This window comes from Endozoicomonas sp. SCSIO W0465 (genome assembly GCF_023716865.1).
Lineage (GTDB): Bacteria > Pseudomonadota > Gammaproteobacteria > Pseudomonadales > Endozoicomonadaceae > Endozoicomonas.
Genome location: NZ_CP092417.1, coordinates 6,028,231 through 6,085,901, shown reverse-complemented (window position 1 = coordinate 6,085,901; position 57,671 = coordinate 6,028,231). Strand labels below are relative to the sequence as shown.

54 protein-coding genes, 1 tRNA gene and 1 pseudogene are annotated in these 57,671 nt (G+C 48.5%); 18 read left to right on the top strand and 38 right to left on the bottom strand.

Going from position 1 to position 57,671, the window contains the following annotated elements:
* The first annotated feature begins 159 nt into the window (after positions 1-159).
* Both MJO57_RS27340 and MJO57_RS27335 read left to right on the top strand, forming a co-directional pair.
* Positions 160-402 (top strand): type II toxin-antitoxin system Phd/YefM family antitoxin, encoded by a 243-nt coding sequence (locus MJO57_RS27340; RefSeq protein ID WP_252020232.1) that lies wholly within the window; start codon positions 160-162, stop codon positions 400-402.
* Positions 399-662 carry a Txe/YoeB family addiction module toxin gene (locus MJO57_RS27335; protein ID WP_252020231.1) on the top strand — a complete coding sequence of 88 codons (264 nt, stop codon included), beginning with the start codon at positions 399-401 and terminating at the stop codon, positions 660-662. The genes MJO57_RS27340 and MJO57_RS27335 overlap by 4 nt, the downstream gene beginning before the upstream one ends.
* Before the next feature lie 83 nt (positions 663-745).
* On the opposite strand, the gene MJO57_RS27330 is transcribed toward MJO57_RS27335, so the two are convergent.
* Positions 746-1,594 (bottom strand): DUF368 domain-containing protein, encoded by an 849-nt coding sequence (locus MJO57_RS27330; protein WP_252020230.1) that lies wholly within the window; start codon positions 1,592-1,594, stop codon positions 746-748.
* A gap of 58 nt (positions 1,595-1,652) precedes the next feature.
* Positions 1,653-2,006: a hypothetical protein gene (locus tag MJO57_RS27325; protein ID WP_252020228.1), complete on the bottom strand. Its 354-nt coding sequence runs from the start codon at positions 2,004-2,006 to the stop codon at positions 1,653-1,655.
* 159 nt (positions 2,007-2,165) lie between these two features.
* Between MJO57_RS27325 and MJO57_RS27320 the strand changes: the two genes are divergently transcribed.
* The gene (locus MJO57_RS27320) at positions 2,166-2,408 is read left to right on the top strand and encodes a DUF6364 family protein (protein ID WP_252020226.1); all 243 of its coding nucleotides are present in this window, start codon (positions 2,166-2,168) and stop codon (positions 2,406-2,408) included.
* Positions 2,405-2,821: a PIN domain-containing protein gene (locus MJO57_RS27315; protein WP_252020224.1), complete on the top strand. Its 417-nt coding sequence runs from the start codon at positions 2,405-2,407 to the stop codon at positions 2,819-2,821. The genes MJO57_RS27320 and MJO57_RS27315 overlap by 4 nt, the downstream gene beginning before the upstream one ends.
* On the opposite strand, the gene MJO57_RS27310 is transcribed toward MJO57_RS27315, so the two are convergent.
* The 3 genes from MJO57_RS27310 to MJO57_RS27300 all read right to left on the bottom strand — a co-directional run bounded on the left by MJO57_RS27310 (position 2,818) and on the right by MJO57_RS27300 (position 6,065).
* The gene (locus MJO57_RS27310; protein WP_252020222.1) at positions 2,818-3,435 is read right to left on the bottom strand and encodes a Uma2 family endonuclease; all 618 of its coding nucleotides are present in this window, start codon (positions 3,433-3,435) and stop codon (positions 2,818-2,820) included. The two genes, MJO57_RS27315 and MJO57_RS27310, sit on opposite strands and share 4 nt — an antisense overlap.
* A 141-nt stretch (positions 3,436-3,576) precedes the next feature.
* Entirely contained in the window at positions 3,577-4,404 is an 828-nt protein-coding gene (gene galU, locus MJO57_RS27305; protein ID WP_252020220.1) for a UTP--glucose-1-phosphate uridylyltransferase GalU, read from the bottom strand.
* Positions 4,405-4,427: 23 nt separating this feature from the next.
* The gene (locus MJO57_RS27300) at positions 4,428-6,065 is read right to left on the bottom strand and encodes an IS1634 family transposase (RefSeq protein WP_252020218.1); all 1,638 of its coding nucleotides are present in this window, start codon (positions 6,063-6,065) and stop codon (positions 4,428-4,430) included.
* Positions 6,066-6,221: 156 nt separating this feature from the next.
* On the opposite strand from MJO57_RS27300, the gene MJO57_RS27295 reads away from it, so the two are divergent.
* From MJO57_RS27295 to MJO57_RS27285, 3 genes are all read left to right on the top strand, one after another.
* Positions 6,222-6,500, top strand: a complete 279-nt coding sequence (locus MJO57_RS27295; RefSeq protein ID WP_209278552.1) for a BrnT family toxin — start codon at positions 6,222-6,224, stop codon at positions 6,498-6,500.
* Positions 6,497-6,796 carry an antitoxin gene (locus MJO57_RS27290; protein WP_252020216.1) on the top strand — a complete coding sequence of 100 codons (300 nt, stop codon included), beginning with the start codon at positions 6,497-6,499 and terminating at the stop codon, positions 6,794-6,796. The genes MJO57_RS27295 and MJO57_RS27290 overlap by 4 nt, the downstream gene beginning before the upstream one ends.
* Before the next feature lie 107 nt (positions 6,797-6,903).
* The gene (locus MJO57_RS27285; protein WP_252017330.1) at positions 6,904-8,418 is read left to right on the top strand and encodes an IS66 family transposase; all 1,515 of its coding nucleotides are present in this window, start codon (positions 6,904-6,906) and stop codon (positions 8,416-8,418) included.
* 18 nt (positions 8,419-8,436) lie between these two features.
* Here the strand turns inward: MJO57_RS27285 and MJO57_RS27280 are convergent, their stop codons facing one another.
* From MJO57_RS27280 to MJO57_RS27250, 7 genes are all read right to left on the bottom strand, one after another.
* On the bottom strand, positions 8,437-9,243 hold the full coding sequence (locus MJO57_RS27280) for a transposase (protein ID WP_252020214.1): 807 nt from the start codon (positions 9,241-9,243) through the stop codon (positions 8,437-8,439).
* 502 nt (positions 9,244-9,745) lie between these two features.
* Positions 9,746-11,125: a phosphomannomutase CpsG gene (locus tag MJO57_RS27275; RefSeq protein WP_252020212.1), complete on the bottom strand. Its 1,380-nt coding sequence runs from the start codon at positions 11,123-11,125 to the stop codon at positions 9,746-9,748.
* A 59-nt stretch (positions 11,126-11,184) separates the two neighbouring features.
* Positions 11,185-12,612 carry a mannose-1-phosphate guanylyltransferase/mannose-6-phosphate isomerase gene (locus MJO57_RS27270; protein WP_252020210.1) on the bottom strand — a complete coding sequence of 476 codons (1,428 nt, stop codon included), beginning with the start codon at positions 12,610-12,612 and terminating at the stop codon, positions 11,185-11,187.
* A gap of 112 nt (positions 12,613-12,724) precedes the next feature.
* Positions 12,725-13,171, bottom strand: a complete 447-nt coding sequence (locus MJO57_RS27265) for a GDP-mannose mannosyl hydrolase (RefSeq protein WP_252020208.1) — start codon at positions 13,169-13,171, stop codon at positions 12,725-12,727.
* A 101-nt stretch (positions 13,172-13,272) separates the two neighbouring features.
* Entirely contained in the window at positions 13,273-14,235 is a 963-nt protein-coding gene (locus MJO57_RS27260) for a GDP-L-fucose synthase (protein WP_252020206.1), read from the bottom strand.
* A gap of 90 nt (positions 14,236-14,325) precedes the next feature.
* Positions 14,326-15,363: a YhcG family protein gene (locus tag MJO57_RS27255; RefSeq protein ID WP_252027130.1), complete on the bottom strand. Its 1,038-nt coding sequence runs from the start codon at positions 15,361-15,363 to the stop codon at positions 14,326-14,328.
* Between the two features lie 120 nt (positions 15,364-15,483).
* Positions 15,484-16,074, bottom strand: coding sequence for a GDP-mannose 4,6-dehydratase (locus tag MJO57_RS27250; RefSeq protein WP_371924697.1), 591 nt, complete (start codon positions 16,072-16,074; stop codon positions 15,484-15,486).
* Positions 16,075-16,233: 159 nt separating this feature from the next.
* Here MJO57_RS27250 and MJO57_RS27245 point away from each other — a divergent pair, with 159 nt between their 5' ends.
* Positions 16,234-16,746: a hypothetical protein gene (locus tag MJO57_RS27245; RefSeq protein WP_252020204.1), complete on the top strand. Its 513-nt coding sequence runs from the start codon at positions 16,234-16,236 to the stop codon at positions 16,744-16,746.
* Here MJO57_RS27245 and MJO57_RS27240 read toward each other — a convergent pair.
* On the bottom strand, positions 16,637-17,914 hold the full coding sequence (locus MJO57_RS27240; RefSeq protein ID WP_256491693.1) for an IS4 family transposase: 1,278 nt from the start codon (positions 17,912-17,914) through the stop codon (positions 16,637-16,639). The two genes, MJO57_RS27245 and MJO57_RS27240, sit on opposite strands and share 110 nt — an antisense overlap.
* Positions 17,915-18,041: 127 nt before the next feature.
* Here MJO57_RS27240 and MJO57_RS27235 point away from each other — a divergent pair, with 127 nt between their 5' ends.
* Entirely contained in the window at positions 18,042-18,998 is a 957-nt protein-coding gene (locus MJO57_RS27235) for a transposase (protein ID WP_252020202.1), read from the top strand.
* 3 nt (positions 18,999-19,001) lie between these two features.
* Here the strand turns inward: MJO57_RS27235 and MJO57_RS27230 are convergent, their stop codons facing one another.
* A complete protein-coding gene (locus MJO57_RS27230; RefSeq protein ID WP_252017330.1) occupies positions 19,002-20,516 on the bottom strand; it encodes an IS66 family transposase in 1,515 nt (504 codons plus the stop codon).
* Between MJO57_RS27230 and MJO57_RS27225 the strand changes: the two genes are divergently transcribed.
* Positions 20,515-20,862 carry a hypothetical protein gene (locus MJO57_RS27225; protein ID WP_252020200.1) on the top strand — a complete coding sequence of 116 codons (348 nt, stop codon included), beginning with the start codon at positions 20,515-20,517 and terminating at the stop codon, positions 20,860-20,862. The genes MJO57_RS27230 and MJO57_RS27225 overlap by 2 nt on opposite strands.
* Here MJO57_RS27225 and MJO57_RS27220 read toward each other — a convergent pair.
* The 4 genes and pseudogenes from MJO57_RS27220 to MJO57_RS27205 form a co-directional block, all read right to left on the bottom strand.
* Positions 20,858-21,370 (bottom strand): annotated as a pseudogene (locus tag MJO57_RS27220) (GDP-mannose 4,6-dehydratase); the annotation flags it as partial. The gene MJO57_RS27225 and the pseudogene MJO57_RS27220 sit on opposite strands and share 5 nt — an antisense overlap.
* 29 nt (positions 21,371-21,399) lie before the next feature.
* Complete coding sequence (locus MJO57_RS27215; RefSeq protein ID WP_252020199.1) at positions 21,400-21,636, bottom strand: hypothetical protein; 237 nt, start codon at positions 21,634-21,636, stop codon at positions 21,400-21,402.
* Positions 21,637-22,247: 611 nt separating this feature from the next.
* Entirely contained in the window at positions 22,248-23,609 is a 1,362-nt protein-coding gene (locus MJO57_RS27210) for an ISNCY family transposase (protein ID WP_252017318.1), read from the bottom strand.
* Positions 23,610-24,062: 453 nt separating this feature from the next.
* Positions 24,063-25,019 (bottom strand): IS1595 family transposase, encoded by a 957-nt coding sequence (locus tag MJO57_RS27205; protein ID WP_252017306.1) that lies wholly within the window; start codon positions 25,017-25,019, stop codon positions 24,063-24,065.
* A 193-nt stretch (positions 25,020-25,212) separates the two neighbouring features.
* Between MJO57_RS27205 and MJO57_RS27200 the strand changes: the two genes are divergently transcribed.
* Positions 25,213-25,368 (top strand): hypothetical protein, encoded by a 156-nt coding sequence (locus MJO57_RS27200; protein ID WP_252020197.1) that lies wholly within the window; start codon positions 25,213-25,215, stop codon positions 25,366-25,368.
* A gap of 58 nt (positions 25,369-25,426) precedes the next feature.
* Here the strand turns inward: MJO57_RS27200 and MJO57_RS27195 are convergent, their stop codons facing one another.
* The 12 genes from MJO57_RS27195 to MJO57_RS27140 form a co-directional block, all read right to left on the bottom strand.
* Positions 25,427-26,944, bottom strand: a complete 1,518-nt coding sequence (locus MJO57_RS27195) for an IS66 family transposase (RefSeq protein WP_252020195.1) — start codon at positions 26,942-26,944, stop codon at positions 25,427-25,429.
* A 221-nt stretch (positions 26,945-27,165) separates the two neighbouring features.
* The gene (locus MJO57_RS27190) at positions 27,166-27,975 is read right to left on the bottom strand and encodes a transporter substrate-binding domain-containing protein (RefSeq protein WP_252020193.1); all 810 of its coding nucleotides are present in this window, start codon (positions 27,973-27,975) and stop codon (positions 27,166-27,168) included.
* A gap of 327 nt (positions 27,976-28,302) precedes the next feature.
* Positions 28,303-29,892 carry a hypothetical protein gene (locus MJO57_RS27185; RefSeq protein WP_252020191.1) on the bottom strand — a complete coding sequence of 530 codons (1,590 nt, stop codon included), beginning with the start codon at positions 29,890-29,892 and terminating at the stop codon, positions 28,303-28,305.
* Positions 29,893-30,078: 186 nt separating this feature from the next.
* Positions 30,079-31,911, bottom strand: coding sequence for a V-type ATP synthase subunit A (locus tag MJO57_RS27180; protein ID WP_252020189.1), 1,833 nt, complete (start codon positions 31,909-31,911; stop codon positions 30,079-30,081).
* A 102-nt stretch (positions 31,912-32,013) separates the two neighbouring features.
* Positions 32,014-32,703: a hypothetical protein gene (locus tag MJO57_RS27175; RefSeq protein ID WP_252020188.1), complete on the bottom strand. Its 690-nt coding sequence runs from the start codon at positions 32,701-32,703 to the stop codon at positions 32,014-32,016.
* 242 nt (positions 32,704-32,945) lie between these two features.
* Positions 32,946-33,638 (bottom strand): hypothetical protein, encoded by a 693-nt coding sequence (locus MJO57_RS27170; protein ID WP_252020187.1) that lies wholly within the window; start codon positions 33,636-33,638, stop codon positions 32,946-32,948.
* Positions 33,639-33,829: 191 nt separating this feature from the next.
* Positions 33,830-34,279, bottom strand: a complete 450-nt coding sequence (locus tag MJO57_RS27165) for an ATP synthase subunit C (RefSeq protein WP_252020183.1) — start codon at positions 34,277-34,279, stop codon at positions 33,830-33,832.
* A 2-nt stretch (positions 34,280-34,281) separates the two neighbouring features.
* Positions 34,282-36,132, bottom strand: a complete 1,851-nt coding sequence (locus MJO57_RS27160; RefSeq protein WP_252020182.1) for a V-type ATP synthase subunit I — start codon at positions 36,130-36,132, stop codon at positions 34,282-34,284.
* 61 nt (positions 36,133-36,193) lie between these two features.
* A complete protein-coding gene (locus MJO57_RS27155) occupies positions 36,194-36,820 on the bottom strand; it encodes a V-type ATP synthase subunit D (RefSeq protein WP_252020180.1) in 627 nt (208 codons plus the stop codon).
* 5 nt (positions 36,821-36,825) lie between these two features.
* Positions 36,826-38,232 (bottom strand): V-type ATP synthase subunit B, encoded by a 1,407-nt coding sequence (locus MJO57_RS27150; protein WP_252020178.1) that lies wholly within the window; start codon positions 38,230-38,232, stop codon positions 36,826-36,828.
* A 506-nt stretch (positions 38,233-38,738) separates the two neighbouring features.
* A complete protein-coding gene (gene argF, locus MJO57_RS27145; protein WP_371924696.1) occupies positions 38,739-39,758 on the bottom strand; it encodes an ornithine carbamoyltransferase in 1,020 nt (339 codons plus the stop codon).
* Positions 39,759-39,797: 39 nt separating this feature from the next.
* A complete protein-coding gene (locus MJO57_RS27140; protein WP_252017330.1) occupies positions 39,798-41,312 on the bottom strand; it encodes an IS66 family transposase in 1,515 nt (504 codons plus the stop codon).
* On the opposite strand from MJO57_RS27140, the gene MJO57_RS27135 reads away from it, so the two are divergent.
* From MJO57_RS27135 to MJO57_RS27120, 4 genes are all read left to right on the top strand, one after another.
* On the top strand, positions 41,311-41,457 hold the full coding sequence (locus MJO57_RS27135) for a hypothetical protein (protein ID WP_252020176.1): 147 nt from the start codon (positions 41,311-41,313) through the stop codon (positions 41,455-41,457). The genes MJO57_RS27140 and MJO57_RS27135 overlap by 2 nt on opposite strands.
* Before the next feature lie 416 nt (positions 41,458-41,873).
* On the top strand, positions 41,874-44,177 hold the full coding sequence (locus MJO57_RS27130) for an Orn/Lys/Arg decarboxylase N-terminal domain-containing protein (RefSeq protein WP_252020174.1): 2,304 nt from the start codon (positions 41,874-41,876) through the stop codon (positions 44,175-44,177).
* A gap of 19 nt (positions 44,178-44,196) precedes the next feature.
* Complete coding sequence (locus MJO57_RS27125) at positions 44,197-45,702, top strand: APC family permease (RefSeq protein ID WP_371924695.1); 1,506 nt, start codon at positions 44,197-44,199, stop codon at positions 45,700-45,702.
* Complete coding sequence (locus tag MJO57_RS27120) at positions 45,683-47,059, top strand: amino acid permease (protein ID WP_252020171.1); 1,377 nt, start codon at positions 45,683-45,685, stop codon at positions 47,057-47,059. The genes MJO57_RS27125 and MJO57_RS27120 overlap by 20 nt, the downstream gene beginning before the upstream one ends.
* A 95-nt stretch (positions 47,060-47,154) precedes the next feature.
* Here MJO57_RS27120 and MJO57_RS27115 read toward each other — a convergent pair whose 3' ends face one another.
* The 5 genes from MJO57_RS27115 to MJO57_RS27095 form a co-directional block, all read right to left on the bottom strand.
* Entirely contained in the window at positions 47,155-47,925 is a 771-nt protein-coding gene (locus MJO57_RS27115) for a PepSY domain-containing protein (RefSeq protein ID WP_252020169.1), read from the bottom strand.
* Between the two features lie 269 nt (positions 47,926-48,194).
* Positions 48,195-49,106 carry a biotin-dependent carboxyltransferase family protein gene (locus MJO57_RS27110; protein ID WP_252020167.1) on the bottom strand — a complete coding sequence of 304 codons (912 nt, stop codon included), beginning with the start codon at positions 49,104-49,106 and terminating at the stop codon, positions 48,195-48,197.
* 8 nt (positions 49,107-49,114) lie between these two features.
* On the bottom strand, positions 49,115-49,831 hold the full coding sequence (gene pxpB, locus MJO57_RS27105) for a 5-oxoprolinase subunit PxpB (RefSeq protein ID WP_252020165.1): 717 nt from the start codon (positions 49,829-49,831) through the stop codon (positions 49,115-49,117).
* Entirely contained in the window at positions 49,828-50,571 is a 744-nt protein-coding gene (locus MJO57_RS27100; RefSeq protein ID WP_252020163.1) for a 5-oxoprolinase subunit PxpA, read from the bottom strand. Before MJO57_RS27100 ends, pxpB begins: the two co-directional genes overlap by 4 nt.
* Positions 50,572-50,575: 4 nt before the next feature.
* Positions 50,576-51,826 carry a valine--pyruvate transaminase gene (locus MJO57_RS27095; protein ID WP_252020161.1) on the bottom strand — a complete coding sequence of 417 codons (1,251 nt, stop codon included), beginning with the start codon at positions 51,824-51,826 and terminating at the stop codon, positions 50,576-50,578.
* Here MJO57_RS27095 and MJO57_RS27090 point away from each other — a divergent pair.
* Positions 51,795-52,313, top strand: coding sequence for a hypothetical protein (locus tag MJO57_RS27090; RefSeq protein WP_252020159.1), 519 nt, complete (start codon positions 51,795-51,797; stop codon positions 52,311-52,313). The two genes, MJO57_RS27095 and MJO57_RS27090, sit on opposite strands and share 32 nt — an antisense overlap.
* A 79-nt stretch (positions 52,314-52,392) precedes the next feature.
* Here MJO57_RS27090 and MJO57_RS27085 read toward each other — a convergent pair.
* The 3 genes from MJO57_RS27085 to msrB all read right to left on the bottom strand — a co-directional run bounded on the left by MJO57_RS27085 (position 52,393) and on the right by msrB (position 54,218).
* A tRNA-Glu gene (locus MJO57_RS27085) sits at positions 52,393-52,468 on the bottom strand.
* A gap of 189 nt (positions 52,469-52,657) precedes the next feature.
* Positions 52,658-53,716, bottom strand: coding sequence for a transposase (locus MJO57_RS27080; RefSeq protein WP_252017920.1), 1,059 nt, complete (start codon positions 53,714-53,716; stop codon positions 52,658-52,660).
* Positions 53,717-53,828: 112 nt separating this feature from the next.
* A complete protein-coding gene (gene msrB, locus MJO57_RS27075; RefSeq protein WP_252020158.1) occupies positions 53,829-54,218 on the bottom strand; it encodes a peptide-methionine (R)-S-oxide reductase MsrB in 390 nt (129 codons plus the stop codon).
* Positions 54,219-54,396: 178 nt separating this feature from the next.
* On the opposite strand from msrB, the gene MJO57_RS27070 reads away from it, so the two are divergent.
* Together MJO57_RS27070 and MJO57_RS27065 are read left to right on the top strand one after the other, a co-directional pair.
* Entirely contained in the window at positions 54,397-55,611 is a 1,215-nt protein-coding gene (locus MJO57_RS27070; protein WP_252020156.1) for a pyridoxal phosphate-dependent aminotransferase, read from the top strand.
* Between the two features lie 362 nt (positions 55,612-55,973).
* Complete coding sequence (locus MJO57_RS27065; RefSeq protein WP_252017502.1) at positions 55,974-57,491, top strand: IS1182 family transposase; 1,518 nt, start codon at positions 55,974-55,976, stop codon at positions 57,489-57,491.
* Positions 57,492-57,671 lie beyond the last annotated feature (180 nt).

Below are 57,671 nucleotides of genomic sequence, written 5' to 3'. Positions count from 1 at the left end.
CAGAAAAAGCAGAAAAAGAGAGTGGAAAATTGTCTAAAAAAGGGGGCGGATACCAGATAGTTGGTGCAGAAATGCTATTTCCGAAGCTTACTCACTGCAAGCCTCAATAAAACGTACTATATTACGTACGTAACCAATAAACCAAACAGGACTCCATCTATGAGCAGTTACAGTGCCAGTGAGGCTCGCGCCAACCTGTATCGTCTGATTGATGAAACCGCGAAAAACCACAAACCGGTGCTGATTACTGGTAAACGCAACAACGCCGTACTGGTATCCGAAGAGGATTGGAGCGCCATTCAGGAAACCCTGCATCTGCTCTCCGTGCCGGGCATGCGTAAATCCATTCAGGATGGTTTAGCCAGTGATCTTTCTGATTGCAGTGAGGAGCCGGGCTGGTGAGTTGGAAACTGGTATATACCCGGCAAGCCCAGAAAGATGCAAAAAAGATCGCTTCAGCAGGCCTGAAATCTAAAGTAGAAACCCTACTGGCCATTCTGACAGAAAACCCTTACCAAACACCGCCACCCTATGAAAAGCTGATTGGCGATCTGAGTGGCGCTTTGTCCAGAAGAATCAATATTCAGCATCGCCTCGTCTATCAGGTGCTAAAGGAAGACGAAGCCGTCAAAATCATCAGGATGTGGACGCACTACGAATAAGAAAGTGGGCAGTGCTCAGTAGGCAGTTTTCAGAAAAAGAAAAGCGGATCAGCCGTCTTTTTCTGCCCACTGAAAACTGATAACTACGAAGTCTTAGCAACCCGCTCAATCACCAACACCATCACCACCGCACAGAGCCCCATGGCCAGGGCGAGGGTTAACTGGGCACTCTGGCCGGTCAGGTGTTCATAGGTCTGTGGCAACACATTGAACAACTGGTCTGCCGTTGCCTGCTTCCAGGGCCAGAGCTTATTTACCGAGCCCAGCATCAGCCCGGTTAAAAAGGCCAGGGTAAAATGCCGGGCATAGGCCAGCAGCCAGCTCAGAAAGCGAGTAAACAACAGCAGCCCGATGACACAGCCCGAAGCCACGGTAACCAGCACAGGAATATCCAGGGTGGCCACGGCCGTTAACACCGGCTGGTACACCCCCAGCAACAACAGAAGAAAGGAGCCGGAAATTCCCGGCAAAATCATGGCACAAATGGCCACGGCACCACACATAAACAAAAACGGCAACTCCGGCTCAGCAGCACCAGAAGGCGTCATGCCCGAAATCCACCAGGCCAGCGCCGCCCCAACCATCAAAACCACAACGGTAGACGCCTTAACACCCTCCAGCTGGCGCAACATATGCCAGACAGAGACCAGAATCAGCCCGGAAAAAAACGACCATAGGGGAATCGGATGCGTCATCAGCAACCAGCTAATCACCCGGGCCAGGCTGAACAGACTCAGCAAAATCCCACTCCCCAGCGTCAGTAGAAACGCACCGTTGATGTGCTTCCAGCAGGCACCAATGCCATCCTGAGCCAGTACCTTCAACGCACCGGGGCCCAGCCGTTTGATGCTGTCCAGCAGCTCATCGTAAATGCCGGTAATAAACGCAATGGTACCGCCAGAAACACCGGGCACCACATCGGCAGCGCCCATGGCGACGCCTTTAAGAAACAGAAGAAAAGGAGCGTTCACAAAAAGCCTTAACGGGAAATCACGAGGTAAACACCAAGATACGCCAACACTCCCACACCATTGGCCACAATATCACACCCACACTAAAGCTGCGGTAACCGGTCAGCTTCTGGCAGACCTCAATCAACATCCCAAAGGCCAGCAGCCCCACCGGTTTCCACCAGGGCATACCCACCGTGGGCCAGGCCAGATCCAGCATGGCAAACAGCACCATAAAGGTAATGGCGTGTTTGACTTTGTCATTAACGGCGGCGGTCGGGTCGGCACCGTGGGGAATCACCGCCATAAACAGGGCAAAAGCCAGCGCCCCGATAAAAGCAAAGCGATACAGCGCAGGCGGGAACACCTGCAATCCAGCGAGAATTTTATCCATTGAACGGGCTTCAAGGTTATAAAAAAACGCTGGATTATGAAGGAACAGTATTTTTTAGTGCATCCGTAGATATTCAGCAAAAAAAAGCGTTATTCGGCTTTTGCCAACCACTGGCGTGTGACGTACACTGAATTAAAACAGTACGGCACGGGATCAGATATGCAAAAACTCACACTGAGAATGGAGCCTGAGCAGGTCCAAAAGGCAAAAGCTTATGCAGCGCATCACGGTAAGTCTTTATCACAACTGGTCGCAGACTACTTTGACTCATTAACCTCAGCAGAATCCGATAACGAAACGCTGCCACCGCTAACGCAAAAGCTGAAAGGAGCCCTGCGGTCGCCAGATACCACTGACGATGAAAATGCCTACAAAAAACACCTTGAGGATAAATACCTGTGAGTATTCTGGTGGATACCAATGTTATCCTGGATGTTCTTCTGGAGCGCGAACCTTTTGCCCAAAACTCATCCCGTATTATGGCGCTGGTTGAACGCAGAGCCTGCACCGGCTACCTGTGCGCTACCACCTTAACCACCATCCACTATCTGGCCTGCAAAACCATTGGTAAAGAAGCGGGGCAACAGGCCATTCAGACATTGCTGCAAATCTACCGGGTGGCCCCGGTTGACCATCAGGTTCTCCAGATGGCACTGAACACCGGCTTCAAAGACTACGAAGACAGCGTACTCTATGCTTCAGGAGTCAATGCAGGCACCGGAGCCATTATCACCCGCAACGTTAAAGATTTCTCAGCGTCAGAACTGCCGGTTTATACGCCAGAGGAGTACCTTATCAACAAGGTCAGCAGTTAAAGAACACCCACCACATCTTCATACAGCTCCCGAAGCGTGACAGAAAACCCGATGGAATGGAGCTGCAGAGTATCGCTCTCCTGCTTAAGGCGAATAACCTCCCAGCCATTGCCGGTATTCTGGTAGAGATCCACGGCAATCTTATCCTGATGGATCAATACATACTCCTTCAACCCCTTGATGGCGGTGTAGGCCGCCAGTTTTTCCATCCGGTCCCTCGCCTCGGTGGTGGGGGATAGCACCTCGGCAATCAAGGTTGGCTGATCTTCAACATAGGCGTTCTGGTCAGAACCGTTACAGGCCACCATCACATCCGGGTAATAAAAAACATCATTCCCTTTATGGCTGGCATTCACTTTCATATCACTGGCGTAAGCTCTGCAGGGGCTACCCCGCAGATGAGCACGCAGCAGGGAGGCAAACGCCAGGGTCAGCAGATCGTGCCTGCGGCTGGCACCGGCCATGGCGATGATCAGCCCGTTAACGCACTCATGCCGCTGCTCCGCCTGCTGTTCAAACGCCAGATAGGCTTCCGGCGTCATAAATTGTACCTGCTCGGCCTGAGCCATTCGCTTCTTCCCGTTCTGGTTATGATCCTTAAGAATAATACACATCGCGGGGTAGTTGGCAGTTCTCAGTTGCCAGTTTTCAGAAAAAAATGGACAGAAAAGGAGGCAGGGTGAATTTTCCACTGCCCGCCACCTGAAAAAGCCATGCTCTTATCTTTTTCGGGCAGCGGGAGACGGGCAGCGCTCTTAATGCGAATAAAGCGTGTCGTAACAATAGTTGGTGGCTTCAATAAACCCTTCAATACTGCCACAGTCAAAACGCTTGCCCTTGAACTTGTAGGCCATCACACAGCCTTTTTGCGCCTGGGCCATCAGGGCATCGGTAATCTGGATCTCACCGCCCTTGCCTGGCTCGGTATCGCGAATCAGGTCAAAGATATCCGGCGTGAGAATATAGCGGCCAATAATGGCGAGATTGCTTGGCGCGTCTTCCTTCGCCGGTTTCTCCACCATGTTTTCCACCCGGATCAGGTCATCGGAAATCGCCTGCCCGGCAATCACACCGTATTTATGCACCTCATCGTCCGGCACTTCCATCACCGCGATAATGGAACAGCGGAACTGCTTATACAGCTGCGCCATCTGCGCCAACACACCGGGGCCATCGGCATTAATGCAGAGATCGTCCGCCAGCACCACGCCAAAGGGCTGGTCGCCAATCAGCGGTTCGCCGGAAAGAATGGCATGGCCCAACCCTTTCATCTCCCGCTGGCGGGTATAAGAGAACGTGCAGTTATTGATCAGTTCGCGGATATTGGTCAGCAAGGATTCTTTATCCGTACCGGCAATCTGGTGCTCCAGCTCAAAATTAATATCAAAGTGATCTTCCAGGCTGCGCTTGCCGCGACCGGTCACCATGCAGATATCGGCCATGCCTGCCTGCAGGGCTTCTTCAACGCCGTATTCAATCAGCGGTTTGGAGACCACCGGCATCATCTCTTTGGGCATGCTTTTGGTGGCAGGGAGAAAGCGGGTGCCGTAACCGGCGGCGGGGAATAGGCATTTTTTGATCATATAACCGTCATTCAGCACCCGTATCAGGAATAAATTTCCTGATACGGTCGCCCAAGAATTGAAATAATAGTCAACTGCCTTTCTTGTAATCCAACCACATGCTTTTCATGTCCATCGACCAATAGCACGTTGATACCCTGAAAGCAGAAAAACACCCAACGCGCTGTCGGGTTTTGGCAGGGTTTCCGCTTCATGTCCGGGAAAAACCGACTCTGTCGTTTTAGCTCATGCCTAATTCGATGCTGAATCGCCGCATACACTAACAGACACAGCGTCATCACCATCAGCAAGGCTTCTATTCGTTCCGGTTTCTTTAAAAACAGCGAAGAAACCAGAAACTCCGGGCTCTTCAAAAACCGAAAGCCACGCTCTACTGACTGTTGTGATTTGTAAGTACTTAGCACTTCTGCTGTACTCAGCCGACTGTCGTCCAGATCATTCGTCGCCAGCACAAAGCAACCCAGAGAACACTCTGCATCTTTGCGACAGTCAACGGATACCCAAGGATATCCGCTCACATAATATTCAATACTGTCCGGTTTAGAGCCTTTCTCCGGACGACCTACCTTGGTATAGCAGGGTTTCTCAGTAATGACAGGTTCCGCCTGACAATAAATAGTTTTTGACTGCCATTCATCGAACGCACGCAATGCGTCGGTTTCACACTTGAAGGCTTTTTTGGCCAGTTTACTGGTCAGCGCTTCTGCTTCTTTCTCAGACTTCTTTAGCATTTTTTTCAGCAGTGTTTTTTGTTCGCTCTTTCGAGCCTGCTCGCTGCGGACCAGAATCCAGCGCTGGGAGACACCCGCATGATCTGACAGCATTTCATGACTCTCATAGCCCTCAGCACCCTCCACTGGTGTCATTTCACAAGAAGCGACACTGTCAATCAGTTCTCTGGCTTCTTTGATTTTTGACGGAACCCGGGTGATAAATTGCTGGCCCTGCTGATGAAGTATCTGTACGTTATCTGTTGTATAAAGTGCTGCATCACCAATCAGGTAGCGATTATTCAGGGCTTCCCGGTAGGATTTCAAATGGCTGCTGATGACTTTTTTAAAGTTTTTATTGTCGTTTACGTTGCCACTGGACGCTTTCATAAAAACGGGAATACCGGCCTGATTTTCCGTCATCATCAGCAGTATTGCCTGGTTGAGCTCGGGTCGATGATCCCTGCTGTATCCACGACAGAGTTTGATACAGTGCATATCTTCTTCGTCGACGTCAGATTCGCTGTTATAAACGCCGTCCACATGCAAGCTTGTTGAGTCAAGGTTCAGAGCCTTGCACGGCAGTTTTAAGACATTCACTGCCTTGACAGCCAGCGATAAATAGACCTCACTTACATCCAGTTCAAAAAGCTGATCCAGGGCTCTGCCGAGTACACTGTCGTTAATGTGTTCGGGTTTAATACCGGGCCTGATGAGTTTATCCAGCGGTTTATCAGCATGAAACTCCGGGAACATATGAAGCGTGCGGGCAGTGAACCCAAGGCCGTTAAGCAGCATTGATACTAAGGTTTCGCCAAAGGAAATATTCCGGTGTTCAGATTGGTTAGGAACCAGGGAATCCAGATGATTAGAGATACCGAGTTCTTTGCACATACCGGCAACCAAACCCATATGATCGATACGTTGAATGTGGAACTGATGAGGATGCATTGGACATGTTCATTCTGAGAATTTTTTACATTTTAGCCGGTGTAGGGAAATTCTCAGATTGAGTGCTGAATGACGGATATAAGCCCGATCGTATGATTATTGACAAAACGTGATCTATCAACCATTTTGTATGTACATAAGGCACACAATAATGATATGAAAGTATTTAACTGGAATTGTGAAAAAAACGCATGGCTCAAGGCCAACCGGGGCATATCATTTGAAGAAATCATTTTTCACATAGAAATGGGTGGAGAGCTGGCAATTACTCATCACCCGAATCAGGCGAAATACCCTGGCCAAAAGATATCGATTGTTCAGGTTGAAGACTATGTCTACCTGGTACCCTTTGTGGAATCAGAAAAAGAGATATTTCTCAAAACCATCATCCCCAGCCGTAAAGCAACAAAACAGTACCTGGGAGGCACCCCATGAAACCAAGTAAACACGAGTTACAAGAGGAACAGGAAATTCTGGATGCGTTTGAAGCGGGAGAACTCGAACCCGTTGATAATCCGGAAGTCATTCAACACACTCATCAACAGGCGGCAGCCAACACCTTTAAAAAAGATGCACGGTTGAATATACGCCTGAGCAGCCGCACACTGAGAGCACTGCAAAAAATGGCTCTGGAAGAAGGCATACCCTACCAGACCATGATTGCCAGTGTGCTCCATAAATACGCAGAAGGCAGACTTGTCCCCAGTGATAATATCTCAGGCAAACAGTAGAAAACGTCTTGTTCAGAAGTAACTGTTCAGCACCCCCACATAAATCTGGAATTTTCTGATTTTTATACCATCCTCTTAAGCACCATTTTTCCACAATATTCGCCAGCATGATTCCAGAACTACCCGCAACTATGTCGGCTGAGATTCTCTTGAAAGAGAATGCAGAGCTGCGGATGAGAGTTGCCTGTCTGGAAGAGCGATGTCGAGAATTGGAAGAAAAGGTTGGCAAGAACAGTCAAAACAGCAGCAAGCCGCCATCGTCTGATGGTTATCAAAAACCTTGTAAAAACAGTAATTCTCCAGATCATTCTGACGACCTTTCCGCAGATAAAGGTACCGATCCATCGGATGAAAAACCCAATCCTAAAAGTCTGAGACAGTCTTCTGGTAATAAAGCCGGTGGAAAGAAAGGGCATCAGGGCACTTGTCTTAAACAGGTCGATATCCCTGACTATATTGAGTACCTTCCGGTTAAAGAATGCAATAAATGTCAGGCGTCTCTTCTTGATAGTGAGCCGGTCAAATATATTGAACGACAGGTGTTTGAACCAGGGAGACCGGGTGAATTTGAAGTAACGGCCCATAGAGCTGAAGTAAAAATCTGCACTTGTGGTTGTCGGAATCAGGCTGAATTCCCGGAAGGTGTTACCGCTGCCGCACAATATGGCTCAGCCACACAGGCTATGGCCGTCTATCTTAACCAATACCATTTCCTGCCTTTTAAGCGCGTGTCAGAGTATTTTAATACTCTCTATAAAATGAGTGTAAGTGCAGGCACTGTCGCCAATTTTGTGGCCAGAACCTATGAAAATCTGGCTTCTACTGAAGAGGTTATTCGTGACGCCTTGCGGGAATCGTCTGTTGCCGGAGCCGATGAAACGGGTATGCGGGCCGAGGGCTCTTTGCACTGGCTACACGTTATGCGGGATGAACAATGGACGCTCTACTACTTGTCTGAAAAGCGAGGTCGTGAGGCCATGGACACGATGGGCATACTGCTAACATTTGCAGGCGTTCTGGTTCATGATCATTGGAAATCCTATTTTGCATATGCGGCAACTCACGTACTTTGCAATGCCCATCACCTGAGGGAGCTTTTGGGTGTTGTTGATAGGGACAGCAATCAACTGGCGTTGCGATTGATGAAGCTACTGAGGCTTTCCTGGCATTACTGCAAGGGCTTTAAGACCATAGGTATGCTACAGATGCCAAGTGTTGTCTGTGAACGAATCGAGAAGATTTATGACCGGTTGCTTCAGCGGGCTCTAATGAAAGAAGTCGTCTATATGGAGAAGCAACGAGAGGAGCTTAAGCGCAAGAAAGTCAAGAATACTAAAGCTTACAATCTCTTCAAACGACTCACTGAGTTCAAGGCTGAGACACTGCGCTTCATGTCAGATTTTACCATTCCCTTCGATAACAATGGCAGTGAGCGGGATGTTCGAATGGCCAAGTTAAAGCAGAAAATCTCAGGCTGCTTCAGGAGTGCAGACGGTGGTTCTATGTTTGCACGGATTCGCAGCTATTTGTCGTCTGCCAGAAAACAGGGAATGGACATATATCAATCACTTCATAGAGCTGTTCGGAATTACTGTAATATGCCTTTGCTCAGTGCTGAATAGTTACGTTCAGAAAACTGACTACTGATAACTGCCCACTTTCTTAACCATCTTACTCACCGTGGAATAGTGCAGCCCAAAAAAATCCGCGATGGCCTTCTGGGTATAACCACCGGAGGCATACGCAGCACAAACCGCCTCCGCTGGAGAATCAAAACTGGCACGATAAAACTCAAGGGGCTTTGCCGGTTTCCGTTTCTGCTTGTGTGGGACTTCAGAGAGAGCCTTACCCTTAACCGACTTTTCAATATACTGCTGCTGATCGGAAACAAAACGGTCATCCCCCAGATAGATCTGCTGCTTCAGGTGTAGCCAGATATTGATGCCAACACCCGCCAGCACAAACGCAACAAACCGTTCGCAGGCTCGTTCACGGTCATCAGAGAACAGACATAACATCGCATCCGTCGCCAACCAGTCTGGAGAATCCATTTCGCCGAGGGTATAACGGTAACTGCTCCACAGCCAGTCGGCGGGATGATCCACCATTTTGGCCCGAACCGGGTTCAACACCACGTAGCGGCTCAACTCCATAAGGTAAGCTGATTTATCCACCAGAATGGCCTTGTAGCGCCCCTGAAACAAATGCCCAACCCGCCCATAGCGGCGATTAAACCGAGTGGTATAAACACCATTAAGCTGTCGCATACCCGCCGAAAGATTACCGTCCGGCGTTTCCACCATCAGATGATAATGATTGGTCATCAAACACCAGGAATGAATCACCCAGTTAAAGCGGTCACAAACATCAGCCAACGTATCAAGAAACAGATTAAAATCGACCTCTTCCCGATAAATCGGCTTACGCTCATTACCCCGTGAAGTCACATGATACAACGCACCTGCGTACTCAATTCTCAGCGGCCTGCTCACTTCTTTTACCCCCAACCCATATCAAGGAGCTATAAAAGTAGAGCAGGATTAGGCAGTGTCAAGGATCAAGACCTGACCCCTGTTTTTCTTCCGACCCCTGTTTTTCTTCCCAATAAATCGGCTTACGTTCATTCCCCCGCGACGTCACATGGTACAGCGCACCCGCATACTCAATACGCAACGGCCTGCTCACTCTTATACCCCCAAGTCATAAACAAAGAGCTATAAAAGTAGAACAGGATTATGCAGCGTCAAGAATCAAGACCTGACCCCGGTTTCTAGAATCAAGACCTGACCCCGGTTTCTGACCCCGGTTTCTGACCCCGGTTTCTGACCCCGGTTTCTGACCCCGGTTTCTGACCCCGGTTTTCCTGACCCCGGTTTTCCGGTTTTCTCACGATGAGCATCAGGGTGCCACAAGATCACCTTACTCACCGTGAAAAACAAACCCTGGCAATTATTCCCGAATCAACCCCAGCAACTCAGCCGTCTTTGCTTCCATCAAAGCCACATCTCCCCTGCTCTCCACATTCAGACGTATCACCGGCTCAGTGTTTGACAATCGCAAATTAAACCGCCACTGCCCCATATCCAGAGAGATACCATCGGTATGATCAACCTCAACGGCATCTTTTTCATAAATCGCCAGAATACGATCAATGGCTTCCTGAGGATTTTCTAAGGTGCTGTTGATTTCACCAGAGGATGGGAACAATGCGATTCGTTCTGCAACCAGCTCAGAGAGCGACTTATTCTTGTGCGACATCAGCTCTGCTACCAGCAACCATGGAATCATTCCAGAATCACAGTAAGCAAAGTCACGGAAGTAATGGTGGGCACTCATTTCACCGCCATAGACCGCATCTTCTTCCCGCATTCGTTCTTTAATAAATGCATGACCCGTTTTGCAAAGTACGGGGACTCCACCCGCTGCTGTAATCTGATCAATGGTATTCCAGGTCAGGCGCGGATCATGAATAATCTTGGCACCGGGATAATGGGAAAGAAAAGCTTCACCTAGCAAACCAACGATATAGTAACCTTCAATAAATTGGCCTTTCTCGTCAAACAGGAAGCAGCGATCAAAATCACCGTCCCAGGCAATCCCCATATCAGCTTTATGCTCAAGCACTGCGTCTATGGTAGCCTGCCTGCAGTCATGCAACAGTGGATTAGGAATGCCGTGTGGAAAGTTACCGTCCGGTTCATGATGAATTTTCACAAACTTAACCGGTACCTTCATCGCCGCAAACCGCTCTTCAATGGCATCAATCACATGCCCGGCAGCACCGTTACCGGCATTAACCACCAATGTTAATGGTTTCAAATCTTCCGGTTTAATGTAGCCAAGAATATGCTCTACATAAGCATCCAGATTGCTGACTTTCTGGTAGGACGCCAATGTATTCTCTGGGCTGGTTTCAAAAGGCGTAACAAACACCTCTTCGGCTAGTCGCTGGATCTCACGAAGTCCGGTATCGCCGGAAATCGGTTTACTCTCCTCCCTCACCAGCTTCATGCCGTTATAGTCTTTGGGATTATGGCTAGCCGTCACCATAATGCCGCCATCGGCTTTCAGGTGAGAAGTAGCAAAATAGACCTCTTCGGTGCCACATAAACCAATATCGACCACCTCAGCACCGCCAGCTCGCAAGCCCTCGGTCAATGCGGTTTTCAGTTCTGGTGTAGAGAGGCGAATATCCCCCCCCACCACCATCATTTTGGGCTTCAGATACTCAGCCGTTGCCCGGCCAATTCGCCAGGCAATCGCTTCATTCAATTCATCGGGCATACGACCACGGATATCGTACGCCTTAAAACAAGTTAATTTGTTCATAATCTGCAAAAGAAATTTGTAGGAAAAGCAGGAATCAGGATGCTTTTTCTGAAAATTGACTACGCCCTGCCGTAAGTATCTTCAAACCGCACAATATCATCTTCACCCAGGTAGCCACCGCTCTGCACTTCGATCATTTCCAGATCAAATTTACCCGGATTTTCCAAACGGTGAACCGTACCAATAGGAATATAGGTAGACTGATTCTCAGTGAGTAAGATTTGCTGATCGCCATTAGTGACCAACGCAGTGCCTTTTACCACAATCCAGTGTTCAGCACGGTGATGGTGCATCTGCAGGGAAAGCTGAGCACCGGGTTTAACCGTAATACGCTTGACCTGGAAGCGATCGCCCATATCGATGGAATCATAAGCACCCCACGGACGGTAGACTTTGCGATGCAGTTTTACCTCTGGCCGGTTTTCTGTTTTTAAGCGTTCAACAATTTTTTTAACATCCTGAACCCGGCTTTTATGGGCAACCAGAATGGCATCATCACTTTCAGTAATGATCAGGTCATCAACACCCACTGTTGCGATCAGTTTCTTTTCGCTGCGCACATAGGTATTGCGAGTATCTTCCAGCAGCACATCGCCCAAACTGGAATTGCCCAAATCATCCTGTTCAGAAATATCTGCCAGAGACGTCCAGGAACCTACATCTGACCAACCGGCATCCAGGGGCACAACAACGGCATCTGACGTGTTTTCCATCACAGCATAGTCGATAGACTCATCAGGACAGGCTTCGAACGCCGCCACATCCAGCCTTACAAAGTCCAGATCGGCATCCTGTACTGTCATGGCTTTTTCACAAGCGTCCAGAATATCAGGCCGATACTGCTTCAGTTCTTCAAGATAACGGGAAGCCTTAAACAGGAACATCCCGGAATTCCAGTAATAGTCTCCGGAGGCCAGATAAGCTTTTGCCTTATCATGATCCGGCTTTTCTACAAACTGCTCTACTAAGGCAACCTGTTCACTATGACCTATTAACTCTTTACTGGCCTTGATATACCCATACCCTGTTTCCGGATGAGTGGGCACAATACCAAAGGTCACCAGCTTGCCATCACGGGCAGCCGGCAATGCGGCTTCAACCGCTTGGTGAAAGGCTTCAACATTCTGAATTGCATGATCCGCAGCCAACACCAACAGCAATGGTTCTTTTTCTGGTGAGGCAGACTGCGCCTTCAAAGCGGCCAACGCAACAGCAGGTGCCGTATTTCTGCCTACGGGTTCAAGAATAATGGCTAAGGCTTCACGGCCCATCTGACGAAACTGTTCTGCCACCAGAAAACGATGCTCTTCATTAGCAACCACAAGAGGCGCTGATACCCCTTCAATGCCATCCAATCGTGTGATGGTGTTTTGCAGCATGGTTTGTTCATTAACCAGTGGCAGAAACTGCTTTGGGTATAAAGAACGGGACTGAGGCCAGAGACGACTGCCAGAGCCACCAGACATAATTACGGGGATTAGGGTCATGGTTTTGAGGGAGTTGTAAATGGTTAATGGGTTGAAGTAGGGAAGAGTGAATAGTAAGGGTGGATAAGGGGGAGCCAGTAGCACTCCTGCCCGCCAACTATTCACTATTCACTCAAAGAAAATAATCTTTAGTGTGCTGATGGACCTGCTCAGAAGCTAATAATTCATCAACGGTAAACCAGCGGTAATTCTGATGTTGATCAGCTGGCAGGGTATCCAGATCAATATCCAGCGACAATTCATAACCCAGAACAACATAATGGGTACTGAAGTTTTCACCAGAAAAGTTATCTGAATAAAAGTGTTGATAAGGCCCTAAAAAAAGCGCCTTATCAAACTCAGCTTCAGTATCCAGTTCTACCTTAACCAAGCGTTGAAAAGCAGCTTCTAAACGCTCATCTTTCTGAATGCGTCCACCAGGCACAAACCAGTACCCCTTGGCCGGGCGATTATTCCTCAATCCCAGCAGCACCTGCTCCTGACTATTGCGAACAATCAGATCAATGGAAACAAGAGGGGTTGAGGCAATGATAGTTTTAAACGTTTCGGTGGGTAACATAGCAGTGGGTTGTTAGCTGGTTATGAGTGATGCGTTTTGAGGTATGAGGCATGAATAGCGTTAGTGAAGTCGAGCTTATACTCACGCCTCATAACCCCAACTTACAGAGAACGAAGTTCCACTGCATGCTCCAGGAACCAGCGGTAAGTCATCGCGAGACCATCCTGTAAAGACACTGAGGCCTTCCAACCCAGTCGCTCAAGGCGCGAGACATCCATCAGTTTACGCGGTGTACCGTCGGGTTTGGTGGTGTCAAAAACAATTTCACCTTCAAAGCCAACCACATGCTTCATGGTTTCTGCCAGTTCACGGATAGTGCAATCGATGCCGGTGCCCACATTAATATGGGACATCATTGGTTCCGTATGTTGACTGTAGGTGGTTTTATCGAGATTCATCACATGGATACTGGCAGCGGCCATATCATCCACATAAAGAAACTCACGCATAGGGGTTCCGGTTCCCCAGACCACCACTTCGTTATCACCCCGAAGCCTAGCCTCATGGAAGCGGCGCATCATAGCCGGAATCACATGACTGTTTTGCGGATGGAAGTTATCGTTTTCGCCGTACAGGTTGGTGGGCATAACTGAACGATAATCCACACCGTATTGGCGATTATAAGATTCACACAATTTGATGCCGGCAATCTTGGCAATGGCATAAGGCTCATTGGTTGATTCAAGATGGCCATTCAGCAATTCACTTTCCATTATTGGCTGTTGTGCCAGTTTTGGATAAATGCAGCTAGAGCCAAGGAACAGTAATTCTTTCACACCGGCAGCGTAAGCCTGATGAATAATATTGCACTCTATCATCAGGTTTTCATAAATAAACTCGGCTGGGTAGGTGTTGTTGGCATGAATACCGCCCACTTTGGCTGCCGCAAGATACACTTGATCAATTTTCTCGGATTGAAAAAAATCAGCAACCGCATTTTGATTGGTCAAATCCAGTTCATTGCGACTACGGGTAACCAATTCAATGCCCTGCTGACTCTGCAACTGCCGTACAATTGCAGACCCCACCATGCCCTGGTGTCCGGCAACAAACACTTTCTTCATAGAAACCTTAAATAAATAACTAATCTCTTTTTCGGCAGCTCGCCAACTCACGGGCTAAAGCTAAAACCTATTAAGAACATACTATTGTCATCACTCCCCGGGCAGGACTCCACGTTCATATGACCGTACTTCCTCCTCTAACCGTTCAATGCTGGGCAACTCACCTTCCAAGGCTTCAGGCAGGCTTTGAGATAGTTGATATTCAGCCACACCAATGGGTTTAGCATTATCACGGAGAGCGTATTCAACCACGATTTTGTTACGACTCTTGCAGAGCAAAAGGCCTATACTCGGGGCATCTTGATCAGACCTCAATTGGCTGTCTACCGCTGAGAGGTAAAAATTCAGCTGCCCCACATGCTCAGGTTTAAAATCTCCTGTTTTTAGCTCAACCACAATGTAACAACGCAGTTTGAGGTGGTAGAACAGCAAGTCCAGGTAGAAGTCATCACCGCCCACCTCAACATGAACCTGCTGGCCTACATAAGCAAAACCTGCACCCAGCTCCAACAGAAACTGGCTGATATGTCGGGTAAGTGCCTGCTCGATCTCTCGTTCTTTAGCGTCTTCCCGCAAAGTAAGGAAGTCAAAAAGGTATGGATCTTTCAAGGTTTGCTCAGCTAGTTCTGACTGAGGGTTGGGGAGTGAACAGGTAAAATTGCTAACGGCCTTTCCCTGTCGTTCCAACAAACGACTTTCGATCTGATGCGCTAATACATTACGGGACCAACCGTTTTCAATCGTCTTGGCAGCATACCCAAGGCGCTTTGACCGGTCTTTCAGTTTGCTTAACAACAGAAGGTTGTGCCCCCAGGGAATTTGTCCAACAGTCTGTTGGACATTTGCCTCCGTCATCAGATCAGGCCAGGATTCTGCAAACGCCCTCATATACATTAGGTTTGCGCGGGAGAACCCTTTCATATCAGGAAAAGTTGACTTCAAATCCTTTGCCAACTGACTCACAACCCCGGAACCCCAGCCCTGCTGCTCCTGCCGTTCAAGGATCTCCTGCCCAATATGCCAGTAAAGCTCCAACATTCCCTGATTGACGACAATAGCAGCCCGTTGCTGTGCGCTATAGATGCGGGATTTGATAGCTTGAAGCCACGGACGATAACCATCAGGCATTTGCTCAGGCACTGGGATTTCCTGTATTGTCAGTTGGCTCTATAAAACCCTGCTTATTGGTCGGAGGCAAGGCAGGAACCAGAGAAACAGATTAATATAATCGTCCTCAGGCAATAGTGTCTACTCCCTCGAAACCTTCACATCATAACCATGCTCTTTCAATAAGGCATGCTGCTTAGCCTGGGAGAGATCATACTGAACCATTTCAGTAACCATTTCTTCCAGCGTTGTGGTAGGAACCCAACCCAATTTATTTTTTGCGTTAGTTGGATCACCAAGAAGTGTCTCTACTTCAGCTGGACGGAAGTAACGTGGGTCAACCGCAACAATGCGCTGCCCTACGGTAAGCCCCGGTGCATTATCGCCGGCAATGGTTTCCACGTAACCGCATTCCTCAACACCAGAGCCTTCCCACTTAATAGTGAAGCCAATGGCTTTTGCTGTGAACTCTACGAATTGGCGTACAGAGTATTGAACACCGGTGGCAATGACAAAATCTTCAGGCTGTTCCTGCTGTAACATCAGCCACTGCATCTCCACATAATCACGGGCATGACCCCAGTCACGCAGGGCATCCATATTGCCAAGGAACAGGCAAGATTCAAGACCTTGAGCGATATTGGATAGACCACGGGTAATCTTACGGGTTACAAAGGTTTCGCCACGTCGAGGAGATTCGTGGTTAAACAGAATGCCGTTACAGGCATACATACCATAGGACTCGCGATAGTTAGTTCTCGTCCAAAAACACAACCAATTGAAAACTGTAGATTTTATCCTGAAAAATTAAGTGGAGCCCTACTGCTATCTGGCGACTAAACTTCCCAAGAGCAAGAAACATAAGGGATTGCCAAAAACAGAGGACTCCAAATGCGCAAAAAACGCAACCCGCAGTGTAGTATGGAACTCCATTACGTACCTCATGAAATCTGCTCCCAGCTTTCCGGTATCTCGCAATGGCTTGACGCCCATCCACAGTTCAATGACTGGATTTATGAGGACTTAAGTTCTGGTGATAAACAGAACACTGGGCGGAACGGACTATCAGCAGAATCCGTTCTTCGTGCGGCACTCCTGAAACAGTATTTGAATTGTGATTATGACTACTTGTCGTTTGTTTTGATGGACTCCATGCTCTTTCGAGACTTTTGTCGCCTCGAACCAAACCAGCGCCCCAGTCGCTCCAGTTTGCATGGGCTCATCAGCCTTCTTACTGCATCTACATGGGAACGGATTAATAACTGTCAGCTAATGACCGCTCTTAAGGTAGACATTAAGCCCCACCCACCGCACAAAGGCCTAATCTTGTACGCCCTGAACAACCATCCCGTGCAGGGTGTTCTCGTTTCGCATTATTTCCCCAGAAGTCCAGTAGCTTTTTAATGCATGAGACCAATGACTTTCCTGCATTCATCAACGATGAAATCACATTACCAAACAGGTGAGTCCCACTTTTCATCACCTTGTGCGTCGAGATTTCCTCAATGCTCCCACTTTCACAGAGGTTCGCCTGTGCAGCATGGGCAAGGTACCTTTTCAACGTCACAACCACAAAGGACATCAGAATCAGGCTAAACACCAGTGTCGCTGATTTGGTGTTAAAACGATGCCACCCTGAATAGGATTTGATCTCTTTGAAAATCAGCTCTATCTGCCACCGTAGACGATAGGCCTGGAGCACATCACTCAAGGTGAACTCCACCCGGTTCAGGTTGGTCACAACGAAAACCCACTTCTGTTTTTTGTCATTCCAGCGGACAACCAAGCGGAATGGCCAGGCTTTGAATCCCGGCCATTCTACATCCAGGTCGAGGCACTGGTCTTTGGGGAAGCCAGACAGTACATCCTTCAGTTTTTGTCCTTTGTAGCGATTGAGATTCTTGCCATCCTCCCGTACCGCGCTGAGTATCGTCGGGTTGATACTCTGAGGTGCCTTGCAGATAAAAGAACCCTCCCTGTCATCAATAGCGGCAAAGAGTTCCAGCTCAAAATAACCGGCATCCATTAGCATCAGGATATAGGCCATGGATGTTGGCAGTGGTGGCAGACAGTCTCTTTCTGAACGGGTATCTTCAGTCAGCTGCACCCGCACCAGGTTGTTGGTGAGAAGATCCATTGTCGTATGAAGCTCGACGGCAGCAGGACTGACCGTTGAGAACCTGCCGGGAAATGCTTCTTTCAGGGCATCATAGACAGCTTGTGACGAACCGTCCTGAATCAGAATGTGCTCAAACTCTGAAAATGGACTGTCTTCATCAAACGCCATGACTTTGCGGGAAAATATTTCCAGACACTGCACCCATAGCCACAGGATAAGAGTAGGCAGCGCGTCCTTTTTAGCTTGATTTGCCCAAGAACGATAAGAGACATTCAGCCCCGTCAACTCGTTAAATTTACGGTGTAGATCCGCCTGGGTATCGCAGTTTCCATCACCAGCGAGGGCATCGATCAGTGAGAGGATAAAATCCAAAGGACGGATATCTCGCTGTCGTATAGTAAAACCAAGCTGTTCCGCCATACTTAGGAGTTCTGACCGGTCGAAACAGGTCAACAGTTTTTTTCAACTAATCTACTATTTGCAGTACTCATCTTGTTCAGCCATTGATAATGGTTTCGAAGCTTTATTGTGGCTGTTCAAGGTGGGTTCTGCCGCCGGAAACGAACCTTTTTTGAGCTTAATGTCTACCCTAAGAATGACCGCTAAAGATCAGGGTATTGAAAAAGGGCGCACTGTGGCTATTGACAGCACAGTCACCGAATCGGATATCAAACCTCCTTGCGACAGTGATCTTTTAGCCAGTTCCGTTAAAGAAATTTGTCGGCTGCTGGAACGGGGACAAACACTGACAGCGACACCGCTTTATGAATATACCCATCACAACCGAGCCGTAAAAGATGCGGCCAGAAAATGCATCTACGCTGGCAAAGAAGAGCGGCATCAGCATTATAAAAAACTGCTGCAGTTGACCCGAAAATCCCGGAAGGTACTTATCGAAGCTACTGTCACGCTAGCAAACGCCCGTCAGCAGGGGCAGTGTCTCCTGGCTGATGATGCCGACAAGTGGCAGGCCGATGTGGATCACCTGTTACCCCTGGTGGATGCAATAGTCTCCCAGACAGAGCGCAGGGTCTTTAAGGGTGAAAAGGTGCCAGCCCAGGAAAAAGTGGTTAGCCTGTATGAACCCCATACGGATATCATCGTAAAAGACAGGCGGCAAGTACAGTATGGCCATAAACTGAACCTGGTTCAGGGAAAAAGTCGATTGATCCTGGACCTGGTTATTGAGGAAGGTAACCCAGCGGATTCGGACCAATTCATTCCGATGATGGAAAGACAAAAAGAAATTTATGGTCGTGTACCTCGCCAGACAAGCGGTGACGGCGGATACGCGTGTCGCGCTAATTTGGAAAAAGCCAAGGCCATGGGAATCAGCGATGTAGCTTTTAATAAGAAGCGCGGACTTGAAGTCGAAGAGATGACTAAAAGTCAGTATGTGTATAAAACGCTCTTTCGCTTCCGGGCAGGTATTGAAGCGGGAATTTCGTGGCTAAAGAGATGTTTTGGGCTATCACGTTGCCACTGCAAGGGTTCTGAGCGTTTTGATTCTCATTGCTGGTTATCGGTGGTCTGTTAGTAACTATTCAGCACTGAGCAAAGGCATATTACAGTAATTCCGAACAGCTCTATGAAGTGATTGATATATGTCCATTCCCTGTTTTCTGGCAGACGACAAATAGCTGCGAATCCGTGCAAACATAGAACCACCGTCTGCACTCCTGAAGCAGCCTGAGATTTTCTGCTTTAACTTGGCCATTCGAACATCCCGCTCACTGCCATTGTTATCGAAGGGAATGGTAAAATCTGACATGAAGCGCAGTGTCTCAGCCTTGAACTCAGTGAGTCGTTTGAAGAGATTGTAAGCTTTAGTATTCTTGACTTTCTTGCGCTTAAGCTCCTCTCGTTGCTTCTCCATATAGACGACTTCTTTCATTAGAGCCCGCTGAAGCAACCGGTCATAAATCTTCTCGATTCGTTCACAGACAACACTTGGCATCTGTAGCATACCTATGGTCTTAAAGCCCTTGCAGTAATGCCAGGAAAGCCTCAGTAGCTTCATCAATCGCAACGCCAGTTGATTGCTGTCCCTATCAACAACACCCAAAAGCTCCCTCAGGTGATGGGCATTGCAAAGTACGTGAGTTGCCGCATATGCAAAATAGGATTTCCAATGATCATGAACCAGAACGCCTGCAAATGTTAGCAGTATGCCCATCGTGTCCATGGCCTCACGACCTCGCTTTTCAGACAAGTAGTAGAGCGTCCATTGTTCATCCCGCATAACGTGTAGCCAGTGCAAAGAGCCCTCGGCCCGCATACCCGTTTCATCGGCTCCGGCAACAGACGATTCCCGCAAGGCGTCACGAATAACCTCTTCAGTAGAAGCCAGATTTTCATAGGTTCTGGCCACAAAATTGGCGACAGTGCCTGCACTTACACTCATTTTATAGAGAGTATTAAAATACTCTGACACGCGCTTAAAAGGCAGGAAATGGTATTGGTTAAGATAGACGGCCATAGCCTGTGTGGCTGAGCCATATTGTGCGGCAGCGGTAACACCTTCCGGGAATTCAGCCTGATTCCGACAACCACAAGTGCAGATTTTTACTTCAGCTCTATGGGCCGTTACTTCAAATTCACCCGGTCTCCCTGGTTCAAACACCTGTCGTTCAATATATTTGACCGGCTCACTATCAAGAAGAGACGCCTGACATTTATTGCATTCTTTAACCGGAAGGTACTCAATATAGTCAGGGATATCGACCTGTTTAAGACAAGTGCCCTGATGCCCTTTCTTTCCACCGGCTTTATTACCAGAAGACTGTCTCAGACTTTTAGGATTGGGTTTTTCATCCGATGGATCGGTACCTTTATCTGCGGAAAGGTCGTCAGAATGATCTGGAGAATTACTGTTTTTACAAGGTTTTTGATAACCATCAGACGATGGCGGCTTGCTGCTGTTTTGACTGTTCTTGCCAACCTTTTCTTCCAATTCTCGACATCGCTCTTCCAGACAGGCAACTCTCATCCGCAGCTCTGCATTCTCTTTCAAGAGAATCTCAGCCGACATAGTTGCGGGTAGTTCTGGAATCATGCTGGCGAATATTGTGGAAAAATGGTGCTTAAGAGGATGGTATAAAAATCAGAAAATTCCAGATTTATGTGGGGGTGCTGAACAGTTACGTCTGTTACAACCTGGTGATTCTGGCCAGACACCCGGCACCATCCTGATAGCCACCTCCACGCTACATGAAAGTACCTTTCCAGCATGGTGGGAGGATGTTTTCTGCCTGCTTTTCGCGTTTTTCTCCAATATCCGTCCCAGATTAGAGAAAAAAAGGGAAGAGTTTTTGCGGCTCTCTGGAATTTCAGGAAATATCAAAACGCACGTACAATCTAATTATGATTGCCTGATGCGTTTTTGGACGAGAACTAGTTAACCGTGATCCAGTACGCATACATCTTGGCTACAGCGTAAGGGGAACGAGGGTAGAAAGGTGTGGTTTCTTTTTGAGGAATCTCCTGTACCAAACCATACAGTTCAGAAGTAGATGCCTGATAGAAACGGGTTTTTTTCTCAAGACCTAAAAAGCGAATGGCTTCCAGCAGTCGCAACGTACCCAGTGCGTCCACATCAGCGGTGTATTCCGGCGCCTCAAAAGAGACCGCCACATGGGACTGTGCCGCTAGGTTATACACTTCATCCGGCTGCACTTCGCTGATAATACGGGTCAGGTTGGAGCTGTCGCTCAGATCGCCGTAGTGGAGTTTGAAGTGCTGGTTTTTAGTGTGGGGGTCTTCATAAATATGATCCACACGGTCAGTATTAAATAACGAAGCTCTACGTTTGATGCCATGGACTTCGTAGCCTTTCTTTAAAAGGAATTCGGCAAGGTAGGAACCATCCTGCCCAGTAATACCAGTTATTAAAGCAATTTTATTTGCCATATCTATGATCCAAAAGAAATTAAGAAACTTTAAAGGTCAGGGTAATATTTTTCAAAATTTATAGGTGAAAAATATTTACCATATAAATCTGACATCATTGAAACATTACTATCTGCATCAATGTATGCTTGCTTTGATTTATCATAAAGTTCTTTAGATGAGAATTGAAAGGAAAGAACACAAGAGTCTTTTTTAATATACTGTGTAAATGCAGGTATATCTCTAACTAGTTCTCGTCCAAAAACTCTGCAGCCTATGCGTGCCAAGGCTTAGAGGGAAAAAATCAAGTTTTGTTTTGACGCCTTTTTCAACCAGTTTTCGGGGGCTACAGCGGAGTTGATGTGATTTTCCTGTAAATTCAGAGCACGTCAAATCTCTGTAGGCTACGTGGCCCAAGGGCTATAGTTTTTGGATGGGAACTAACTAATACGGGCGTTGAAAAACTACTGCATTGCGCTAATACACCTGATTGCGTTGCAGACTGATGCAATACTAAAACACATAGACTATTAACTATTACATCTTCTATTTCTTGATCTGAAATGCTTTCTTTATTAATTATTATCAGATATTCTATCCAGTTAGAAGGAAGCTCATTTAAATAGCAAGAAATATCAGATGAAGTAATCAAGCACAACTTAGATTCGCCGGGTAGATTAAGATTATTTTTAGCTAGTTCTCGTCCAAAAACGCATCAGGCAATCATAATTAGATTGTACGTTCGTTTTGATATTTCCTGAAATTCCAGAGAGCCGCAAAAACTCTTCCCTTTTTTTCTCTAATCTGGGACGGATATTGGAGAAAAACGCGAAAAGCAGGCAGAAAACATCCTCCCACCATGCTGGAAAGGTACTTTCATGTAGCGTGGAGGTGGCTATCAGGATGGTGCCGGGTGTCTGGCCAGAATCACCAGGTTGTAACAGACCACCGATAACCAGCAATGAGAATCAAAACGCTCAGAACCCTTGCAGTGGCAACGTGATAGCCCAAAACATCTCTTTAGCCACGAAATTCCCGCTTCAATACCTGCCCGGAAGCGAAAGAGCGTTTTATACACATACTGACTTTTAGTCATCTCTTCGACTTCAAGTCCGCGCTTCTTATTAAAAGCTACATCGCTGATTCCCATGGCCTTGGCTTTTTCCAAATTAGCGCGACACGCGTATCCGCCGTCACCGCTTGTCTGGCGAGGTACACGACCATAAATTTCTTTTTGTCTTTCCATCATCGGAATGAATTGGTCCGAATCCGCTGGGTTACCTTCCTCAATAACCAGGTCCAGGATCAATCGACTTTTTCCCTGAACCAGGTTCAGTTTATGGCCATACTGTACTTGCCGCCTGTCTTTTACGATGATATCCGTATGGGGTTCATACAGGCTAACCACTTTTTCCTGGGCTGGCACCTTTTCACCCTTAAAGACCCTGCGCTCTGTCTGGGAGACTATTGCATCCACCAGGGGTAACAGGTGATCCACATCGGCCTGCCACTTGTCGGCATCATCAGCCAGGAGACACTGCCCCTGCTGACGGGCGTTTGCTAGCGTGACAGTAGCTTCGATAAGTACCTTCCGGGATTTTCGGGTCAACTGCAGCAGTTTTTTATAATGCTGATGCCGCTCTTCTTTGCCAGCGTAGATGCATTTTCTGGCCGCATCTTTTACGGCTCGGTTGTGATGGGTATATTCATAAAGCGGTGTCGCTGTCAGTGTTTGTCCCCGTTCCAGCAGCCGACAAATTTCTTTAACGGAACTGGCTAAAAGATCACTGTCGCAAGGAGGTTTGATATCCGATTCGGTGACTGTGCTGTCAATAGCCACAGTGCGCCCTTTTTCAATACCCTGATCTTTAGCGGTCATTAGCTGACAGTTATTAATCCGTTCCCATGTAGATGCAGTAAGAAGGCTGATGAGCCCATGCAAACTGGAGCGACTGGGGCGCTGGTTTGGTTCGAGGCGACAAAAGTCTCGAAAGAGCATGGAGTCCATCAAAACAAACGACAAGTAGTCATAATCACAATTCAAATACTGTTTCAGGAGTGCCGCACGAAGAACGGATTCTGCTGATAGTCCGTTCCGCCCAGTGTTCTGTTTATCACCAGAACTTAAGTCCTCATAAATCCAGTCATTGAACTGTGGATGGGCGTCAAGCCATTGCGAGATACCGGAAAGCTGGGAGCAGATTTCATGAGGTACGTAATGGAGTTCCATACTACACTGCGGGTTGCGTTTTTTGCGCATTTGGAGTCCTCTGTTTTTGGCAATCCCTTATGTTTCTTGCTCTTGGGAAGTTTAGTCGCCAGATAGCAGTAGGGCTCCACTTAATTTTTCAGGATAAAATCTACAGTTTTCAATTGGTTGTGTTTTTGGACGAGAACTAGCTAGAAAATTAACAAATCCGATAAAATCACTGATACCCTTACCTTTACCTGATTACCACTGATCGTACGTCATGACACAGGGAAAGATAATTTAAGAATATACGTGCAGCTTTTCATTCTTTATGTCTATAACCCGGTAAAGAAATAATAGAACCTCTCCAGTATTACCGGTGGAGCAGGCATCATGACGGCTTGTTCTCCAGATTATCAACTAAATTCGGTTTCATAACCGCTCCGAACAAGCAAAGACCCACATCATCATTCGAAATAATGATATTAATACGTCAACTGACTTTCAATTATCGGTTGATGGCTAACCCGGTTTCCACTGGACGTCTGGCAGTTTGAGAAGTCGATCCGGCATCGGTGCTGTATTGACTGCAGCCCGACCTAGCCTTGAGATCATTGAAGGCATATCAAAACGCCGGTTAAACCGATAGTTGAACTCTGATAGATAACGGCCCAGATGCTTGGGGTCGAGCTTATGGTAAGTACCGGTAATCGCTGTTTTCACGTTTCCCAGCATGGTATTTACCCAGGTGAACAACTCATTCTCCATGGATGCATGCCCACCACCGGTAATGATGGCTGTGTGCTGGCATCCGGCATCTTCAATACCCCGGAAACAGGACAAGCCATCGCTGACGGCCCGGACACCCTTTTTCAGGGCATGTTCTGCCCACTCCTGAATGGTTTTTCGCCGGAAGTTATCAACGGCATTGAACTTCATGTAGATAGGGTGGTTATCAGCATCTGTCTGAACTGCGGCCACGAAGGGGGCTTTGTTCTCTGAGCCTCTGCCCCGGCGGCCTCCGTGGCGCTCTCCGCCCCAATAGGCGTCATCAATCTGAACAAAACCACTCAACTGCCAGCTGTTATCTCTTTCCATCATGACCTGCATGAGTTTGTGTTTCATGCGCAATGCGGCATTGTAGGAAATGCCAAGTTGTCGATGAAGCGTCAGGCAAGAAATCCCCGCTTTATTCTGGGTGACGAGATAGATACCCAGAAACCAGGTAGCTAGAGGCAGCTTTGTTGAGTCAAAGATAGTGTTACTGGTAAGCGAGGTTTGGCAACGGCAGCAATTGCACTGGAATTCAGCTTTCCGGTGAAGCTTGCAGAAACTGCGGGAGCCACACTTCGGGCATTGGAAGCCATCTGGCCAGCGCCAAGAGGACAGCGCGTTCTCACACTGCTCTTCACTGCCGTAATTAGCCAGAAATTGCATAATGCCAAGGCCTTTTTGGAACTGAATGGTGTTTTTACACATCAGTTTTACCTCCAAAACACATGACTATCGACGTTTATTATAGCAGCTGGCTCACGACGTAGGGTCGGTGGTAATCAGGTACCTTTATTAACATGTCCAATATAAGATATATATTTGTACTTTTTATTAGGCTCTTTTCGTATTGCAGACTGCTGATTTCATAAATCAGGCTGGAATCCTCCTGTGGCAGGGCTTGGCAATATTTAGCCAGCAGTTTCCTGAAGGCATTGTATATCAAGGCCTTTGGCCAATTTTCATTGCAGAGCAGTCTGTAACCCGAAAAGAGCCTTTTATTATTGATACGGCCATTATTAACAAGCAAAAGATGGTTAACAGAACATTTCCTTGAAAAAAATGGGTACTTATTAACAACTACATTATAGGCATATTCTGAAAGAAGGATGTAACTATTCAGCACTGAGCAAAGGCATATTACAGTAATTCCGAACAGCTCTATGAAGTGATTGATATATGTCCATTCCCTGTTTTCTGGCAGACGACAAATAGCTGCGAATCCGTGCAAACATAGAACCACCGTCTGCACTCCTGAAGCAGCCTGAGATTTTCTGCTTTAACTTGGCCATTCGAACATCCCGCTCACTGCCATTGTTATCGAAGGGAATGGTAAAATCTGACATGAAGCGCAGTGTCTCAGCCTTGAACTCAGTGAGTCGTTTGAAGAGATTGTAAGCTTTAGTATTCTTGACTTTCTTGCGCTTAAGCTCCTCTCGTTGCTTCTCCATATAGACGACTTCTTTCATTAGAGCCCGCTGAAGCAACCGGTCATAAATCTTCTCGATTCGTTCACAGACAACACTTGGCATCTGTAGCATACCTATGGTCTTAAAGCCCTTGCAGTAATGCCAGGAAAGCCTCAGTAGCTTCATCAATCGCAACGCCAGTTGATTGCTGTCCCTATCAACAACACCCAAAAGCTCCCTCAGGTGATGGGCATTGCAAAGTACGTGAGTTGCCGCATATGCAAAATAGGATTTCCAATGATCATGAACCAGAACGCCGCCTGCAAATGTTAGCAGTATGCCCATCGTGTCCATGGCCTCACGACCTCGCTTTTCAGACAAGTAGTAGAGCGTCCATTGTTCATCCCGCATAACGTGTAGCCAGTGCAAAGAGCCCTCGGCCCGCATACCCGTTTCATCGGCTCCGGCAACAGACGATTCCCGCAAGGCGTCACGAATAACCTCTTCAGTAGAAGCCAGATTTTCATAGGTTCTGGCCACAAAATTGGCGACAGTGCCTGCACTTACACTCATTTTATAGAGAGTATTAAAATACTCTGACACGCGCTTAAAAGGCAGGAAATGGTATTGGTTAAGATAGACGGCCATAGCCTGTGTGGCTGAGCCATATTGTGCGGCAGCGGTAACACCTTCCGGGAATTCAGCCTGATTCCGACAACCACAAGTGCAGATTTTTACTTCAGCTCTATGGGCCGTTACTTCAAATTCACCCGGTCTCCCTGGTTCAAACACCTGTCGTTCAATATATTTGACCGGCTCACTATCAAGAAGAGACGCCTGACATTTATTGCATTCTTTAACCGGAAGGTACTCAATATAGTCAGGGATATCGACCTGTTTAAGACAAGTGCCCTGATGCCCTTTCTTTCCACCGGCTTTATTACCAGAAGACTGTCTCAGACTTTTAGGATTGGGTTTTTCATCCGATGGATCGGTACCTTTATCTGCGGAAAGGTCGTCAGAATGATCTGGAGAATTACTGTTTTTACAAGGTTTTTGATAACCATCAGACGATGGCGGCTTGCTGCTGTTTTGACTGTTCTTGCCAACCTTTTCTTCCAATTCTCGACATCGCTCTTCCAGACAGGCAACTCTCATCCGCAGCTCTGCATTCTCTTTCAAGAGAATCTCAGCCGACATAGTTGCGGGTAGTTCTGGAATCATGCTGGCGAATATTGTGGAAAAATGGTGCTTAAGAGGATGGTATAAAAATCAGAAAATTCCAGATTTATGTGGGGGTGCTGAACAGTTACACTGGACTTATAGATACCCAGGCTCAACAGCAGCAATATTGCCGCAAAAACCAGATTCCACAGAACCTGGTTTGGTGGCTTTTCCATTTGCAAAGGCTGGCCTTTTACGGGTTTACCCTGCAGCATCAGCGACTACTTCAGGGTCTTTTGCCATTCGGAACTTTCGAACCACTTGGCATAAATCTTATCGTAAGTACCATCACCCTGAATCTGGGTCAGGAAATTATTCAACCAATTAACAAAGTCCGGATCCCCCTTACGAACTCCCCAGGCCAGCGGCTCATAGGTAAAGGGTGTATCCAGATGAACCAGCTTACCCGGATTCTGGCTGGAATAGACCGCATTAAACGGCAGGTCATAGATAAATGCATCTGCCTTGCCATTCACAACCTCGATGGCACCCTCAGATTCGGTTTCAAACAGTCTCAGTCTGGCTTTACTCAGATAACGTTTGGCTGCAAGATCGCCAGTAGTTCCCAGCTTGGAAACCACCGTATATTTGGGATTATTCAGATCTTTATAAGACTTGATCTCCCCTTCAAGGCCATTACGCAGCAATATACTCTGGCCAATGACAATATAGGGGTTAGCAAAGTTAATCTGCAGGTTACGCTGGGAAGTCAGGGTCATACCGGACATAATGATGTCAAACTTATCCGTCACCAGAGCCGGGATAATGCCATCCCAGGCAGTATTCACAATTTCCAGCTCTACGCCCATGGACTTGGCCATCTGCCGGGCAACGTCCACATCAAAACCAACGATTTTACCCTGCTTATTGGTCATTTCGAATGGCATATAGCCTGCATCCAGGCCAATACGAAGCACCTTGCGCTCCATGATATTGTTTAGCGCAGACTCTTCCCATATCGGGTTATAAGAAGCAAAAAGCGAGGAACTGAACGCCAGCAGAAAGGCCAGCATCACCGTGATTTTTTTCATGGCTCTTATTGGATTACAGACTGTTCCCAGATTGAACCTGGCTGAAGCACTTATCATTAAAGGCTCTCAGAGCTTTGCTCGGCAATTTGCCCTCAAGCCTTACATTGCGTGGTCCACATCCAATTTTCACTGCAGAGCAGTTCGGAAATCAAATAGAGCCTTTTTCATTATAACTCCTTTCCGCTACCAGAAATCCTATACTACTGGTGCCAGAACTTTTTTATCATTATGCACGGCAAATCCCTGGCCGCTTTAACCTCGCAATTATCTGGTTATACGAGGAGACACTCTGCATTGTACATATCCTGTCGTTTTTTACCAACACTACTAATCCAACTCATCCATATCTGTATATTTCTGTTCCCAACCCTGCTCTATATAGCCACGTAATTTACTTTGTACCTGATCATAAAAGCAGGGAATCGGTGGATTAAAGAAACTTGGGTACTTGTTGCGCTGTATGCCCTTAAAACGGTCCTGACCGGCCTTAATTATCTGGGAAAACTCAGCAGATGACTTCGTGGTAATCGAGTCTGCATCCAGGATAATTGAGGGGGACTGACCATTTCTGAGAAGCTCGCGGTTAATCAGATAAACAGTCGTTCTGCCATTTCCATCAGCAAAATAGTGGAGAAACATCAACCGCTTTGCCAGCCGGGCAATGGATAAGCGGACGGCTTCCGGAGCCGAAGTGCTTTTCAGCACTTTAGTGTGATCAACCAACAATCTTATCAATACTTCTTTCTTGCGATTATTACCTTTGTCAGGTTCATCACTATAAGTTCTGACAGTGATCTTCCCCGGACTCGCATCATTGCGCGAATAGTAACCACAAATATGAAAAACCGGGAGATTATCTGCAAATAGATTATCCATAACTTGATATTTTTGGTTGCACTCCTTAACAAATAGCATCATTTCAAGGTAGCCGTCCGAAGTAAATTTTTCTTTCGGAATATCAAATACATGTGATTCATAAAAATCATACGTTGGCAATATGGGTTGGCCAAAACAAGTCTTGACATCCTTAGTCAGAAGTTGATGAATCTGATGCAATATCTCAAGAGTCACCGGTTGAAGATCGTCACCGTGCAGTTGCTCCAACATACTGGCAAAGGCTTGGCCAAGATTATGAACCGTATTGGCATCAAAATTTTGGGCATCTGCCCCCAGATAATAGTCGTCCGTCGAGCCAAACAGCATTGGAAAATAGACTGCCGGAAATCCCCGGGTAATTTGATTCCTGTCCATTGCAACCTGTAATTCCGGAAGGAATCTTCTATGACTGATGATTCCATCAATAACGGCACCATAACACCCGCCCGGATGCTCTTTAAAAACGCCAAGCAGATAATCAGCCGAAAGTTTTTTCCCACCATCCAGTTTAGAAAAAGTTAAACTCATCAGCTGAAGAAAAACAGCCTTTACCTCTCTATCTTTTAATACATCACCGACCAGTTCATAATCATATTCAATAACCGGTTCTCTTGCTTTAATAAGAGCATCTATCAGAATCCCTGATACAACCGGAAAAAATCGGATAAATCGAGGAGTATAACTATTATCACAGTCAGGCTTTGATGGTCGTACAAATTTCTTGCAAAGCTTAATGTCATTTTCCAGTAATGTCTGCAAAGCATTCTGAACCCTTGCTTTCATTTCTGTTTTTTGAATAGCGGCTTTTTGACTAAAAGCCTTTTGATTAAGAACATCGACAACAGATAACCGTCCGGTTAACGGTTGCCCCCTTCCATCTTCTTTAAAACCCGGGCCAGAATCGACCCCTGACAGGCCCCCCTTTTCACAGGGTGTAACATGGTAAGACCCCATTCTGCCACCCGCACGTTCTTGTTGATAAGCAGGGTGAGTTTGAACAAAGCAGGGGTTAGGTGAGCCTGAAATTTTATCACTATCCATAGAATGCCCGCGCTCATTCTTAACAGGAGAGATGTAGATAGTAATAAACCCGAAAAGTTCCAACTAAAAAAACAAGGGCATTCAGGTGGTAATGAACAATGACATAGCTTCTGAGAAAATGATGTCTGAACAAAGAACTGCCGGCATTGCCGGCAGAATTAGACTGAATGTGTTATAAAACTGACATCAGGCAGCTAAAGCACCCATCGCATACTGGCTGCGAAGTTCCTGAATACGACTCATGTAGTTGTTGTACTCAGGAGATCCATGATGGGCATAGTGCATGTTTTTGAACAGGCCTGTCAGCTTGATAAAGTAATCACGCACTTCTTCTTTGTCGCTGAAGCTGTACTGCTGACGAATCAGGCTCACCACCAGGTCAAAGTTTTCCTGCTGACGATTGATCGGGCAGGAAGCGTCCACATCATCAAAAGCGTCCTGTTGCAGGTAAACCATGTCCAGCAGGTAAGATTTCTGGTAAGTCACGTAATCTTCCAGAGTAATACCCTCTTCACCGGTTACCTGCATCATCTGGTTGATGCTGTCACCGCGAACCAGCAGTTCCTGCATCTCCCTAACGTTGCTGACCCACTCCGGTGACAGGTTTTTGGAGTACCAGTCTTCCAGCTGATCCAGATAACGGGACCAGGAGATCAGTGGATCAATCGCCGGGTAGAAGCGCTTGTAAGCACGATCATAAGAGAGACCAAGGAATGCCTTTACGGTACTCAGGGTTGCCTGGGTCACAGGCTCTTCAAAGTTACCACCGGCCGGTGATACCGAACCGATCATGGTCAGGGAGCCTTCATCACCGTCTTCGTTGCGAACCACACCACAGCGCTCGTAAACCCCCTTGATGGCAGAGTCCATATAGGCAGGGAAGCCCTCTTCACCGGGAATTTCTTCCAGACGGTTAGAGGTTTCACGCATGGCCTGGGCCCAGCGGGAGGTAGAGTCAGCCAAGGCCAGAACGTTATACCCCATCTGGCGATAGTACTCACCCAGGGTCAGACCGGTATAGATAGAGGCTTCGCGGGCAGCCACCGGCATGGACGACGTATTACAGATAATTACCGTACGATCGATCAGGGCACCACCGGTCTTTGGGTCCTGCAGATGCGGGAACTCTTCAATGGTTTCTACTACCTCACCGGCACGCTCGCCGCAGGCAGTAACAATAACGATATCCGCATCGCAGTAACGGGAGAAACCGTGCTGCAGCACTGTCTTGCCAGAGCCAAATGGTCCCGGGATGCAGCCGGTACCACCACGGGCAATCGGGAAGAAAGTATCAACGATACGGGTGGTGGTGATCAGTGGCTGGTTAGGGTAAAGACGCTCGGTCTTTCCCTTGGCAGCAAGGGTTTCAGAAATGGACTTACGCACCGGCCAGCGCTGGTACATGGTCAGGGGAATTTCTTCACCCTTATGGTTTTTAACACGTGCTACTACGGTGTCAACAGAGAAGTTACCCTCCTGAATCCAGACCACTTCCACTTCACCCACAGTATCAAACGGGATCATGATTTTATGGGTAAAGCGACCTTCCGGAACGGTACCAAAGGTTTCACCGGCACGGAGTTTATCGCCAATTTTAGCCACTGCCGTGAATGCCCAGTTCTGGGTGCGATCCAGGGACTCCACCTGAACACCACGCTGCAGGAAGCGGCCATGCAGATTGGCCAGACGCTCCAGAGGGTTCTGCAGACCGTCGTAAATCATGCTGAGAATACCAGGCCCCAGATCAACAGACAGCATGTGTCCGGTCTGGATGATCATGTCACCCACAGCAACGCCACGGGTTTCCTCAAACACCTGAATATCGGCCGTGTTGCCACGAACACGGAGAATCTCAGCCATCAGCTGTTCTTCCACCGCTTCATTGGCGCGACGGCTTGGCAGTACGTAAACTACCTCGTTCTTAACCAGAGGCTTTCTCTCACCATCCGGTCCGGCGATGCTTTCGATGGTGATGATATCACCCATCACCGCTACCACCCGGGCAGAGGCCTGTTGCATCAGATCTGTTTTTGTCTCTTCAGTCATGTGTATAACCGTTGTCGTAAATCGTCAGCTGTAAATCGTCGTGGACACTTCTTTCATAAACGACACTGTTGACGTTTAATCCGGGGAACCCGGCAATTGGTGGGCAAATTCGCCCAATGCCTGCTGGGTCAGCTCATTAAACCGAACCACTGCCTCTTCGCCATTATAGGCCGTCCAGCGCGCCACCAGGTTCCAGCGGAGCAAATAGATCACCACGGCTTCAAAATCAAAACGATGCCTGGCACCAAGCTCATTCAGCTTGTCCCACACCGCTTCCATCACTGTTTTTTCCAGCGTGAGGTAGTCTTTTTTGCTCAGGCATTCAACCGCCACCGGAATCCACGGAAATGCATTCTGCAGGCCGAGGGTTGGATGATTCCAGTTGCGGCGGATGTAAGCGTAGCGGCTACCGTAACTCCATTTCGCAGACGTCGGGGCCTGTATACCATTGGCCTTGCGTCTCAGTGCAGCAGCAATGGTTCGCATATCCAGACGCCAGTTCACCAGCTCTTTCAGATCAGGGCTGTCCAACTCCTGCAACAGGCGCTCTGCCAGGTTGATCAAATACGCTTCTTTGATCTCTTCACCCAGGTGGCTCCAGTGAACCAGCTGTTCAACCTTAACCAGGGTTTCACGATCTGCCGTGGACAGCATGGCCAGACGACGATCCAGCTGAATTCTGGAGATAGGCGTAATCTTGCTGTTAAACAGTGAGTCAATATGCGGCAGCGATGTCAGCAGGGTATAGTAGGCATTTTCAGCCATTGCATTCTCCTCGGGAACAGCCCGTGAACATTGTCCGGTGAAGGAGCCCCTGTCCGCTCACCCGGTGCGAAGTCGCAGGGTGCCCGGCACGATCTATCTCATGGGCCCGGAGTTTACGCCCTTCAACAGGCTCAGGACGGTCGGGGTTCGGAGGCTCACAAACACGGAAGTTATTCAGATACTGCTCCTTAACATGAGCGTGTGGCAGAAATTAATCCGCCATCACGAACTGACACCAGCAATTATTTAATAATGCCTTCCAGCAGGGCACGGAAACGTGGCTGCAGGTGCTTCAGCAGAACCGCAGCAACGGCTTCATCGGTCAGCTCTACCTGGATATCCTTATCTTTCAGACGGAACGCAATGCCACTCTGGCTGGCACCGCCAACGGCAAATGTCACGCCATCCTGAAGCATCTCACTGGCGCGCTTCATGGCGAACTCCAGCAGACCACCCGCCTTGAGTAGCTCAGGATTGTCACGCAGCTCATCCACGCCAATCACTTTTCTGGGCAGGATAACTTCGATGTTGTTTTCGCCACGCAGGTTATTCTGGCCAGCGACTTCAAGAATCATGGCTTCCAGCAGTTTGTCGCCTTCCATGGAATGGCTGACCACCGCGCGAATCTGCTCAGAGAATTTTTCCAACAGGTAGTCTTTCAGCTCAAGGATGGCATTTCGCTCAGCCAGCTGCAGTGCTTCTTTACCTGCCTTGGTAATAAAATCGGCTTCTTCACGGGCCTTGCCAACAATGGCACTGGCACGCTTTTCGGCATCCTCGATCAGCTCAGCGGCTTTGGCTTCAGCATCAGAAATAATCTTGCCCGCTTCCTGGCGACCACTGTCGACACCCTGGTTACGCAGCTTTTCGATTAATTCCTGAACACCGACGGAAACGGTTTTCCCGGTTTGTTTTTCAGGCGTTGCAGTACTCATTATCTAATCCTGTCTTGGCTCATGGCTGTCTTGGCTCATGGCTGTCTTGGCTCACGGCTGTCTTGGCTCATGGCTGTCCTGGCTCATGGGTCAGTGAGTTTTTGTCACCACAAAGACACAAAGGCACAGAGAAATGATTATGCAAACTTAGTGTCTTAGTGACTTTGTGGTTCCAATCATTCACCACATCATCAGGCAGCAATGCCCTGACCCATGACCAGTGCGAATACGAAAGCAAATACCGCAAAGCCTTCTACGATCGCCGCAGGTGCGATAGACAGACCAAATACTTCCGGCTTGTTTTTGGAAGCATTGATGGCCGCCGCAACCGCCTGTCCCTGGTATACCGCAGAGTACATCAGGGCAACACCGGTCAGCAGACCAATACCAAACAGACCCGGAGCGCTGGCCAGAGTGACACCGATACCACTCAGGGTAAACATGATGACAATGCCGTAGATAACCTGGGAAGATGGCATGGCAGAGAGACCGACGAACTTACCGTAGCCGCTCTCAACATCCAGCATCGCACCACAGGCAGCCTGTCCTGCGACAGAACAGCCGATTGCAGAACCCACTGCACCCAGAGCAACCGGCGCGAAAACACCTACCCAACCCAGTGCGATAATCAGTGCATCCATTGTTAATCCTCTTCTTTACTAAAAGTGGTTCGTTGATTAAAAGTCGTTCTTTGGTTAAAGACTTTGAAAGGGTAGCCTTCGTCAGACAGTCCCCAGTTGACAAATTCAATGACGTTAAGACGCATGCCGTGAACCACACCACTCATAATGCACAGTGCAAAGTTAAGGAGGTGACCCAGCAGCAGAATGATTCCCGCAAACAGCACACCGGTAACGGGGCTGGAATTAAGAACGTCCATGGCCAAAGAGTTAAACGTCATGGCCAGGGATGCTCCGGACAGGCCGAGGGCAAACAGGCGCATGTAACTGAGCACATCACCAAAAGCAGCGGTAATGTTGTAGACGGCTTTCAGACCATCCAGCATTCTCAGAATAAGGTCCTTGAAAGATTTCACTTCACGGCTGCTGGAGAACAGGAATACCAGCAGGGCACCGACAATCATCAGTCCCGGGCCAATGGTGATTTCAAAGGCTTTTGGCAGCGTGCCGGTCATGCCCAGCCACAGCGAGAGACCACCACCCATCAGGCCGGCCCAACCCAATGGGGCAAGGGCATAGCTTGAGTCACGATTGACCACCGCCGTCATGACGTTGGCAACCACCAGGTGAGCAACACCAATCACCACCGACAGTTTCATCATGGCGTTGTAGTCATTGAGGTCAATGAAGGCCAACGTACCCAGGAAACTGTCACCAGCAGGCGCAGCGCCAAAGTAACTGCCAATAAAGACACCCCAGACGACACCCGCAGCAGACATAAAGTACCCCAGGTTCATCAACCGACGTCCGGTTTCACTCCCCTTTAGTTTTCCTCGCATGAGGAAAATAATCAGGGCAAAAATCAGACAGTACATGGCGTCACTCATGATCATCGCAAAGAACAGCGAGAATGAGTAAAACACCACATTACCCGGATCCCAGGTACGGTAGTTTGGTGTCTGGAAGAAGCCAAGGGCATCCGCACCACCGCCGGTTCCGGCCGGTTTGTCCAGCAACGTCGGAGGATTGTCGTCTGCCGTCGGGTCTTCAAATATTGCGGCAACACCATGAGCAGCCGTGAAGGCTTCAACATTGGCCTGCTCAGCAACCGGTACCCAGCCCTGGACCAGGAAGAAACTGTCTTCATCCATGGTGCCACCGGTGGCCTGCTGCAGATCGGCACTGTCCAGGCGGGCTGCCAGTACCTGATCCAGGAGATAGTTCCAGCGCGTCAGTGCTTCACGTTCTGCCAGCAGTTCCTCGATGGCATCCTCTGCTTCATCCAGCATCTCTTCCAGACGGGAAAGCGGAATCTTACCCACATGAGAACGATGAACGGGCAGCAGAACATCTTCCGGTTCTTTATCAGAGACAACAATAACGTAACTGTCTTTCTGGCTCTGATGGATCAGTTCCCAGGGCAGATCACACGCTTTTAGTGACTCCCTCAGTGCCGTCAGCTCACCGTTGGGCAGAACATAAAACCAGAGCCGCTGGCCATTCAGGTCAGACAGGGCAGGAAAGGTAAACTCTCCCCAGGGGCGCACTTCCCGAATACGTTCCTGCAGTTTGTCGCGAATATCGGACTGCTCACGGAACTTCGACTTATTGTCCAGAATCTTATGAACAATGTCGTCTACCCGGGCAGCGTCCTTGCGCTCGCTGAAGTTGCGAACCTGCCTTCTCTGTTTTGGGCTGCGCTCCAGCCACGCTTTCGCTTCGCTGGCTTCTGCAGGCTGTACCTGAACATCAGCCGGTTTCTCGGTTAATGGAATCAGATGCAGACAGCCGAGGGATTGCAGCTCTTTAAGGATGCCGCTCTTCTCCTGGCTTGGCCCGTAAAGGGTGATCTTTTTAAGTCGTTTAATAGCCATAATCAATGCTTTCGCAGGGTATGCGTGTCAGGTTCTTACCGAGAACCGGACACCAGCCGACTCAGCTCGCCTGCGAATGACCTCCTTTGGCTTCCTGGGCCAGAACCTTGCCCTTGGAGAGCTTGGCGTTCATGACGCTGGCTCTGTCCTGGTCAGACATATAGATCTGGATTTTCTGGATGTTCTTTTTGGTCTGGGGTATCAGAACCTTGGAGAACAGGTTTACCCGCTGGGACGTAGTACGTGTTGCCTTGTCCAGCTCCTTGTGGCGCAACTGACGAACCTGAAGCTCTATTCTCAGGCGAATCATCTGCTGCAGAAGCTCAACCAGGTAATCAACCCAGTGGGGTTTGGCCAGATCACTGTATGGTGTCAGCGCAATTTCAATGTGCTCTACCAGAGGAACTGAGGTTCCGACAATATTCTCCTGGGTCAGACGCACATCCGTCACCTTCACCAGGTTGTCCACCGGAACATCCTGTCTTGCCAGCATCGGGAGCTGCTGTCTGACCAGCTGCTCCACTTCCGCCAGATGTTCCCGGGTTTCTGCCAGTGCCTCTTCGGCCTTCTTACGTTCCATCATCAGCTGCTGACGCTTGAGCTCAAGTGCCGGCAGATAACGGTTGTACGTTTTTAAACTGCGCTTCTCTTTGTTTAATGAACTTTTGTTGAGAGCTACCTTGGCCATGATAATTACGCCTCAGCTGCAGCTTCAGAAGCTTCCTCAGCACTCTGTGCATCGCTCTCTGAACCAGAAAGCTGCTCCGGATTTGGCCAGTATTTTTCCAGCAGACTCTGTTTCATCAGGGTCTCTTCAGGACCAAAACATTCAGCCATGGTCTCCCAGCACTTATCCAGTGCTTCTTCCAGCGACATAGCCGCATCCAGAGACATAAAGCGTTTCTTGAACAGCTTGCCGAACTTGATGGTTTTCAAGTCATAGCTGGACAATTCAAAAGCCATGGCCTGCTTCTGAGCCGCATTCACCGAGTCCGAGTAGAAGCGAATCATGGTGTTCATGATAGCGGGATGGTCTTCGCGGGTTTCTTTACCCTGAACCATCTGCTTCAAACGGGACAGGGAACCAAATGGGTCCAGGTGCCCTTCGTGCAGGTAGAACTGACCTTCGGTGATATAACCGGTGTTGTCCGGAACCGGGTGAGTCACGTCATTACCCGGCATGGTGGTCACCGCCAGAATAGTGACAGAACCTGCACCCTTGTAGTCACAGGCTTTTTCATAACGACGCGCCAGCTGTGAGTACAGGTCCCCCATATAACCACGGTTTGCCGGGATCTTGTCCATGGCAACACCGATCTCTTTCATGGCATCGGCATACGAGGTCATGTCGGTCAGCAGAACCAGAACCTTTTTGGACTCTTCTACGGCGAAGTGTTCAGCCACAGCCAGCGCCATATCCGGCGTCAGCAGACGTTCAACCGTCGGGTCAGACGCCAGGTTGGTGAACATAACGGTACGGGCAGATACACCGGCTTCCTCGAAGGTGGTGCGGAAGAAGTGGTAATCATCGAAGATCAGGCCCATGCCACCGAAGACAACCACATCCGCCTCTGCCTGAATGGCAATACGGGCCAGGAAGCGGTTGTAGGGTTCACCGGCAACGGAGAAGATAGGAATCTTCTGGGACTCAACCAGGGTGTTGAAGACGTCAATCATCGGTACATTGGTACGTACCATGCGGGAAGCCAGTACACGACGAACCGTGTTTACCGAAGGTCCATCAATCTCCACCTTGGGATCCTGCTCCAGTGCCGGGCCGCCATCAATTGGCTCACCGGCACCATTAAAGATACGCCCAAGAATATTGGGGGAGTAGGTCGTCTTCATAGGCTGACCCAGGAAGCAGACAGAGGCTCCGGTGGATAGCCCCTTGGTGCCGGCAAAAACCTGGAGAGAAACCTCTTCATGGTCAATCTTGATGATCTGCGCCATGGAGTATGTCTGTCCATCCTGCTCAATCAACGCCAGGTCACCATAGTTAGCCTGGGCATTACCCTCAGCCAGGTTAGGTACGTGGACGCGAATGAGGTCACCAACGATGCTGAGAATATTGGTGTATCGCAATAGGCTCTGGGGCATTACTGCTCCTCTATACTGCTGGGAAAATGAAAAGAGAATGGATCATGGGCACAGGAGATCATCAGTCATACAGGTGGTGCTGAGTAAATGCGGCACACCTCATTGCACACAACATAAGCCAAGTGTCGTATGTTTGAACTGATAAAGCTCAAACACTGATTTGTACTGCTGGCTCTATCCAAGCCTCCTGTGAACAATCTTTTCGGCTCATTTTTCTGTTGATATAAGATCCCTGTCTCAGCTCGTAAAGCCACCTTCCAGCCTGGTTGAGCCAGTTAGATGCAGAACGCCTGCACCTTCACCAAGCCTCCACCAGACCTTCACCAGTTCAACTCGTGAAATACGGTTTTACAGCCGTTGAGTTTGGAACCTTATATCAACAGACCCTAAGAGTAGACAATTCCACGATTTTCGCAGAGTTCTACCTGAACAGCAGGTCAGACTCATCGCTTCCTGCAATGCTGGTGGGCAACCGTCGTTTGTACGAACTGCCCACTCTCTACTGACTAACGGCTTCCACCTAATGTTTCCACCATCACTGCCTTAATGGTATGCATACGGTTTTCCGCCTGATCAAACACAATGGATGCCTCGGACTCGAATACGTCCTCGGTGACTTCCAGACCGTTCATACCAAATTTGTCGGCGACTTCTTTGCCAATCGCTGTGTCTTCATTGTGAAAGGCCGGCAGGCAGTGCAGGAAACGGACATTGCCATTGCCTGTTTTTTGCATAACTGCCGGATTAACCTGGTAGGGCTTCATCAGTTTGACCCTTTCATCCCAGGCTTCCATCGGCTCTCCCATGGAAACCCATACGTCGGTGTAAAGGAAATCACAGCCCGCTACCGCATCATCCACTGACTCACTAATCGCGATCTTTGCACCGGTTTCCCGGGCAATGTTCCGACATTGCTCGATGAGAACAGGATCGGGGAAAAATTCTGCCGGTGCAGCGATCCTGAAATCCACTCCCATCTTCGCACAGCCAACCATCAGCGAATTGGCCACGTTGTTGCGACCATCTCCGAGGTAGCAGAGCTTCATCTCACTCAAAGAGCGACCATTACCGTGTTCCTGCATGGTCAGAAAATCCGCCAGTACCTGGGTTGGATGCCAGTCATTGGTGAGGCCATTCCATACCGGCACACCGGAATAGGCAGCCAGATCTTCGACATGCTGCTGCAGGTGGCCACGAAACTCGATGCCATCGTACATACGTCCCAGCACACGGGCGGTATCTTTAACAGTCTCTTTGCTCCCCATCTGCGAGCCACCACCGATATAGGTCACATTGGCCCCCTGATCAAAACAGGCCACCTCAAAGGCACATCGGGTTCGGGTCGAAGCCTTTGCAAAAATCAGGGCAATATTTCGCCCGGTCAAAAACTGCTCCTCAGTACCGGACCGCTTTGCTGCTTTCAGCTGTGCTGCGCGTTCCAGTAAGTGACTGATCTCCAGCGGAGAAAAGTCCAGTAGCTTGAGAAAATGGCGGTTCCGCAAACTCCTCTCGATATCAACAGTCATATACAGTGTCCTGCGTCAGGTCATTTATTGTTCTTGTAACTATTCAGCACTGAGCAAAGGCATATTACAGTAATTCCGAACAGCTCTATGAAGTGATTGATATATGTCCATTCCCTGTTTTCTGGCAGACGACAAATAGCTGCGAATCCGTGCAAACATAGAACCACCGTCTGCACTCCTGAAGCAGCCTGAGATTTTCTGCTTTAACTTGGCCATTCGAACATCCCGTTCACTGCCATTGTTATCGAAGGGAATGGTAAAATCTGACATGAAGCGCAGTGTCTCAGCCTTGAACTCAGTGAGTCGTTTGAAGAGATTGTAAGCTTTAGTATTCTTGACTTTCTTGCGCTTAAGCTCCTCTCGTTGCTTCTCCATATAGACGACTTCTTTCATTAGAGCCCGCTGAAGCAACCGGTCATAAATCTTCTCGATTCGTTCACAGACAACACTTGGCATCTGTAGCATACCTATGGTCTTAAAGCCCTTGCAGTAATGCCAGGAAAGCCTCAGTAGCTTCATCAATCGCAACGCCAGTTGATTGCTGTCCCTATCAACAACACCCAAAAGCTCCCTCAGGTGATGGGCATTGCAAAGTACGTGAGTTGCCGCATATGCAAAATAGGATTTCCAATGATCATGAACCAGAACGCCTGCAAATGTTAGCAGTATGCCCATCGTGTCCATGGCCTCACGACCTCGCTTTTCAGACAAGTAGTAGAGCGTCCATTGTTCATCCCGCATAACGTGTAGCCAGTGCAAAGAGCCCTCGGCCCGCATACCCGTTTCATCGGCTCCGGCAACAGACGATTCCCGCAAGGCGTCACGAATAACCTCTTCAGTAGAAGCCAGATTTTCATAGGTTCTGGCCACAAAATTGGCGACAGTGCCTGCACTTACACTCATTTTATAGAGAGTATTAAAATACTCTGACACGCGCTTAAAAGGCAGGAAATGGTATTGGTTAAGATAGACGGCCATAGCCTGTGTGGCTGAGCCATATTGTGCGGCAGCGGTAACACCTTCCGGGAATTCAGCCTGATTCCGACAACCACAAGTGCAGATTTTTACTTCAGCTCTATGGGCCGTTACTTCAAATTCACCCGGTCTCCCTGGTTCAAACACCTGTCGTTCAATATATTTGACCGGCTCACTATCAAGAAGAGACGCCTGACATTTATTGCATTCTTTAACCGGAAGGTACTCAATATAGTCAGGGATATCGACCTGTTTAAGACAAGTGCCCTGATGCCCTTTCTTTCCACCGGCTTTATTACCAGAAGACTGTCTCAGACTTTTAGGATTGGGTTTTTCATCCGATGGATCGGTACCTTTATCTGCGGAAAGGTCGTCAGAATGATCTGGAGAATTACTGTTTTTACAAGGTTTTTGATAACCATCAGACGATGGCGGCTTGCTGCTGTTTTGACTGTTCTTGCCAACCTTTTCTTCCAATTCTCGACATCGCTCTTCCAGACAGGCAACTCTCATCCGCAGCTCTGCATTCTCTTTCAAGAGAATCTCAGCCGACATAGTTGCGGGTAGTTCTGGAATCATGCTGGCGAATATTGTGGAAAAATGGTGCTTAAGAGGATGGTATAAAAATCAGAAAATTCCAGATTTATGTGGGGGTGCTGAACAGTTACTTGTTCTTACTCACACTTTTCATGTCGTCATGCCAAGTCCGGCGGTCTGCACATAGACAGTAACACTGTCATTACGATCAGGAGTCAGGTAATCACCTCATCCATAGACCGGATATAGCTATCCAGCACCAAACTGAACTTCATTCGGACATAGACTAGCGCCGGATGATACGGAAGGCATTACGTAATAGTACGTTTCCAGACTTTACTCTGCCTGTTAACGCTTTTTGTTTATTGTCACCTTACCTATGAAAACAGATCCACTGACCAATACATTACACTGCGCTGTCATTTTTCCCGATTTCCCGATTTCCCGATAAGCGACCGTTATCCCCTCAGCCTTTTGTTGGCGCAACTTTCATACCGGGACTATCCTTACGTCAATCTGCAATCTGCCACTCATCGCCATTCTCAGGCATACGTTTCTGTGTAGTACCAAATTCCTGTCACGCCGCTTTCTTCGAGGTTGATTATGAAAATCACCAAACGAGCATGGCCAGTCCTGATTATCTCTGCTCAGTTTGACGCTAACAATGATGAAGGTTTACGTCTGCGAGCACTGGTTGAGAACCTGGAAGAAGTTCAGGAACTGACCGTACACCCATCATTCAGTTATGAAGACGGTGTGGAAATATTCATGTCCCGTTCTGATTTGGGGGCGGTCATTATCGACTGGGACATTCAAAGCGAAACCGGCACTGAGAATATGGAGCCGGAAGCACTGATCAGCCTGGTTCGCTCACGTAACCGACATATTCCGATCCTGCTCCTGACCGAACGACTGGGCGCAGCTAATATTCCTACTCATGTCCTTGAGATCATTAATGATGCCCTGTGGAAAACCGCCGATACCATCGAATTTCTGGCCGGGCGTATTAATGTTTTTGTCAATGAGTATATCCGAAGTGTCTACCCGGGCTTTTTTGGTGCGCTGGTTGAATACGCCCAGGAGTACAAATACGCCTGGCACACCCCTGGCCATATGGGTGGCGAAGGCTTTCTGCACAGCCCTGCAGGCAGGGCCATGCATGACTTTTATGGTGAAAATGTCTTTCGCGCCGATCTCTCAGTCTCAGTGCCGGAGCTCGGGTCGTTGCTGGATCATTCCGGTGTGGTGGGCGATGCCGAGAAAAACTCTGCACGAGTGTTTGGCGCTGACTACACCTATTACGTGCTTAATGGCACATCCAACGTTAACCAGATCATCTGGCGCAGTCAGCTGGTCAGGGATGACATCGCCTTTGTTGACCGCAACTGCCATAAATCCCTGAACTACGCCATGGTCATCACCGATGCCTATCCGGTATACATGGTGCCAAGAAGAAACAAGCGGGGAATTATCGGCCCCTGCCGTTTATCCGAGTTCTCAGAAGAGTCCATCCACAGCAAAATTGATGCGCACCCCAATATTCCGGCAGAGATAAAAAGCCAGAGTACAGTAAAAATGTCAGCACTGACTAACTCAACCTATGACGGCATCTGCTACAACGTAATCAACATTAAAAAAGAACTTCAGCAAAGCGTCGAAAATCTCCATTTTGACGAAGCCTGGTATGCCTACGCCCGGTTTCATCCGATCTATAAAGATCACTTTGGCATGGCGGATGACGACAGGAACAGCGATCACCCCCCCATCTTCTGCTCCCACTCGACCCATAAACTGCTGACGGCTTTCTCCCAGGCATCCATGATGCATATCCGCAGTGGCAGTAAAGTCAAAATCAACCCGGATGAGATTAACGAATCCTATATGATGCACTCATCCACCTCGCCACAATACAGCATGATTGCATCGCTGGACGTTGCCACCAAAATGATGGACGACAACGGTGAAATTCTACTGAACGACATTATCCTGGAGTCTATTCGACTTCGCCAGAAAGTCACCCGCATCGCCAGAGAAATGAAGACCGCCAAAAGCTGGTTTTTCGAAATGTGGCAACCCCGCATCGTCAATTACGATGGCAGCGATACGGCGTTTGAAAATGTTCCGGTGGAATACCTGGGCAGCCACCAGCAACCCTGGGTGTTCAACCGAAAAAATGACTGGCACGGTTTTGACGAAATTGAAGACAACTATGCCATGCTGGACCCCATCAAGCTGACGTTCATCACGCCGGGACTTGATGACGTCGGCAACCTTACCGATGAAGGCATTCCTGCGTCCATCGTTACCGACTACCTGATCAAACACGGCATCGTCTGTGAAAAAACCGATTACTACTCTTTCCTGCTGCTTAACTCGCTGGGCACCACCAAAGCCAAACAAAGCTCCCTGCTCTCTGCACTGCTCAAATTCAAAGCCCTTTACGACAGCAATGCCCCTCTGGAGCAGGCACTACCCGCACTGGTCAATGACTATCCAGAGACGTATGCCGGGGTTGGCCTGAAGGATCACAGCAACAACATTCACCAGTATTTTAAAGAACAACAGCTGCTCGACAAGATGCAGGCGGCTTTCCAGGTGATTCCAGATCCGGCCATGAAACCCGCCGATGCCTACCATTGCGTCGTCAGGAAACAGGTTGAGTATGTCGAGCTGGAAGCCATGAAAGGCCGTGTTCCAGCCGTTATGATCGTTCCCTACCCTCCGGGCATCCCGATCATGATGGGCGGTGAGTCCATGAACGATAAAGCCAACCCCATTTTTGACTACCTGATGGCAAGACAGAATTTTGAAAACCTGTTTCCGGGCTACGAAAGCGATATACACGGCGTTGAACGGATAGAACGGGATGGCAAGAACTTTTTCCGCACCTTGTGTGTGAAGGAGTAACCGATCAACCGGGAGTTTCATGCTCCCGGTCAGCTCGTGGCAACCGATCCGATTCCTGCTCTTTAAAAAGAGAACGATGAAGAAAAAAACAGCAAGCCATGTACGTTTAAAAAAGCTGCCGCACAAGCTCAATGTTTTTACACTGACCATGATCAATGTTGCAGCCATTCTGGCACTCCATGCACTCCCCAGTCTGGCAGAGTACGGTTACTCACTGGTTTTCTATCTCGGCCTGGCAGCACTGTGTTTCTTTATTCCTTCCGCCCTGGTATCAGCAGAGCTGGCTTCCGGCTGGCAGGGTGAAGGTGGGGTCTACCTATGGGTTACCGAAGCTTTTGGCCCCAAGTGGGGGGTCGTTGCCATTTTTATGCAGTGGGTAGAAAACCTGCCCTGGTTTGCCATGGTGCTTTCTTTTGCGGCTTCTGCAGTGGCCTACATCATTCATCCGGTACTGGCAGACAACAAATGGTTTGTGGTCGGGTTTATCTGGCTGGCCCTGGCTTTTTCTACCCTGGTCAACCTGAGAGGGCTTAAGTTCTCTGCTCTGCTTAGCACCACGGGCGTTATTGTTGGCAGCATTATTCCCTGCCTGATTATTATCACCCTGGGGGGGATGTACCTTCTGTCAGGTAAACCCACTGCCATTCATTTTTCCTGGGCAGCCACCATCCCAACGTTTGAAAATCTCCAGCATCTGATGCTGATGGCGGCCATGCTGGTGTCGTTTACCGGTATGGAGATGTCAGCCGTTCACGTCACTGAGGTCAAAGACCCGGGAAAGAGTTATCCAAGAGCGATTTTTTCCGCCTGCGCTCTGATCATCGCACTATCATTGCTGGCATCGCTTTCCATCGCGCTGGTCATCCCGGCCAATGATGTCAGCCTGAGTGCCGGTGTTGATCAGGCGCTCAACACCTTCTTTACTATCCATAACCTCTCCTGGCTGGCCCCGGTCATTACCCTGCTGATTGCCTATGGTGCCATGATAATGGTGATCACCTGGATGATCGGCCCTTCCAAAGGGATTCGCGAAGCTGCCCGTGAAGGCTATTTCCCAAGCCTGTGGCAGAAGAGCAATAAATACGGTGTGCCTGTCCCCATTTTAATTCTACAGGCCTTACTGTCTGCCCTCCTGTCACTGGCTATTTTATTGATGCCATCAGTCAGCAGTGCCTTTATGTTAATGAATGCCCTCGCTGCACAGCTTTATCTGATCATGTATCTGCTGATGTTTGCTGCGGCAATCAAACTGCGCTATTCACGACCTGATATATACAGAAGTTATCGTATACCCGGCGGCTTCACCGGCATCTGGCTGGTTTCCGGAACGGCCATTATCACCAGCTGCTTCGTCTTTATCTTTGGCTTTATCCCTACCGCTTCAGTTCGTGCAGAAGGGTTAAACGCAATCTTTGACTATATCGGGTTTCTGCTGGCAGGGTGCCTTGTTTTCATGTTCCTGCCACTGTTTTATTTCCATCGTTCAGGGTACAGGAGTATTCACCATGTTAAGCGACACCGCTAAACAGCAAGGGGCTACCTCCCAACAGAATCCTTCCGGAAAAAACAGCGAAGCCAGGAAACTGGGAATGATTGGCGCCACATTTCTGATTATCTCCAGCCTGGCAGGCAGTGGCGTTATTGCCCTGCCCCAGCAACTGGCATTTACCGGTTCGATTACCCTGATTTCATTTATTCTGGTCACCGCCGGTGCGCTGTTCCTCACCCTGGTGTACGTCAGGGCCGGCGAACGTTTTCAAGACCCGAGCCCTACGGCGCTGGCCACCTCCATCAGTCCCATTCTCGGGGCCCAGTGTGGATTTTTCTATGTCTATGGCAACCTGATTTCCAATGTCTCCATCCTGATCGCCGGGTTGGGCTACCTGGCTATGTTTATCCCGGAACTGAACGACCCGATCGTGCTTGGCGTCACCATTATTGCGTTGATCTGGCTATTCGTTGCCCTCTCGTTGCGTGGCGTTGGCGTTATCGCCCAGGTGGTCTCCATCACCGTCACCCTGTTACTGGTGGCCGTGGTGCTGACCAGCGTACTGGGCTGGATCGAGTTCAGCCCGGTGCAGTTTCAGGAAAACTGGAATGTATCCGGCAAAGGTGAAGGCTCTGCCATTATGGCCGGCTTTGCCATTCTGATCTTCTCGTATGTCGGGGTCGAGAGCGTTGCCACCAATGCCGCACAGATTGAGAATCCCCATAAAGTGGTGCCCATTGCCACCATTATCGGCTTTCTGATCGTGGCTGTTTTTTACGTCCTGTCCACCACAGTCATAGAGGGCATGTTCACCGCTCAGCAAATCCAGGACGCCCCGGCCTCATTTGCCCTGTCCATGGAGAAAATTTCCCACTCATCCTATGTCGGGCAGACCGTTTCCCTGGTCATGTCGGTTGCCTGCATTGCCAGCTTCATCGTTTGGGGCTTAAACTCCGTGAGTGCCGCCAAAACCAGTGCCGACAATGGTTTTTTACCCAAGGCTTACTGCTATACCAACCGTTTTGGTATTCCCAGCATCGGGCTGGTAATCAACGCGGCGATTATGACTGTAGTGGAGGTGGTTCTGATGATGATGGGCAGCGATATTGCCGAAGCGTTTGATCTTTCCGTGACCATTTCGGTTCTGCTACTGCTGTTCCCTTATTTCTGGTCCGGTATGGCGTTGCTAAAACAGGATCGCGTGGAGAATAAGAAATCCCTGTCCAATATTATTATTGTCACATTGTCGTCAATATTTATTATCTCTGCCTTTGCCTCTGCTGATTTTGGCGAACTGATGATCGTTATCGCCATGGCCCTGATAGTACCGGGAATCTATGCAGTACTGATGAATGTCAAGATTGTGAGTGTGGATAGTAATGATGAACTCTGAGAACAGCGCTTGCCGCTCTTTCATTTTGCGCCACGCGCCCGAAAACATGACAGGCCATGTTATTTTGGCAGACACGACAGACGACACGCGACCTGTCAGATCCAGCTCAACGGCGCAATCCTGTCTTCTATTACTTCTCCAGTCACCGCGTTAACCACCATTTTATGCCTTACGCGATTACCATCCAGAAAGACAATCTCTCTTACCTTGATATTGTCTTTCATACGGCTTCTGGTTCTCAGCACAACCATCCCACGGTATTTTTCCCGTGCCTTGTTGATAATCTGCTCAAGGGATATCTGCTTACCATCGGGTTTCATGTCGTAGGTTTCGTCCGTAATTACCCTACCGGTATAAGCGTCCATGGTTAACTGGTGTCGCTTCATTTTAAACTGTTTGTCTGTCAGCTCTATAACATACACCATACTGCCATCCTGTCTCTCCAGCCAGGTTCGCGTTCTGTTCGATCCGGGATATTTACGCTCGACTTTCGACAATATCTCTTCCATAGGCATGGGCATCTGCATAGGGGCATGATCAACCTGCTTGCCACTGAAAGCGTCATAAATAACCCGTTCCAGCTGGTTATTGGCATCCATAAAGTCAATAACAACCACCTTCTGGCGACTCTGTTCCAGCAACCGGGCTGAGTGTACAACCACGTCAGAAGCCTGATTACCAAACTTATTTCGTGTTATCACTATCAGCTGGTCAAGAGGTACCATCGATCTCAGCTTGTCTGGCTGTTCAAGGTGTGCCGAAATGGCAGCCGTGTTGCTGCCTGCAGCAAAAACCACAGGTAAGGGCAGAGCCAGACCCGCCAATACTCCTGCCACCAATGGTGTACTAAAACTGAACACTTTCATCAAATCACACCTGATTTTATACAGCAATTTTTACAACAAGAGCTGAGGAAACAACACGAACTACCACCGGACATGGGTATGAAGATCATCGAGAGGAAGCGGAAAAAACACAAAGACAGAGAGATAACAGACGTCAATAATAATAGTTTCTACACCCATTCATACCGAGCGCATACCGTTAATTTAGAATTGTTTTTCCATAATTCAAGTAGCTGTAGCGATACCTGATTGGAAAGCCTGATTGCAAAACCTGGTTGGAAAACTGGAGGCTACAAATTAAAGAAGGAATAGAAACTTGTTAATTTTTTCCCCGCCGCCTGAAGCGATATAGGCTGGAAACGTATCGTAGTTCCGGGCACTGCCTGTGCCAGCCTGTTCAAATCCAACTGGGCAACACAACCGAATTTGGGGTAGCCACCCAGTGTCTGGTGATCACGCATGAGAATAATTGGCTGACCATTTTCAGGAATCTGAACAGCCCCGAGAGCGATGCCTTCAGAAATCACCCCGCTAAAGGGTGGAATGATAGCAGCCCCATCCAATCGATACCCCATTCGATCGCTGTTTGACGAAAGCGTAAAGCTTGTCTCAAAGAGGCTTTTGCGACTGTCTTCTGAGAAAGCCCTCGCTTGATAGGATTCAATCAGATTCAGCCGGATCTCCAGACCGTAGTCCGGAACATAACGAGCAGGAACCGTGCAATTAATTTCTGGTCTGAACAGCTGATGGGAAGTCGATTCAAGAAAATCCCCTATACCTATCAGACAACTTCTACCGCCGGCAGTTCCAAGCCCTCCAACACCATCTCTTACGACGGTCGCCACACTGCCAAAGACTGCCGGTGCAGCAAAGCCGCCGGGAATGGCCAGATACGCTCGAAGACCTTTTTTGGGAAACTGAAATGACAGCGTATCGCCTTTATTCAGATGAATGGTCTGCCACCCATCAACAGGCTGGCTATTGACTCTGGCCCTCAGGTCAGCCCCGGTTAACGCCAGCGTCACTGCTTGATGAGCTAACAATTTTGTTTGTCCCCCCATTATCTCCAGCTGCGAACAGCCCATACGGTTGCCCAGAAGATAATTTGCCCAGCAATACGCGTGCAGATCCATGGGGCCACCCTGGGTCAAACCCTGATGGCCCATTCCCGTTCGACCCGTATCCTGAAGCTGGGTCAGCATTCCCGGGTCTATGACTTCCAGTGCGACCACAAAGTGCCCCCAAGCTGAAAAAACTCATCCCGTGATATGGGCTGAAACTGTACAGACAGACCAACCGAAAAAGGCGACATGGGCGTCCTGGCAAAGTCAATCAGAGAAACCGGACAATTCCCAATAATTTGCCAACCTCCGGGAGAGTCGGTTGGATAGACTGCTGTTTGCTGCCCTGCAATCCCCACACTTCCCGCTGGCAGCATTTTTCTTGGCTCGATTTTTCTTGGCGTTGCAATAGTAGGAGCAACTGACCCCAGAAAAGCAAAACCGGGGCTGAAACCGATAGCACAGACGATATAAGTCGACTGACTGTGAATCTGGATAACCTCTTGCACTGTGCAGTTATGAAGTTGAGCAATCTCGGATAAATCCGGACCCGTCTCCGGACTGTAATAAACGGGTATGGTGATTATCTTGCTCACCTCAGGGGAACTATTACCTTGATCACCAGACAGGAAAAAAGCAGTAATCAGTCCCTGCAGCCTGCTTGCCAATGCCATGAAATCTGTTTTCAGAGGGTGGTACTGGATATAGATGGTCGTATAAGAAGGAATAACTTCAATGAGCTCTGACGCAAAGCGAGTCCTGATATGGTCAGCCAAACCGCCTATTTTTACCGCAAGCTGAGTATCAATATGATCACCCAGCTGTATGATCAACGCCGTTTCTGAGACAGGCCGGATATCCATCATGGCCCTGAGTCTGCTGACATGACAAGCTGCCGAATCTGTTGGACCAAAGCGATGGCATCAAGATTATCACCATGAACACACAAACTATCGGCTTTCAGTTTCAGCCGTTTGCCGCTGATGGTGCTAACCTCTCCTGAGAGTAAACACCTGGTCTGCTCAAGGATCAGAGCCGAATCTCGGTGAACAGCACCTGGCAAGGATCTCGACACCAGCATGCCATGATCATCATAAGCCCTGTCTGCATAGGCTTCATAAATCAGTGGCACCCGATACCTGTCTGCTGTCTTTTTTTGTGGCTTATTATTGCTCAGGGCCTGAATCATGAGAGCAGGCTTGATATCCATGCTGGCTGCCGCAATCACCATCGCTTCAAATACATCAGGGTTATTCATCATCTCATGATATAGGGCGCCATGAGGTTTAATGTACTTTACCCGGGTGCCATGCTGCTGACAGATAGCATCCAGTGCGCCAACCTGGTAAGCCACCAGTTGCGTGATACTTTCAGGGGCGTGGGGAATAGGTCGACGACCAAACCCTGTCTTGTCATTATACCCGGGATGGGCCCCGACAGTGACACCACAGTCTACCGCCTGTTTCACGGTATCACTCATGATATCCGGGTCAGAAGCGTGAAAGCCGCAGGCTATATTGGCCATATCAATCCATGGCATAACCGCCTGGTCGTTTCCCATTTGCCAGGGGCCAAAACTCTCCCCCATATCACAATTCAGCTGCACGGGTTTACCTGTAAAGTTTGAGTACTTCTTCTGCCAGAATGGCAAGACCCTTATCAACGTCTTGACGATCACGGGTATAGGTCAGCCTGAGGCATTCATGCTTATGGGGCCAGTCATCGTCTATACCCGGGAAGAAGTAATGTCCGGAAACCACCAGCACGTTTCTTGCCTTCAGTCGTTCATACAGCTCAAGACTGGAGACAGGCAAGCCTTCAAACCATAGCCAGAGAAACATGGCCCCTTCCGGTTTATGAACATGCCAGGGAATATCACCCAGTTTCTCTTTCAGGCAATTCACAGCAAACCGGGCCTTCTCCTGATAGTAAGGACGAATCACATGCTCACAAAGCTGGTTAATGCTGTCATCCCGGATCATATCCAGTGCCAGCAGGCTGCCGGTACTGTTTGGCGCAAGATTCATAATGGCATTGATACCAGACAGTGCTCTGATAACCTGCTCATTGGCAATGACAATACCGGTTCTGACCGCTGGAAGCCCCAGTTTGGAAAGGCTCAGACAAAGAATGGTGTGCTCATTCCAGCGAGGGGTCGCCTCGGTAAAAATCAACCTTGGGAACGGTGTGCCGTAAGCGCCATCAATAATCATGGGAATATCATGCTGCAGGGCCAGACTATCAAGCCGCTCAATCTCCCGGTCAGTCAGCACATTACCCGTGGGATTGGTTGGCCGTGATACGCAAATCGCACCAATGCTTTCATCAATCACCAACTCCTGAAAATCGACCCGATACTTAAATGTATGCTGATCCAGGTGATCAATTTCCGGTTTATTGGCAGCAAAAAAGTTATCGCTCAGCCCGGCATCTGCATAACCAATATATTCCGGTGCCAGCGGTAACTGAATGCGCTTATGCCTGCCATCGCCATAAGTGCCGGCAAACATATTGAACAGCATAAAAAAAGCGGCCTGACTGCCATTGGACAAGGCAATATTGCTTTGTGTCAGCTGCCAGCCAAACTGACGATTAAGAAAAGCAGCCATCTCACGGACAAAGTCTTTTTCTCCCTGGGGAGGATCGTAGGTACCCACCAGCCGGGTAAACTCCGTCTGACTCTCGGTAATTTTGCGCAGTCGCTGCCTGAATACGGCTTCTACTTCGGGGATATGGGCCGGATTACCACCGCCCATCATAATCATATCTTTACCATCGGCGAGGGCATTGCCCAGATCATCCATTAAAGAGAGGATGCCGGAATGGCTGGTGAATTTTTCGCCAAAGGCAGAAAGCTTCATGCTTACCCCTGATTATTCTGGTCATCGGATAATGAAAGTGCAGTTATATAATGATGAAAAGAGGCTGTCTACAGCCCAAAGTCTCATCAGCGGGATATTCGTCAATGGTTGTATTTACCGGGGCATCGCCCAAACGACCCGCTACTCTTTCAGACTCTGCTATGTTAGGCACTACGTTTTTCGCCTTTACTTTATTCCTGCCATTGATGAGTTATCACCCGATCAGGTAAACGGTATCTGGAGTACGGAAATGCATTTGCTGACTTCTTTTCTGGACAAGCTTGGTGCCACAATAGCTCTTGTTTTAATGTTCTTTGCTGGCCTGTCAGCCTATGCGGATTCCGCTTTTCCTGATAGCGAGTTATCGGAGGACTACGAAGCACAATCCTCACCATTGAACTGTGAACATGATGATCAGACAGTGGAAGACAGGGTCGAATACGATGATAAACAGAAGCAGATTAAAGAAGGCCAACAACCGGGATGAAAACCAGACGATAAATCGCCAGATGACCATTCAGAGGATGAGCTAAGAGTAGCTGGAAGAGATATATACTTGGATTATTTGGCGTCCCCTAGGGGACTCGAACCCCTGTTACCGCCGTGAAAGGGCGGTGTCCTAGGCCACTAGACGAAGGGGACGCAAATCTTCGCACATTGCTGCAGCGGATGCGTATAATAATTAACCCCTGTCACAGAGTCAACCCCCCCCTCCATTCTTTAAACCCATGTTATGACTTAAAAAAAACCTGCCAGAACCCAACGGAAAATGGGTGTTTTTCTGTTGCCAGGGATTGATGTATTAATGGTCAATAATCTGAATATCTGAAGTTACGCAGCTAACAGCTCTCTCAGCTGCCCCAACGAAGCTTTCAGCCCTGCCATATAGATTTTGGCTCTGAGCTGAAAGTGATTCAGATTTACTTTCAATGACAATACTTCCAACCTGAAGGCTGAGTAAATTGAAAGAAAGATATGATTACTCTGTGTTCTCACAGTATGCGCCGGTGACTTGGCCATTGACGCATTCGATTTCAGCGTTTTATGGAAGACCTCGACTTTCCACCGTTTCTCGTAGATTGCCTTGAGAGTCTCGGCATCACAGTCAAGATCGCTGCAAACCAGATAGAGAATGCCTGTGCTTCCGTCTTTGTTTTTAAAGACCTGACGGTATAGCAGAACAGGGAAATCGACACCTGCTATCCACCCTTGTACAGGCTTATCTTCTGAAAAATCAACAGTATCTATACGCTGTGAACGGCCTTGTAATTTGTCGTCCAGACTGAGGGATACCTTGCGGTTTGACTTCATCGCCATCAGGAAATGTTTATTACAGTCGTGTCGAATAAACATCATATTGTCGTTTGAGCAAAACCAGCTATCTGCAAGGACATAGCGGAACATAAGCTGGTTATGGCAGCAAATCATCAGCATCTCCCGCATCATTTCATTTTTGGTTTGCTCTGCATATCGTCTTACCTTTTTTGTCTTCAAGTCGGTGTACAGGATGGTTTTCTCGATCAATTTATAGGCGACAGGAATCGACGCATCTCCGGCATGGTAGTGTGCATTGAGCAGATTTATACCTTTCACGGTGCGATTTTTTGTATGATCAAAATGCCAGGTGTTCAGGGCATTCTCTTTGCTGAACTGCTTTTCCTGAATCGTATCGTCAAAGATCAAAACCCCATCACTGCACTCAACCTGTCGCACGACGGGTTTAACGTAAAGCCATAAGTCACGACTGGTAAACTCATTGTTTGAAAGCAATCGGGTGAATTGGTCATGACTGTAGACATTATCCAAAAGCTCTGACACTCCCGTTGCAGTGGTCTTCCCAGACGACGACAACAGGTAGTCAGAATAAAGTTCTATGAGATCATTTTTCATGCCACCAATAATGGCTGATTTTCAGCAAGGTGCGTAACTTGAGTGAATATATAAACATACCATTCAGTGCCAAAAAACAGCCACACCAGCCACACCTTGAGACAGATACCCCCTACAGGTCTTTAAACTTCATCGCCACCGAGTTTATACAATATCGCAGACCGGAAGGTTCCGGCCCATCCGGAAACACATGCCCCAGATGGGCACCGCAATTAGAACAAAGGACTTCAGTACGCTCCATGCCCAGACTGCTGTCTTCCTGTAGAGTAACCGCCTCACTGTCGATGGCCTGATAGAAACTTGGCCACCCACATCCTGCATCAAATTTTACCGATGAGTCAAACAGCTGTTGCTGGCAGCAAACACAGTGAAACACCCCCTCTTTCTCAAATACGTTATATTCGCCGGTAAAAGGTCGCTCAGTCCCCTTTTCACGGCACACATAGTACTGTTCATCGGTCAGCACTTCCCGCCACTGTTCATCTGACTTTTTATCTTTCATTACTTACAGCCCTCTTTTTTCACTTTCATCAGCAAACAGAGACTGTCGGGAACGGTCTCACATCAATCAGGATAACTGCCCAAATAAAAACGATCCACACTAGTGCAACTCCCGGCAGATCAATTCATAATGCCGTGCGGCAAGACTAACAACATCTGAAACCATCGGTAAGACATCCATGAAGGATATTGAAAAATCCACCAAACTCAACAATGTCTGCTACGACATTCGCGGTCCCGTGCTTCGTGAAGCCAAACGGCTTGAAGAAGAAGGACATCGTGTCATTAAATTGAACACGGGCAATCCCGCAGCGTTTGGCTTTGATGCGCCCGATGAGATCACCCAGGACGTCATCCGCAATTTACCCCTGTCTCAGGGCTACTGTGACTCTAAAGGCCTGTTTTCTGCCCGCAAGGCCATCATGCAATATTGCCAGCAGAAGGAATTCCCCCCCATTACCGTTGAAGACATCATTATCGGCAATGGGGTCAGCGAGCTGGTGGTAATGACCATGCAGGCATTGCTGAATAACGGCGATGAGATGCTGATTCCGGCTCCGGACTACCCTCTATGGACAGCGGCGGTCCATCTCTCCGGAGGTCGTGCTGTTCATTACCGTAAGGACGAACAGTCGGACTGGTATCCGGATATTGAAGATATCCGCAGTAAAATTACCGCCAAGACCCGGGGTATTGTTGTTATCAATCCCAATAACCCGACCGGTGCCGTTTATCCGGACGAAATCCTGAAGGAGATCGTGCAACTGGCCAGAGAACATGATCTGATCATCTTTGCTGATGAGATTTACGACAAAATTCTCTATGACGGGGTTGAACATACCGCCCTGGCTTCCCTGGCAGATGATGTGCTGTGTATCAGTTTTAACGGCCTGTCAAAGTCTTACCGGGTTGCCGGCTTCCGGGCTGGCTGGCTGGTCGTTTCCGGACCGAAAAACAATGCCAGAAGCTACCTGGAAGGTCTGGAGATGCTGGCCTCCATGCGCCTGTGCGCTAACGTCCCGGCTCAACACGCCATCCAGACGGCATTAGGCGGTTACCAGAGCATTAATGATCTGATACTGCCCGGTGGCCGACTGCTTGAGCAACGCAACCGGGCATGGGAAATGCTGGATCAAATACCAGGGATCAGCTGTACCAAGCCCAAAGGCGCACTCTACATGTTCCCCAAACTCGACCCTAAACATCACAAAATCCACGATGATGAGAAGCTGGTACTGGATTTTCTTCTTCAGGAAAAGGTGCTGCTGGTCCAGGGAACCGCCTTCAACTGGCCTGAGCCCGATCATCTGCGCATCATCACACTCCCCAGAGTAGAAGACCTGGAAACGGTAATGAGCAAACTTGAGCGATTCCTCAGCCGATATAAACAATGATCTATATCCAGTACAGCCAAGCGTTGTTATACATACACAAGCACCTCGTTCCCACGCTTTTAGGCCCTGTGGGTCCCGCGTGGGAATGCATACGGATCTGGCAGCATGAGAAAGAGCCACTGCCTAGGAGGCTGACCGAGAATAGCGCCCGTAGCGAGGATGGCAGAAAATTGAGGATAAAAAGCCGGAAATTTTTCGTGAATAGTGGTTCTATTTGCTAAAAATTTCCGGCTTTTTAGACCAATTTTCTGCCACCGCAGTAGGGCAGTCTATTCTCGGTCAGCCTCCTAGGAGGCTGTCCGAGAATAGCCTGATTAAGTATAATCAGGCATCTTCTGCCCACTTTGTTGTTGCCGAAACGGATGTCATCAATCAAATTCAAAGATAACCCTGCTGATTTTGACCAGCACCTGATGTTCCCATCGAACATCTTCGACCTGCTGCCACCAGATCATGATTGCTTCGTTTTTGAAGATATCTTCAAGCATATCGACACCTCTGAAGTGGAAAAGCAGTATCACCATCTTGGCCAGAATGCCTACCACCCACGACTGATTATATCGATCCTGATCTATGCCTATAGCCATGGTGTGTTCAGCTCCAGGGAGATTGAACGGCGCTGCAATCAGGACTTGGCTTTCATGTATATCGCCAAACAGCACTGCCCAAATTTCCGGGTGCTCAGTGACTTTCGTAAAAACCAGGCCACCTTTTTTAAAAGCAGTTTCAAACAGAGCGTGCTGCTCGCCCGGGAACTACAGATGGCCTCGCTGGGCCACATCGCTCTTGATGGTTCCAAATTCAAAGCCGACTCATCAAAGCATAAGGCCATGAGCTACGCACGACTTAAGGCCAAAGAAGCTGAATTAATGGCTGAAGTTGAGGCCCTGATTAAAAAAGCCGAAACCAGTGACAGTGAAGAGGACGATGCTTATCAGCAGGAGACTGGCTACAGCATTCCTGAAGACTTGCAATTCAAGCAGGAACGGTTAGAGAAAATCCAGGAGGCCAAAAAAGCGCTTGAAGAACGGGAACAGGCCCTGAATCCCGATAAGCCGATAGACGACAAAAAGCAAATCAGCTTTGCTGATCATGATGCCAGGATCATGGGTAAAAAAGGCAGTGGCTATCAGTACAGTTATAACGCCCAGATCAGCGTCGACAGCGATAATGGTATCATTGTTGGCCAGCACATCAGCCAGCATGCCAATGACAAGCAGGAAGTAAAGCCTGCACTTGAAGCCATTGCAGAAGCAACAGATAACGCGTCCATTGGCAAAATGAGTGAGGATAATGGCTATTACTCAGGGCCCAACCTGCAAGCGTTTGATGATGCGAACATTGACGCTTACATGGCTACGGATCGACAGGAGAAGCCTGCAACAGAGGGACTGGAAGACTCTGACAGAAAGTTTGTCAAAGCGGATTTTATTTACCATGAAGCAGACGACAGCTTTACCTGCCCTGCCGGTGAGAAGCTGATTTATAACACGGCTAGCAAAGCAAAACACAAAAGCTACCGCGTCAGTAAAGATATCTGCCGGGATTGCCCGTTACGTAAAAGGTGCAGTGGTGACAACAAAGACCCGGGGAAAGTGATTCGCACAGACCGCCACGAAGCCATACGCCAGGCGATGAACCGCAAAATGGAAACCAAAGAGGCCAAAGCGGTTTATGAGCGTCGCAAGGTGATTGCGGAACCGCCTTTTGGCCAAATCAAGAACTCAGGATTCAGAGGGTTCAGTGTCCGGGGTAAGGAAAAAGTGGCTGGAGAATTTTCACTGGTCTGCAGTGCTTATAATTTCAAAAAAATTGTCAAATCGGTTTCAACGGGATCAATCCGTCTTGAAGAAGCAAAAAGGCTTAAAATGGCAGCATAAAGGCAAGCAAAAGGGTAAAAAACGCAATTTTTACCCCAAAACAGGCTAAATTTAGGTCAATATTTGATCAGCCAAGAAAATGCTGAAGCTTTCGTTTTTTCAATAGCTAGTTCTCGGACAGCCTCCTAGTAGGGTTTTCGAGGGCTCCATGCGAGTATGGTATTTGTGGCGGGATCGGTA

Excerpts from the sequence above, each read along its gene's own strand:
- MJO57_RS27340 (WP_252020232.1), top strand. The coding sequence starts at position 160 with ATGAGCAGTTACAGTGCCAGTGAGGCTCGCGCCAACCTGTATCGTCTG.
- MJO57_RS27330 (WP_252020230.1), bottom strand. The coding sequence starts at position 1,594 with ATGGGCGCTGCCGATGTGGTGCCCGGTGTTTCTGGCGGTACCATTGCG.
- MJO57_RS27325 (WP_252020228.1), bottom strand. The coding sequence starts at position 2,006 with ATGGATAAAATTCTCGCTGGATTGCAGGTGTTCCCGCCTGCGCTGTAT.
- MJO57_RS27320 (WP_252020226.1), top strand. The coding sequence starts at position 2,166 with ATGCAAAAACTCACACTGAGAATGGAGCCTGAGCAGGTCCAAAAGGCA.
- MJO57_RS27310 (WP_252020222.1), bottom strand. The coding sequence starts at position 3,435 with ATGTGTATTATTCTTAAGGATCATAACCAGAACGGGAAGAAGCGAATG.
- galU (WP_252020220.1), bottom strand. The coding sequence starts at position 4,404 with ATGATCAAAAAATGCCTATTCCCCGCCGCCGGTTACGGCACCCGCTTT.
- MJO57_RS27300 (WP_252020218.1), bottom strand. The coding sequence starts at position 6,065 with ATGCATCCTCATCAGTTCCACATTCAACGTATCGATCATATGGGTTTG.
- MJO57_RS27295 (WP_209278552.1), top strand. The coding sequence starts at position 6,222 with ATGAAAGTATTTAACTGGAATTGTGAAAAAAACGCATGGCTCAAGGCC.
- MJO57_RS27290 (WP_252020216.1), top strand. The coding sequence starts at position 6,497 with ATGAAACCAAGTAAACACGAGTTACAAGAGGAACAGGAAATTCTGGAT.
- MJO57_RS27285 (WP_252017330.1), top strand. The coding sequence starts at position 6,904 with ATGATTCCAGAACTACCCGCAACTATGTCGGCTGAGATTCTCTTGAAA.
- MJO57_RS27275 (WP_252020212.1), bottom strand. The coding sequence starts at position 11,125 with ATGAACAAATTAACTTGTTTTAAGGCGTACGATATCCGTGGTCGTATG.
- MJO57_RS27270 (WP_252020210.1), bottom strand. The coding sequence starts at position 12,612 with ATGACCCTAATCCCCGTAATTATGTCTGGTGGCTCTGGCAGTCGTCTC.
- MJO57_RS27265 (WP_252020208.1), bottom strand. The coding sequence starts at position 13,171 with ATGTTACCCACCGAAACGTTTAAAACTATCATTGCCTCAACCCCTCTT.
- MJO57_RS27260 (WP_252020206.1), bottom strand. The coding sequence starts at position 14,235 with ATGAAGAAAGTGTTTGTTGCCGGACACCAGGGCATGGTGGGGTCTGCA.
- MJO57_RS27255 (WP_252027130.1), bottom strand. The coding sequence starts at position 15,363 with ATGCCTGATGGTTATCGTCCGTGGCTTCAAGCTATCAAATCCCGCATC.
- MJO57_RS27250 (WP_371924697.1), bottom strand. The coding sequence starts at position 16,074 with ATGTATGCCTGTAACGGCATTCTGTTTAACCACGAATCTCCTCGACGT.
- MJO57_RS27245 (WP_252020204.1), top strand. The coding sequence starts at position 16,234 with ATGCGCAAAAAACGCAACCCGCAGTGTAGTATGGAACTCCATTACGTA.
- MJO57_RS27235 (WP_252020202.1), top strand. The coding sequence starts at position 18,042 with ATGTCTACCCTAAGAATGACCGCTAAAGATCAGGGTATTGAAAAAGGG.
- MJO57_RS27225 (WP_252020200.1), top strand. The coding sequence starts at position 20,515 with ATGCTGGCGAATATTGTGGAAAAATGGTGCTTAAGAGGATGGTATAAA.
- MJO57_RS27230 (WP_252017330.1), bottom strand. The coding sequence starts at position 20,516 with ATGATTCCAGAACTACCCGCAACTATGTCGGCTGAGATTCTCTTGAAA.
- MJO57_RS27210 (WP_252017318.1), bottom strand. The coding sequence starts at position 23,609 with ATGCGCAAAAAACGCAACCCGCAGTGTAGTATGGAACTCCATTACGTA.
- MJO57_RS27205 (WP_252017306.1), bottom strand. The coding sequence starts at position 25,019 with ATGTGTAAAAACACCATTCAGTTCCAAAAAGGCCTTGGCATTATGCAA.
- MJO57_RS27195 (WP_252020195.1), bottom strand. The coding sequence starts at position 26,944 with ATGATTCCAGAACTACCCGCAACTATGTCGGCTGAGATTCTCTTGAAA.
- MJO57_RS27190 (WP_252020193.1), bottom strand. The coding sequence starts at position 27,975 with ATGAAAAAAATCACGGTGATGCTGGCCTTTCTGCTGGCGTTCAGTTCC.
- MJO57_RS27185 (WP_252020191.1), bottom strand. The coding sequence starts at position 29,892 with ATGGATAGTGATAAAATTTCAGGCTCACCTAACCCCTGCTTTGTTCAA.
- MJO57_RS27180 (WP_252020189.1), bottom strand. The coding sequence starts at position 31,911 with ATGCAACAGGCCTCTGCCCGGGTGGTAGCGGTGATGGGTGATATCATC.
- MJO57_RS27175 (WP_252020188.1), bottom strand. The coding sequence starts at position 32,703 with ATGGCTGAAAATGCCTACTATACCCTGCTGACATCGCTGCCGCATATT.
- MJO57_RS27170 (WP_252020187.1), bottom strand. The coding sequence starts at position 33,638 with ATGAGTACTGCAACGCCTGAAAAACAAACCGGGAAAACCGTTTCCGTC.
- MJO57_RS27165 (WP_252020183.1), bottom strand. The coding sequence starts at position 34,279 with ATGGATGCACTGATTATCGCACTGGGTTGGGTAGGTGTTTTCGCGCCG.
- MJO57_RS27160 (WP_252020182.1), bottom strand. The coding sequence starts at position 36,132 with ATGGCTATTAAACGACTTAAAAAGATCACCCTTTACGGGCCAAGCCAG.
- MJO57_RS27155 (WP_252020180.1), bottom strand. The coding sequence starts at position 36,820 with ATGGCCAAGGTAGCTCTCAACAAAAGTTCATTAAACAAAGAGAAGCGC.
- MJO57_RS27150 (WP_252020178.1), bottom strand. The coding sequence starts at position 38,232 with ATGCCCCAGAGCCTATTGCGATACACCAATATTCTCAGCATCGTTGGT.
- argF (WP_371924696.1), bottom strand. The coding sequence starts at position 39,758 with ATGACTGTTGATATCGAGAGGAGTTTGCGGAACCGCCATTTTCTCAAG.
- MJO57_RS27135 (WP_252020176.1), top strand. The coding sequence starts at position 41,311 with ATGCTGGCGAATATTGTGGAAAAATGGTGCTTAAGAGGATGGTATAAA.
- MJO57_RS27140 (WP_252017330.1), bottom strand. The coding sequence starts at position 41,312 with ATGATTCCAGAACTACCCGCAACTATGTCGGCTGAGATTCTCTTGAAA.
- MJO57_RS27130 (WP_252020174.1), top strand. The coding sequence starts at position 41,874 with ATGAAAATCACCAAACGAGCATGGCCAGTCCTGATTATCTCTGCTCAG.
- MJO57_RS27125 (WP_371924695.1), top strand. The coding sequence starts at position 44,197 with ATGCTCCCGGTCAGCTCGTGGCAACCGATCCGATTCCTGCTCTTTAAA.
- MJO57_RS27120 (WP_252020171.1), top strand. The coding sequence starts at position 45,683 with ATGTTAAGCGACACCGCTAAACAGCAAGGGGCTACCTCCCAACAGAAT.
- MJO57_RS27115 (WP_252020169.1), bottom strand. The coding sequence starts at position 47,925 with ATGAAAGTGTTCAGTTTTAGTACACCATTGGTGGCAGGAGTATTGGCG.
- MJO57_RS27110 (WP_252020167.1), bottom strand. The coding sequence starts at position 49,106 with ATGCTGACCCAGCTTCAGGATACGGGTCGAACGGGAATGGGCCATCAG.
- pxpB (WP_252020165.1), bottom strand. The coding sequence starts at position 49,831 with ATGATGGATATCCGGCCTGTCTCAGAAACGGCGTTGATCATACAGCTG.
- MJO57_RS27095 (WP_252020161.1), bottom strand. The coding sequence starts at position 51,826 with ATGAAGCTTTCTGCCTTTGGCGAAAAATTCACCAGCCATTCCGGCATC.
- MJO57_RS27080 (WP_252017920.1), bottom strand. The coding sequence starts at position 53,716 with ATGAAAAATGATCTCATAGAACTTTATTCTGACTACCTGTTGTCGTCG.
- msrB (WP_252020158.1), bottom strand. The coding sequence starts at position 54,218 with ATGAAAGATAAAAAGTCAGATGAACAGTGGCGGGAAGTGCTGACCGAT.
- MJO57_RS27070 (WP_252020156.1), top strand. The coding sequence starts at position 54,397 with ATGAAGGATATTGAAAAATCCACCAAACTCAACAATGTCTGCTACGAC.
- MJO57_RS27065 (WP_252017502.1), top strand. The coding sequence starts at position 55,974 with ATGTCATCAATCAAATTCAAAGATAACCCTGCTGATTTTGACCAGCAC.